The following is a 42,766-nucleotide window of genomic DNA, read 5'->3' as shown; positions in this document are numbered from 1 at the left end:
AACGTGTAGTACTGACAGCAAATGCCCAGAAACAGGCAAAACAGCTGGAAGACCTTGGATTCGGCAACTGCCCGATCTGCGTAGCCAAGACACAGTACAGCCTGACAGATGACCAGACCAAACTGGGAGCACCGACAGACTTTGAAGTTACTGTAAGAAATCTGAAGATTTCCGCAGGTGCAGGCTTTATCGTAGCTCTGACCGGTGAGATCATGACTATGCCTGGACTGCCAAAAGTACCGGCTGCTGAGAAGATCGACGTAGACGAGACAGGAAAGATCACAGGTCTGTTCTAACCTTCCGGACATTCGAACTTTTTGAAATAATCTGAGATCATAAAACTCCCGGGGATTCCCCAAATATCGGAATCCCCGGGAGTTTTTTATTATCAATTTCCTACTCCATCATATGTCAAATCCTGTTATCTGCCTTTTCCCATGATAAATTGTTGCTAAAACTAAAACAGCCCTAGAGCGTGCCTTGGTGCATCCTCGCGGAGCGTTTTTTACTTTACAGGAAAGCAATTTCCCGTAAAGCAAAAGGCTGTCGCCTCCGGAACTCTCACAAGTTCCGGAGGCGACAGCCTTTTTATGCTTTACAAGCTTATCTTACGCTTCTTTTGTCTGCTGACACAGAGGGTGACAGCAAAGTACCATACGGCCATTGCCCATATCTTTTGCATCCGGGCGTTTCTGACGACATTCATCGGTTGCGTACGGACAACGAGGAGCGAACTTACAGTATTCCACTGCATATTCTTTTCCTTCCATATCCGGCATGGCAATTTCTTTCTCCCATTTGTCTCCGACACGGGGTACAGAACTCATCAGAAGTTCGGTGTAAGGATGTGCCGGATTGTCCATGATCTGTTTTGCCGGTCCGTATTCGATCAGGCAGCCACGATACAAGGTTGCGATATAATCGGATACATAGTATGCAGTCGACAGGTCATGAGTAATATAAATAAATGAGATTTTATATTTGTCACGCAGCTCTTTAAAGAGGTTTACGATGTTCATCTTCATAGATGCATCGATTGCCGCAACAGGCTCATCTGCGATGATCAGTTTCGGACGGGTAATCAGGGCTCTCGCGATAGATACACGCTGCAGCTCTCCACCTGAGAACTGAGTCGCATATTTTCCTTTTACGACTGCCAGAGACATACCAACACTCTTTAATGCTTCATCAACAACTTTATCTGCTTCTGCTCTGTTCTTTGCGATGCCAAGACGAAGAGCAGTGTTATACAGGTAAGTATCTACGGTCTTTCTTGCGGAGAAAGATTCGTATGGATTCTGAAAGATCGGCTGTACATCCAGTTTGAACTGTTTTGGATCATAGCTTTTTTTATCTGCATAAGATTTTCCATCCATAACGATGTCACCCATATCCGGGTTATGAAGACGAAGAATCATCTTACATAAAGTAGATTTACCACAACCGGACTCTCCTACGATAGACAGGATTACCGGTTTATCATTATCGATAGATAAAGAAACATTATCTACAGCCACCAGCTTTTTACCACGCAGCATACCACCTACACGGAAAATCTTGCTGACGCCTTTTACTTCCAATAATTTATCAGCCATTCGTCTTCACCTCCTCTTCTAATAAGTGACACGCAGCGAAACGACCCGGTCTTATTTCCCGGAATTTCGGGACTTCACTGCGGCACCGATCCGTAGCATGCGGACAACGAGGTGCAAAACGACATCCTGGCGGCGGATTCTTCAGTGCCGGCGGACGTCCTGCGATACCAACTCGCTGTACATCCTCACCTACACGCGGAAGAGCATCTACCAACATCTTTGTATACGGATGAATCGGATCATTGAAAATATCTTCTGTCTTACCGAGCTCTGCAATACTACCGGAATACATGATCGCCATACGGTCTGTGATCTGATAATGAACACCCATATCATGACTTACAATGATCATTGTATTCTTTAACTGTTTCTGCAGACGCATCAGCATCATAAGAATACCCTTCTGTACAACTACGTCCAGAGCGGTTGTCGGCTCATCGGCCAGAACAACACCCGGAGACATAAAGGTTGCCAGTGCAATGATCGCACGCTGTCTCATACCACCGGACAGCTGGAATGGAAATGACTCCAGAACATCCGGGGAAAGATTCAGTTCTTTCAGATAATCAGCAACTCTTGCCAGAGTTTCCTCCGGTTTTTCATTCTTTTTCTGGTCCTTTGGAATAGAATCCAGAAACTGTGTTTTCAGACGAACGATCGGGTTCAGAACACTCTGTGCAGCCTGTGGCACATATGCGATATTGTTCCACCAGGTGTCACGAATCTTTCCAGATTCGAATGAATATTTCTTTCCGTCTTTTTCACCTTCCAGAACAACACGCCCCTGATCGATCACCAACGGATAGTCAACAATATCATAAAGAGTGTTCAGCAGGGTGGTTTTACCACATCCGGACTCGCCTGCGATGCCGAAGATCTCATTGTCTTTAATCTCAAAGTTAATGTCCTTGAGTACGTGTATATCACCGTCTATTGTCTTATAAGACGTTGACAAATTCTCGATTTTCAGCATACTTATCACCTGCCTCTCTTCTTAGCCTGATAATCGTTGTAACCTGTAATCAACATGAACAGGCCAACAAATAAGATAACGGTTGCAACAATCGGAGAACCGATCCAGAGCCATCTCTTAGCAAGGACTGCATTGTATCCTCTTGCCCACTGAATCATGTTACCAAGAGAAACCAGGTTTCCCGGTGACAGACCCAGAACGGCCAAACTGGATTCTGAACCAATTGCACTCAGTGTTGCATTCATAAAGTTGGAAAGTGACCAGGACAGTGCGAACGGGAGAATCTCCGTTACAACGATCTGTAAGGTACTTTCACCGGAGAAACGTGCTGTGTGAATAAAGTCACGCTCTTTGATTGTCAGAGCCATGGAACGGATCTGACGGCTTGGCCATGCCCAGGCGAACATTGCAAGAACAAGTGCCATAACAATTACAGTAGAGCTTCCTTTCATCAGGGAAGTCATCATGATCAGAATCGGCAGAGACGGGATTACTACGAAAGTATCCGTGATAATCATCAGCACTCTGTCCAATGCGCCGCCTGCAAAACCTGCAAGCAGACCAACCAGAACACCCACAACAGTACCAATAGTAGCTACGATCAGACCAATCATCAAAGAATTGTGAATGGCTTCGATCAGCAGCCATACAATATCCTGTCCCATACTGGTAGTTCCAAGCCAATGTTCAGCAGAAACTCCCAGATTATTCGGGTATGTATTATAGGTAAACGGATTTGTATGTGGGATAAAATATACTACGAACCCAATGATCAGGAAAAAGCAAGTAGAAATCAAGCCTGCTTTTAAACGAAAATTGGCTGTTTTCCAAAATTTCTTCATGTCTGTCCCTCCCTCTTATCAGCCGTACCGGATTCGCGGATCGATGAACGGGTAGATCAGGTCCACAATTAAAGTTGCTGAAGCAATCGCTACGATGGAAATCGTAATACAGCCAAGGATCATATTATAATCCGACTGCAGGATCGCGGCCTGAATCAGAGAACCGACTCCAGGGTATCCGAAAATAATCTCGGTCATGATGGAACCACCGAAGACACCACCAAGGCTCATTGCCAGTGCTGTGATCTGGGTCAGAATGGAGTTACGCATTACATAGTTTTTGCCGATAGCGAACTCGGAAAGTCCACGGAAACGGGCATAACGTACATAATCTTCTTCTGCTGTGGTGCTCGCCAGAGATTTCATGGAGATGATCCACCATCCGGTACCAAGTAACAGCAGTGAGATTCCCGGAAGGATAGAAGCCTTGACCACAGAAGCGATCCAAGGACCAAATCCACCTTTAGTATTGATAACTGCCTGCAACGGGAACCATTTTAATATAAATGCAAATACAATCTGTAAGATCAACGCTACCAGGAAGTAAGGAATCGGGTAAATAAAAATTGCAATTGCTTCCAGAATCTTGGATGAAGTTTTATTTTTCCGAAATCCTGCTAGAAGACCGATCAGGTTACCAATGATCCACGCAATAAACGTGGATGTCAGACAGAGCATCAACGTATATGGCAGATATCGTCCAATGATCTTTCCTACCGGTTCCGGATAACTCATCAGTGACGGACCAAAGTCAAAATGCAGCAGACCATGCCACAGGAAATATCCATACTGTTGCAGCAGCGAGCCATCAAGTCCAAACTGCACACGCAGACTGCTACGAAGGGCATCCATCTCAGCTGGATCCATGTTACCGGAACGTGACTGAATCTGTGCGATCATGTTTTCAACAGGATCTGACGGAAACATACGTGGAATGAAGAAGATAAAGGTAACACCGATCAGGATAGTCAGCGCCCAGGCAAGCACTCGCTGCAGAAAGAATTTTTTAAATTTCATACACAGCACTCCTTTACTACTATTTCTACACAAAAGGGACGGCTCGTAAGTTTTTCTTACAACTCCGTCCCTTCTGATATTTCAGCAAATAACTCTGTCAGTTTTTGCTGTTTTCATCATTTTATTACTGTTCCTAAAGACTTAAAGGATTAAGCCTGTGTAGGAGTGATGTTTGGAAGCATGTATTTGAAGCAGCTCCACCACCACCATGGACCATTGTACGGGTTGTCCGCATTCGGATAACCTTCCCAGTAAGTTGAGTTGGTCGGAACGAATTTTGTACCAGAGAGGAAGTTGATTTCCGGCATATCTGTTACACATTCCTTAAGGAATTCAGTATGCAGTTCGTAAGATCTATCACTTTCCGGATCAGTATTAGCAAGTTCGTGAAGTATCTCTGTAACTTTTTCGTTATTCCAACGAAGTCCCTGACCAGAACCAGTTTCGCCTAAAGGTTTGATCAGATCACCATCAAATCCGCTGATTGCAGAGTAGAAGTCTTTCAGGATACCACCGGATGGCCAGTAACCAGCGATCTGGTAGTTACCCTTTCCACCGTCTACATCCCATGTTGCGGAAGATTTGGATGCGATTGAACACTGGAAACCGAATTTTGTCAGCTGGTTGTAAGCTGCCTGTACACCACGTGCTTCCTGGAACTCAGTATCTGCCAGATAGCTCATTTCAAAGGTGAAAGGTTTGCCTTCATAATTCCATACACCATTTACTTTTTCAAGACCGGCTTTTTCAAGCAGTTTTGTAGCTGCTTCTTCATCATGTTTCCACCAGCCTGCACCAAACATGGTAATCAGTTCTTCATCTGTTCCTTCGATGCCCAGAGAATCAGCCATACGTTTTGCATAACCGGTATCATAAGGTTTGAAGGTTGTACCATCGCCAAGATCCAGTTCGAAGTTTTCCAGCCAATCCTGCATTGGGATTGTGTAGGTTTCCTGCAGGAACTGTGTATTGTTCATTAACGGGATCGGAGCCGCACGTCCTGCTCCGGAGAACGTGTTCATGGAGATCTCATCAATATTAAGTGCTAAGCAGATACCCCAACGGAAGTCTGCATTGTCATACGGTGCGCCCTGACCATGTGAGAATACAATTCCTTTTGCACCCGGATCGTCTGGGTTTGCATATGGGAAATCATTGTACCAGCAGTTAATTTTGTCGTTAGAAGCTTTCATGGTTTCAAACTCTTCCAGTGTTACTTCACACAGCAGGTCAACTTCGTTATTGATCATAGCCATCTGTTTTGTGGTAGAGTCTGCGAATGTACGGAACCATACGTATTTCGGTGGTGTAGCATTTTCAGCGTACTCATACTGAGTGGATCCTGCAACACCAAGTGTGCTGTCCTTCCAGTCATCACGCAGTTCATACAACACCCAGTCACCTAACTTATCGTAATCTTTCACGGTGTAAGGACCTGCCACTACAGGATCTTCATCCTTGAATGTAGTAACATCGGACTGTTTTGAATAAATATGTTCCGGAACGATACGGTAATCAGTTCCCCATACAGTGATACCATATCTCTGTACGAAACGTGGGAATGATTCTTTCATCTTAAACAGAACTGTGTAATCGTCTACTTTTTCTACTGAATCAATGTACAGGTTTGTTGCTGCACTGGCACCGATTCCGTCATTTTCTTTAATCATATTGAAAGTGAAGACAACGTCATCCGCTGTTACATCTTCACCATCGGACCATTTGATACCCTGACGAACTTTTACTGTCCACTCGGTAAAATCATCATTGGACTCAGGCATGCCATCAGCAATCTCGCCCCACTGTTCACCACTTGCGGTATCCATTTCCCACAGATGAGCACTCATCAGCTGATGAATACCGAATCCCATCTGGGTACCTGTCATGTAGCTATTAAACTGACCAGGTACATCTGTTGGGGACTGACACTCAACGATCAGTGTCTCGGAACGAGGAGTTCCTACTTCTGTAGTAATACCTTCAGATGCTGCTGTTCCGCTTCCGCCTGAACTGTCATCTGTAGAAGTTGTTCCACTGGAATCCGTAGATCCGCCGGAACTGGAATCACTTCCGCCACCGCCACAGCCGGCTAACATACCAACTGCAAGCGTAGCTGCCGTTAAAACTGCAACTATTTTCTTTTCATCTCTTTCCCTCCCTTTAGGTCTTGAAAATAACTCAGACAACATCATATTCGTCAATCTTCCGTTGTCTCTATATAAATTTTCCTTCTGCCCATACTACTTTTTTCAGAAAAACTCTGCTGGCGCCTACCGTATGAACACGAACGAAAATCTACATTCCTTCACAATTTTTCTTAATATTGTGTTTCGTCATAATAACTACGGAATCTTTTGTTTCGCTCACGACATTATATAGTTTGTCACCCCACTGTCGTGAACACTTTGCACAATACCTTTCACTTTTTCTTGTTGTTTCTGGTGATTTTTACGTATTGTTTAAATGTTGTTTCGTCATGTTTATATATTATAACATTGTTTTATAAAAATCAAGTACAATTTAATCAATTTCAAAAAAAATCCGCTTTGGTTTCTTTCCCCAAAGCGGATTTTTCTGTTTTTGTCTATATTCCATTATTTCTCTTTGCTATTTTCGCTCTTTTTCGTCAATTTGCGAACAATCGCCAGACATCCAAGAAGTGCAATCAGGTTTGGAAGCACCATTAAACCATTGAACATATCTGCCATATCCCATACCAGATCTACTTTCAATGTGGATCCGATGATTACACAGATCACAACGATCACTGCATAAACTTTTACTGCACCATTTCCGAACAAATGCCGAACATTCACTTCACCGAAATAATACCATCCGACAATTGTAGTAAAGGCAAAGAACAGCATACACAATGCAATAAAGATATTTCCAAAGTTACCGAATCCTACGTTGAATGCACTCTGTGCCAGTTCAGAACCTGTCTGTCCGTTACCAAGTACTCCGGTGGACAGGATAACCAGAGCTGTCAGTGTCAGAATAATAAATGTATCGATAAATACACCCATCATTGCGATGATTCCCTGATCACACGGATCCTTAACCTCCGCTGTTGCATGTGCATGTGGTGTGGAACCCATACCTGCTTCGTTGGAGAAAAGTCCTCTCGCAACACCGAAACGCATCGCTTTCTGAACCGTTACACCAAGTGCACCGCCTGCGATTGCCTGTGGTGCAAAAGCACCCACAAAAATATCTTTAAATGCAGTTCCAACCCCCGGAAGATGCATCACCAGGATCACAAGGCAGCCGATGATGTATAACAGCGCCATGATCGGAACGATTTTTTCTGTGAAGCTTGCGATTCTCTTGATACCGCCAATGAAGATGATGCCGGCAATCACTGCCACACAGATTCCCACTGCCAGTTTCGGTACATGGAATGCATTGTTAAATGCTGCACCGATAGAGTTGGACTGTACCATATTTCCCATAAATCCCAGGGCCAGAATGATAGCTATAGAAAAGAAACCTGCCAGGAATTTTCCAAATCTGCCCTTGAATACGTATTTTATATAATATACCGGGCCTCCTACATAGTGTCCGTTTTCCAGTTTTCTTGTATGCTGTGCCATAACAGCTTCCGCATAGATGGTAGCCATTCCGAAGAATGCACTGACCCACATCCAGAAGATGGAACCCGGCCCTCCGGATGCAATCGCTGTTGCTGCTCCGGCGATATTACCGGTTCCTACCTGGGCGGCAATCGCTGTTGTCAGAGCCTGAAAAGAACTGAGACCATTTTCTCCTTTCCCGCCATGCAGCGAAAAATTACCAAACAATGCTTTCATTCCGGCACCAAACTTTCGTATCTGAATAAATTTCAGGCTGAACGAGTAAATGATACCGGCTCCCAGAAGCAGGATCAGCAGTGCATAATCCCACAGAAACGTATTGACACACTCAACTACTTTTGTAACAAATTCCATGTTTTTTCTTCTCCCTCACTTTTTCTTACGTTTCAAGCCAATACCAAAGAATGCGTCAGGGCATATCCTTGCAGAGCGTTTTTTATTCACCTGAAACCAGTACAGCGTTTCCGGCAAAAAAGGTCCCGGGGAAATCCCCGGGACCTGATACTTCCATAACTGTTCTGCGCCTTTGCAGGTTCTGTTCAGAATAGTTATTCATTATCCACTCGAAACACAAAAAACAACTGCGACATGCCGCTTTTCTTTTTTGTATCTTTCACACTGTCCTTTTGCCTGAGAGATTCGCAGATCACAGATCTGCTTTCACCTTCGGCACCCATCTTTGGGATTCTCCAGAGGGCCATCCGGTTACAGTCCCGTCCGTTTTTCACGGACACCTGAGAGTATTATTCCTTCGGCGGGCTTTCGCCTGCTTTCCTGCAACCTTCTATTGGCTCGATATGTAGTTTCGTTAATGCTTTTATTATAAGGAGCCGGATTGCTGTTGTCAACCCGGCTCTTTATTTTTATAACACTTTACCAAAGTATTATATAAAAATCGTTATTTTCTTTTACAGACTGTCAATAAATCTCATGAATGCAGTTCTGCCTTCTTCTGTGCATTTGTACACTCCTGCATGCTCCAGCACCTTCTTGAATACAATGCCGATCTCTTTTTTCAGAATCTCTTCCACATTTTCTGCTGTGAAAGTATATTTTTCTTTCAGTTCATCTACCCAGTCGGCATGTTTTTCCAGAACTTCATCTTTTCTCAGATCTTCGCCTGCCACAATGGCTTTGCACAGACCTTCAAGTTCACCTTTCAGACGTGCCGGAAGCACTGCCAGGCCCATAACTTCGATCAGACCGATGTTTTCTTTCTTGATATGGTGCAGTTCCGCATGCGGATGATAAACACCCAGCGGATGTTCTTCGGTCGTAATATTATTCCTCAAAACCAGATCCATCTCATACATATCACCACGTTTTCTTGCGATCGGGGTGATGGTATTGTGTGGTTCTCCGTCGGTTTCCGCGAAGATAAATGCTGCCTCGTCAGTGTATCCTCTCCACTTTAACAGGATCTTGTCTGCCAGTTCGATCAGACGCTCCGTGTCCGGACCGCTTATACGGATGACGGACATCGGCCATTTTACGATGCCTGCTTTGACGTCTTCGAATCCCGGGATCACTACTTCTTTTTCCACCGGTGCTTTCGCCATGGCAAATTCATAATGTCCACCCTGGAAATGATCGTGGCTCAGGATCGATCCTCCTACGATCGGCAGATCCGCATTGGATCCAACAAAGTAGTGCGGGAACTGTTTTACAAAGTCAAACAATTTTGCGAAGGTTGCACGTTCGATCTTCATCGGTACATGCTGAGAATTGAATACGATACAATGCTCGTTATAATATACATAAGGAGAATACTGGAATCCCCACTCACTGTTGTTGATGGTTACCGGTATGATTCTGTGGTTCTGTCTTGCCGGATGGTTCAGTCGTCCTGCGTAGCCTTCGTTTTCCATGCAAAGCAGACATTTTGGATATGATGTCTGTTTAGCCAGCTTTGCTGCTGCGATGGCTTTCGGATCTTTTTCCGGTTTGGACAAGTTGATGGTAATATCCAGATCACCGTATTCTGTCGGTGCTACCCATTTCATGTCTTTTGCGATACGGTAACGACGGATATAATCGGTATCCTGACTGAATTTGTAATGTGCATCGGTAGCCTTTACCGGATCTTCTTTATACAATTCCCAGAAGCGACGGATCACATTGCTTGGACGGTCTACCAAAAGACTCATAACTTTTGTGTCAAACAGGTCGCGATAACCTACACTGTTTTCTTCCATCAGACCATGTTCATATGCATAGTCACAGATATCTCCCAGAATGCTTTCCAGTTCACCTGCCACACTCTGATCTGCTCCGTCAGACTCCAGAATCTGTTTTACATATTCTTCATCGATTGCATCCATCTGCAGTAATTCCAGAATTTTATTCGTAGTATAACGCTTGTCTTCCTTTTCTACCAGACCGGTTGCCAGTCCATACTGTACCAGTTTTACAATGCTCTCTTGAATCATTCCTTTTCTCCTGCCTTTCCTTTTAATACCACGGTGCCGAACCGATCTATAGTGCCATCATATTTTCCAAGCCATACCGGATACTGTTCTACAGGCAACTTGACTTCTACCGGCTGACGGTTGAAGTTTTGTACAAATACATAATCTGTATCCTGATTCCGGCGCACACTTACTTCCACGCCTTCCGGGATGTGGGCAACTACACGTTTTACGCCTGCTTCTTTTGCAATCTTACGATAAACTTCATCATAAAATCCCTGTTCAAAGTCTGCGCAGACATGGTATGCTTTTCCTTTTCCGAAAAGGTTCACGGTAAGTGCCGGCATACCGGCATAAAAATCGGTTTCGTAGGTCATCAGAGGCTGTGCAGTAGAAGTCTTAACCAGTTCACAAAGATGATTACAGGTATAGGTTTTCGTCAGGCACAACTCATTCCCCCTCACCGGTACTCCTCTATTATATTCCCCATCGTACAAACCGTCAATCTCTGTACTGCGAAGTCCCATCACATCCATCAGTCCATGGGGAGTTCCCTCCAGGAAACACAGATCGGTACTGTCTACGATACCGGACCAGTAAGTCAGGATAAAGGTTCCACCATTTTCTACGTATTTACGAACCTTCTCTTCAAATCCTTCCCTGAACATATAAAGCATAGGCGCTGCTACTACTTTATAACCATCCAGATCCTGCTCCATATCGATCATATCCACATTCAGTCCCTGTTTGCGGAATGCGTAATAGGATTTTTCCACAGTTTCCTTATAGAACAGTCCTTTATTTCTTGGTCCCTGGGCGTCTTCCATTGCCCAGCGGTTCTCCCAGTCATATACCACAGCCACCTGTGCCGGGTTCTTCGCTCCGGTAACTTCCTGAAGTTTTTCCAGACTTTCTCCTACTTCCGTTATTTCCTTAAATACTCTGGTATCATCCTTGCCATAATGATCGATCACTGCACCATGGAACTTTTCAGAGGAACCCTGGCTCTGTCGAAGCTGGAAATACAAAATACTGTCGGATCCGTGGGCAACAGCCTGCATGGAAGCTGCATGAAGCATTCCCGGTTTCTTTAATTTGCTTACGGACTGCCAGTTGGTTGCCGACGGACAGTTCTCCATCAACAAAAATGGTTTTTTCTGAATGCTTCGCATGATATCATGCTGCATGCCATTATCCATGGCTGTCAGGTATTCTTCTTTCTTGTGCCACTGTGGATAATTATCCCAGGATACAAAATCTACTACATCAGCAAATTTGTGATAATTTAATCCCTGGAAATCGTACATCATATTGATGGTGGTTGGTTTGTCGGATCCTGCATCCCTAAGAGCCTGGATCTCCCATTTTACAAAATCTACAGTCTGATCGGTCACAAACCGTTTCCAGTCCAGGTTCAGACCGTGAAGAGAGCTGTCTCCTCTTGGGGACGGACTGTCAACCTGATCAAAATCGTTATACCGGTGACTCCAGAATGTGGTTGCCCATGCCCGGTTCATCTTATCTGCTGTCTGATATTTGTCTTTCAGCCAGTTTTTAAAGGCTGCCTGACACAACGGGCAATGACACTCTCCTCCATATTCATTGGAAATATGCCAGGCGATCACGCCCGGATGGTCTTTGAATTTTTCCGCCAGTTTTGTATTCATAATTCTTGTCTTTTCTCTGTATACCGGAGATGTATAGCAGTGATTATGTCTTTCTCCGTACAGATTTCTGTGACGACTGGCGTCTACACGAAGTACCTCCGGATACTTCTGTGCCATCCATCTTGGTCTTGCTCCGGTCGGGGTTGCCAGAATTGTTGAAATGCCATTTTCATACAGACGATCTATAATCTTTTCCATCCATTCAAAATGGAACTCTCCCTCTACCGGTTCGAGTACTGCCCAGGAAAATATACCCAGGGATACTTCATTGATTTTCGCTTTTTTAAAATATTCGATGTCTTTTTCCAGAATCTCCGGGCTGTGAAGCCACTGTTCCGGATTGTAATCTCCACCATGGAGCATTTTTCCAAAATTTACTTCTCTTGCCATAAGTTCTTCTCCTGTCTTATCAAAAAAGCCTTTCTCCTTTCACATCAAGGAGAAAGGCTTTTCCTTTCGTAACTGTTCAGTGCCTTCACAGTTACGAACAAAAATGCATTTGAAATCACCTTCGGTGATGGCATTTTTGCTTGTATGTCTCGAGATTTTGACATATTCATGTCAAAACATCTCGCGGGATAGTGGCTACTGAAAAGTTACTTCCTTTCATTTAATTATTTATTTGTAATTTTCATCAGATTCCCTTGAATGTGAATGTAAATTCCATCTTTTCATCGGTTTTGATCAGATATTCCGGAAGTGGTTTTGCACCCCAGCTGTCATCTCCGGCAATACCCATCTGCTGTTTGGATACACGTACTACCGTGTAGTGTACCTGTGGCAGCTCAAATGGATGCATCGCATTTTCCATCTCGTGTGGTGTATATGGCAGTGCGGAGAATTCCATAGCATCACCGGTAAACAGCATTCCTCTGCCCTTACGGTCTGTTACAGATGCCCAACGTACGCCAACCTTGTTTCCGCATTCCTGCGGAACCATGTATTTTGCCATATTATCTTCCACTTTGTTCCTGTAGATACCCAGTTTTGCGCCTTCACATCTGTCCACATAGGTTTCTTCCGGTCCCATGCCGTACCAGGTTACATTGTCGTAATCTGCATCGAACTTGAACATAACACCGAATTCCGGCATATCGCCCAGACCCTCTACCGGATCATAAGTCAGTGTGGTGCGGATGCTTCCGTCTCCATATACCTGATAGCTCAGTTTGCACTCGGTTGCCGGAGTCGTTGGCATTGCATAAGTAAATGTAATCTTTGCACTGTCATCCAGAACTTCGATCTCAGGGATATGCATTCCCGGATAATGTCCTCCGGTTGGATATTTGTGAGACAGATACATGGATGCCAGTTTCCACTGTCCGCAGCGCATCTGCATCAGGCTTCCGTTATCGTTGTCAACCGGTGCACGCCAGAAATTTGGTCTTGGGATCATCTGGATCATCTCCACTCCACCGTAACGGTAAGAAGCAAGACCGCCATTCAGGTAAGAGAAGAGCACATCGAAGTTTTCACCGCGAACACCAAAGTCATGACCGGATCTGATCACTTCAAATCTTGCAGGTTTTACAGCTTTTGCAGGTGCTTCCACTTTGTAGACACCCTGTCCGAATGCCACTTCATGACCACGTTTTGCCCATACGGTATCTTCTTTCAGCCGGAAGGATACAGTAACTGCATATTCACCCGGCAGATTCTGTACCGGAATCGGCAGACTTACGGTCTCTTCACTCAAAGGAGCTACATGAGTTTCCATCGGAACTTCTTTTACTTCTTTTCCATCTTTTGCAAGTACTACGAAGCAGTCAAAGGTATCAGTGTTGATAAACAGGTTCTTGTTGACGATGGTTACCTGGTCTTTTTCCACTTTGGCAGAGATGTTCTGGTAGTTGAATTTCACATCCTGCATCTTCGGAGATGCGTCTCTTTCTCCGCCGTATGCGATACCGTTTCCGCTGAAGTTATAGTCGCATGGGCGATCATTGAAGTCACCGCCGTATGCCTGGAATTCTTTTCCGTAACGGTCTTTTTTGTAGATCGACTGATCGATATAGTCCCAGATAAATCCACCCTGGTAGGACGGCTCGGTATCGGTCAGATCTGTGTATTTGTGCATACCTCCGCAGGAGTTACCCATTGCATGAGTGTACTCGCAGCAGATAAATGGTTTGCTTCTGTCTTTTTCCAGAAATGCCTGGATATCCTCTACAGACGGATACATCTGGCTTTCCATATCACTGGTATCGTTGTATCTTCTATCGTGGCAGACACCTTCATAATGTACCAGGCGGTTCGGATCCATCTTACGGTACAGTTGTGACATCTCGTAGATTACTTTTCCGCCAAATGCCTCATTACCGCAGGACCAGATCAGGATCGCCGGATGGTTCTTATCTCTCTGATACATGGAATTGACACGATCCAGCATCATATCCATCCATTCCGGACGGTCACATGGTACGACTTTGCTGAAGTCACCGGTCTGTTCTGCACTGATGTCCCAGCTTCCGTGGCTCTCCAGATTACACTCTGCGATCATGTAGATACCATATTCGTCACACAGTTCATAGATGCCGACCGCATCCGGATAATGGCAGGTACGGATCGCATTGATATTGTTCTGTTTCATGGTCACCAGGTCTTTGATCAATTCTTCTCTGGATACCACACGACCGGATACAGAACTGAATTCGTGACGGTTAACACCTTTGAAGACGATTCTCTTACCATTCAGCATCATGATAGAATCTTTCATCTCAAAACGACGGAAGCCCACTCTCTGAGGGATCACTTCTGTCACCTGTCCGTTCTCATCCATCACTTCCAGTAACAGATCATATAATACAGGAGATTCTGCAGACCACAGTTCAGGATTCTCCACTTTCATCACATACTGAGACTCCTCTGCCAGTGTTTCTTCCACACTCTGCAGTTCTTTTCCGTCTTTGGATAATGTAATTTTTACTTTTCCGGCTTTTGTTGCTTTGGTATCGATCACCAGATCCGCTTTGGTGAAGGTATCGTCCAGAAGTGTCTGAATCTTCACATCAGATACATGGACTTCCGGGATCGCATACAGATAGACATCACGGTAGATACCTGAGAAACGGAAGAAATCCTGGTCCTCACACCAGCTGCTGCTGGTCCATTTGAAGACCTGAGCCGCCAGTTTGTTTTCTCCCTCTTTCAGATAAGGAGTCAGTTCGAATTCGGACGGTGTAAAGGTATCTTCACTGTATCCTACAAAGTTACCGTTCAGCCATACAGCGATACCACTTTCTGCACCCTGGAAAGAGATAAATACTTTTTTGCCTTCCATCTCTTCCGGAACTTCAAAATATTTCACATAAGAAGCAACCGGATTGAATCTCTCCGGAATCTGACCCGGTTCTACTTCTTCTCTTCCTTCCCACGGGTACTGTACATTTGCATACTGCGGTACATCATATCCCTCCATCTGAATATGAGCCGGTACACGGATATCATCCCATGATTTGCAACAATATTCTGTTTTCTCAAATCCCGGGATCGTAGAGTTGTAATTTCTTGCGTAATGGAATTTCCACAATCCGTTCAGACTGTGACGGAAGTTATCCACATCCTGTTCCATCGCTTCCACAGAAGCGTAATATTTGTGGTCTGAATGAGCAGCCACACGGTTGTCGTTAAAATAAGTAGGATCTTTTACCAAATCGTAATTGAAAGTACCCATTCTATTTTTCCTCCTATTTTTCAATCTTTGCTAAAAAACAGGCGGATATTCATATACTATAAATATCCGCCTTAATTTACTTATACATAACCATTCAGCATATGCACAGCTACTTTTTTATTATTTAACAGCACCTGTGATACCTTCTGTAAAGCTCTTCTGGAAAGCAAAGAAGATAATTGCTGTCGGGATTGTACAGATAAATACACCTAACATCAGCATACCATAATCTACAGTATAGCCACCTAACAGGTTGGCAACCAACATCGGCATTGTAATAGCGCTGTTGTTCTGTAAAATAACTTTTGGCCACAGGTAGTTGTTCCATGCACCCATGAAAGTGATGATAGTAGCTGCTGCGTATGTGGACTTCATGGTAGGCATGAACATACGGAAGAAGATACCAGCTTCACTCAGACCATCGATTCTTGCTGCCTCAATGATATCATGAGGGAAGGATCTGGATGCCTGACGGAACATCATGATCATGAACGGTGTTGCAATGGATGGCAGCATGAACGCTGTCATGGTATTTACCATCTTCAAAGTAGAGAACATACGGAACATAGGAATCATGATGGCTGCAAAAGGAATCATCATAGCAGTCAGCAGGATGGTAAATACAACGTCTTTTCCTTTGTCGTGATAGATCTCGAAGCCATATCCGGCGATAGAGCAAACCAGCAGACACAGGACAGTCAGTACTGTTGCATTTCGGAAGGAGTTCCACAGTGCCAGTCCCAGATTCTGGTTTGCAATCAGTGCTTTGTAGTTTTCAATCAGATACGTTCCCGGAATCAGTTTGCCGGCGATAACGTCAACGCTCTTGTTTGTAGATGCGCAGAACATATAGTACAGCGGAAATACAGAAACAATTGATGCGATTGACAGTACAAGATACATAATAAATTTTTTACCTTTACCCATTATCGTTCGTCACCTACTTTCATCTGAAGTATTGCCAGAATAGCAACCATGATCAGGATCAGGATAGACATCGCCGCAGCGTAGCCGAAGTTCGGACTCTGCACAAAGGATGTGTTATAAATATAATGAGACATTGTCATGGTAGACTTACCCGGACCACCGTTTGTCAGGTTCAGGGACTCATCGAACAGCTGCAGTGTACCATTGGTAGATGTAATGGTTGTCAGCAGGATGGTCGGTTTCAGAAGCGGTACGGTAATCTTGAAGAATGTCTGCATCGGGCTTGCGCCGTCGATTTTTGCTGCTTCATATACAGAATATTCAATATTCTGCAGACCGGACAGATAGAATACCATGTTGTATCCTGTCCATCTCCACACCAGAGCGATAATGATAACAGCACGGGCTGTCCATGCATTACCAAACCACATGATCGGCGATAGACCAAAGCTACGAAGAACCATGTTTACGAAACCATCGTTTGCAAACAGAGAACGGAAGATCATAGCGTAAGAAACCAGAGATGTGGCACACGGTAAGAAGATGCATGTACGGAACAGACCTTTAAACTTCAGATCCTTGTTATTCAGCATAGATGCAAACATCAGTGCCAGTACCAGCATGATCGGTACCTGAATGATCAGGTAGAAGAATGTGTTAAATAATGTCTGTTTAAATGTTGGGTCTTTTAAAATACGTGTGTAGTTTGAAAAACCACTAAAGTTCAAATTCACACCCATACCTGTCTGTAATGACAGGATGAACGCCCGAATCATCGGATAAAAACTCATCCAGCAAATCAACAGGGTTGCAGGAAGCAAGAACGCCCAACCGGTCAGGTTGTGTTTCTTTGCCAGTGACAATCCTTTTTTCTTCTGATCGCTCATGAAATCCATCCTCCCTTTCTCTCCTATTTTAGAAAGAAAGAGACCTGCTCCGCTTTTTTTCGAAGCAGATCCCCATTCTATTTATTTCTTACCTCTTATCTTATCAACTGTTCAGCTGATTATCAGCCACCCATGTTGAACTCTACAGTTTCCTGAGCTGTCTGGATCTCAGAATCCATATCAGCACCACTCTGGATAATGTTGGACAATGCAACACCTACAGCATCACGCGCATCATAGTAGAAAGCACCTGTGATATTGGATGGGGTCTTTGTAGAGAAATCTACGATCTTAGCGTAAACTGCATCACCACCGAAGAATTCTACAGGCTGAGCATATGCTTCTGAATCCCCAGCCGGTGCCCATGTTGACAGAGCACCTTTTGTGATGATATCATCATAGAACTCTGTGCTTCCAGCAAATGTGGAGTTCATGAAGTCTACAGCCAAGTCAACTTTCTTACAGTTAGAAGTAATTGCCCAGGAAGAGCCACCATTGTTAGAGTAGTTTGTAGCTCCATCAACATCGTCCAGTTTCGGCATATCTGTGACTGCCCACTGTCCGGACTGATCATCGTTAGCTACGATAGAAGCCATGATCCAGCATCCGTTGATAACACCAGCTACTGTGCCGTTGTTGATAGATGCAATGTACTGATCCCAGTCAGTAACTTCTACTAATGTTCCGTCTGCAACCATCTGCTGATAGATCTCCAGGATTGGTTTCAGAGCTTTGTTGTCTTTGATGTTAACGGATCCGTCTTCGTTGAACAGAGACTGTCCACAGGACTGCAGCATCTCCATTACCAGGTCAGGTGAACCAGCCTGAGATGTCAGGATAGGCTGACCGGTTTTTTCTTTAACAACTTTTGCTTTTTCCATGAAATCAGACCATGTAATGTCTGTGAAATCGTCTATTGTGTATCCGGCTTTTTCCAACATATCGGTACGCAGGCATTCGATAACAGCACCATTATCAAACGGGATACCGTAGTTCTTGCCATCCAGTGTAGAGTAAGCAACTTTTGCTTCGGAGAACTGGCTGAAGTCGATACCGGAATCTGTCAGATCTGTAAAGATGTCCGGATAGTTGGTAGCATATTTCTGGAAGGAGTTATCCTGCATCAGGAAGATATCCGGCAGTGTGCTCAGATCTCCTGCTGAAACTGCTGTTGTCAGTCTTGTTTCAATATCATCAGACTGAATCTCGCTTACTTCTACTTTGAATCCCGGGTGATCCTGTGCGTAGATCTCAGCCGCTTTGTTGATTGCGTAGATGTTGAAGTTCGGATCCCATGTCCAGACGGTCAGTGTGTTTTCATCATCAGAACTTCCTTCTTTCACATCGGCATCATCTCCGCCCGCTTCAGTTGTTGCTGTTGCGTCATCTCCGCCTGTTGTGTCTGTTGTTCCAGCATCTCCACCGCCACATGCCGCTAAACCAAGCACCATTGTGGATGCCAACATAACTGCTACAATTTTTCTTTTCATAAATGTATATCCTCCTGATATGTATTTGTTCACTCTGCCAAAAACCGGCATCTCTCACTCGCTTTTCCCATTAGTGAATGTGTACAGTTTTTGAACTTTCTGTGAATCATTATGTACACATTATACCATACTTTTCCTGCATGTGTACTCATATTTAACAGGATTTTGTGCATTTTCATCCATTTAAGGTATTTTGACGATTTTCACCACCCTTTTTTGGCTTTTATATCATAATTCAACAATTTCCGTTCAAAATGTTCCGGATCCTTTCTCCACTGTTGTGGCGAAATGCCCATAATCCTGTGAAAATTCCTGTTGAACGTGGATAATGTGGAGAAGCCACATCGTACAGCAATATCTCCCACCGTATCGTTTGTACGCTTCAGTTCCCCACATGCTGTGCGAATTCGAACCCAATTGATATATTCAACAGGCGACATCTGCATACAGTCACGAAATACCCTTCTCAGATGCGTTTCACTGATATGGCACATCGCAGCCAGTTCCTCCACCTTGATCGGACGGTCACAGCATTCGCTGATATAGTCAATCGCCGGTGTGATCAGACTGGTATTTCCCGCCTCGAATTCTGCCTTTTCCACTTCTTCCCGATTCCACCTTGCCACCTGTAAAAGAAAAGCCAGGGTCAGTCCTTTCACTTCTTCCAGATAGAATTCCTTTCTTTCCCGCATACATACAATGATCTGCTGCACCAGGGCTCCGATCTGCGGTTTATCCTGAACGCTCACAAAATGTGCTCTCTTATTCACGCGATCGATCACTTTCTGTGCCATCCTGGGGTTGTCTTTATAAACTTCCCTCAGGAATTTGTCCGCATCAATAAACAGCCACTCCCAGTAACTGATACTGTCTCCCGTAGAGGTTGTAGTATGCGGAAAGTTCTTCGGTACCACCGTAAACATATTTCCGTCAAAGGGTAGGTTTTCTTCTTTGAAAGTAACTGTGCCTTCCCCATAATAGCAAAACCCAACTTCCAGATGATTATGAAAATGCAGATAATCAATCTCCCTTCCGTAATTCTGCACCCATTTATCCCCCAGTAAAGCAAGCACCGGACTTCCTGCCGGAATTTCATAATAACGGTATTCCATTTTTGGTTTTCTTTTTCTACCCATGTATACTTTCTCCTCTCTGAAGCTGTACCTTCTTTTTCCATTTTCCTGAATAATACCGGACACAACCAACCAGCATCGCGCAACACCAGGTCAGCGGAGATACCCACCACAGCCCATAGTATCCAAAAACAGCAGTAAAAAGGAAGGTGCAACCGATTCGGGTGATGATTTCACTGACTCCCATCAGTACGGTGATGGTTACATCTCCTGCCGACCGCAGGATATTATGATAAACCACTAGGATACCGCCCACAAAAAAGAAGCAACTGAAGATCTTCATATATTCCACACCGTAACGGATCGATTCCTGATTGCCGGTAAATGCTTCCATGATCGGACGGGCAAAGAACCAGATTACCGGACAGAATATTCCATAACAGACTGCATTCATCAGATAGGCACATCTGACTCCCTGTTTCACACGATCCAGATGGTTTGCTCCTACATTTTGTCCGGTAAAGGTTCCCAGTGAAGTTCCGATGGCTTCCGCCATCTGCCATCCCACACCTTCCACTTTGATGCAGACACCATAGGCCACGATCAGAGCAGTTCCGTAGGTATTGACCATTGCCTGTAAAGTCATATCGGACACTGAGATAATGCTCATCTGCAGACCGGTCGGTACACCGTAAATCAACATCTGTTTTACCAGCTCCCTGTCGCAGCGCAGTTCCTCTTTCGTAAACTGAAGAATCGGAAGGATCTTCCATGCATAAACCAGACATCCGATCCCGGACAACAACTGTGCCAGAACCGTTGCAAATGCCGCCCCTGCTACTCCCATCGGAATCCAGACCACAAAGACGATATCCAGAATCACATTCAGCACACTCGAAATAATCAGGAATACCAGCGGCACCACCGAATTCCCCAAAGAACGCAGCACCGCCGAGATCCAGTTATACAGCATCGTTCCCACTGCTCCGGCAAATACAACCATCAGATATACCGTTGCCTGGTCAATCAGATCATTCGAGGTCTGCAAGATCCTCAGAAGCGGTCGCGCCCCGATCAGTCCCGCAATTGTAATGATCAGCGTAGATACAACCGCCACGTAGATAGAAGAAACAAAGGTTTCTGTCACTTTTTTCTCATCCCCGCCGCCATAATACTGCGAAACCACCACGCTTACTCCTGTCGTCAGGCCCATCATAATCGAAAACAGCAGATACATGGCTCCACCTGCGATACTGACCGCAGCAAGTGCCTCATCTCCGAGATATCTTCCTACTATATAAACATCTACAAAATTATAGATTCTCTGAAACAGCATCCCAAGAAGCACCGGCAGTGCAAACCGAATCATCTTCGGCAAGATGCTCCCTTTCGTCATATCAACTGTCTTTTCCCCCATACTGGTACCCTCCTGTTTGCACACCTATATCAAGTATAAATAATCCTGTGGATTTTGTCTATATAATTCACAGATACACCTTTTATTTTCTGTATATTTATGATTGTTCACTCCGTTTCCTGTAACGCGCTTCGTGATGCGCAGAATTTATTCCTCCCTGCCCTTCTTTGGATACTGTCAGGCACCAGGTTGCAAATACAAAGAAAAAATCCGTAAAACAACTGATTTCTGTTCAGAATTTTACGGATTTCTTCTTATCATATTATTTCTATATTATTATTTCTGATGTTTTTACATTGACTTTCTGTCCGCGATCTCCGCCATCTTGGCATCGTTCAGACGGGTATCTCCGTGAACACGGCTGTAGGACAGGTATCCGTTCATACGGTCAATCTTGGTCAGGTTTCTGGAACCGCAGACCGGGCAGACATCCATCTCGAGCTCCTGATGTCCGCAATCGTCGCAGTAGGCCAGCGACAGATTCACACCCTCATAATAACCCAGATTCATCGCCCGACGGATCAGTGCTTTTATAGCATGTACATTGTAGGAAATCGGATATCTGACATACTGGATCTTACCACCGTTGCACAGTTCCCAGAATCTTCCTTCCAGATCTTGTTTTTGGATAGGAGTAATATCCTCAGTTACGTGGCAGTGGAAACTGTTGCTCACATACGGACGGTCGGATACCCCGCGCACGATACCGTACATCTTGCGGAACTGCTCTACCTGCAGACCGCAAAGGCTCTCAGCCGGTGTTCCGTAAATTGCATACAGGATCTGATCCTCTTTTTTGTATACATTAATCTTATCATTGATATAACGAAGCACTTCCAGTGCAAATTCTCCGTCTTCGGCAATGGATTTACCATTATAAAGTTCCTGCAGTTCATTCAGTGCTGTGATACCGAAGGAAGCTGTCATCGGACGGAGTAACGGACGGATCTTATCGGATGGTTTCAGATGACCTCCGTAGAAACCGCCCTCACAGTATGCCAGCGGATTCGTGGAAGCACGCATCTCACCAAGGTAATCGTATGTTCTCTTATGCAGTCCGCGGATCATCTCCAGATAGAAATCCAGAACTTCATAAAAATCTGTGTTCTCTGCACGGGCTTTTGCCAGGATCATCGGAAGATGCAGGCTGACCGCACCGATGTTGAAACGACCGACAAAGACAGGCTCATCGTTTTCATCTGCCGGTTCCATACCGCCACGCTCATACCACGGACTTAAAAAGGCACGGCACCCCATCGGGCTGATTACTTTTTTGTATTTTTTGTACATGCTGGAAATATATCCCTGGCCACTCATGGACAGCCAGTCCGGATACATGGTTTTTGCAGAGCAGGCAACACCTGTCTCAAAGACATCTTCACATTCTTTTCCATCTCCATGGATCTCTTCATCATACAGGAACACAATCTTCGGGAACAGTACCGGTTTTTTATGTCCGGCTTTTCCCTGTCCGCCCATATGGACTTTCAGCAGAGATTTTGAGATCATTTTTTCAAATCTTCCCGTTCCCAGTCCCAGTGTCACAGTAACAAACGGATAGTCGCCACGGGAGGAACCAACGGTATTTAATTTATATTCAATTCCCTGCCATCCCTGATCACAGTCACGGCAGACTTTTTCCCAGGCATATACACGACCCTTTTCTTCTCTTCCTTCCCAGGACGGATCGGAATATTTCAGGAATTCTTCATAATATTTGTTATAGCTTTTCTGTGCATACGGAGACAGGATCTTATCTACTTCCGGCACAGTGAATCCGCCGTACTGCTGAGCTGCGGTACTGAGGATAATATCCCCCATAACGTCAAATGCGGTATCCAGTGTCTTCGGCTCATTGTACCAGACATTTCCCATCTCAAATCCGCCACGCAGAACGGATCCCACATCGAACAGACAGCAGTTCATCGTGTCCAGACGGGCAGACTGATCATGAATATAGATATAGCCATCTTTACATGCCTGCAGTTCGTTCCGGTTCATAAAGAATTTTCTGTATAATTCTTTGTTCAGTTCATTAAAGATCAGGCTTCGCTTGGTTGCCACCAGCGCGCTGTCGGTGTTCGCGTTGCTTTTGTCACCGATGTAACGGATGGACTGGCTCTTTGTATATACCTCATCCATCATGTGGATAAAGTCCACTTTATAATTCCGGTAATCGCGGTAACTTTTTGCTACTGCAGGATTCACCTGTTCCAGGGCACCTTCCACAATGTTGTGCATATCCTGGATCAGGACTCCGCCTTTTCGCTCTTTTGACATCGCTTCCGCCCGGTCAGTTGCATATTTGCAGATAAAATTAATCTCATCATCGGTAAACCGATACATTACACGGCCGGCTGACTTATTGACCGCACGCTTGATCTTACTGGCATCAAACTCTTCTTTGGTGCCGTCTTTCTTGATAATATATACCATTGTTTCCGCTCCTCACTACTATATATAGTATCTTTCTTTTATTTTAGTCAACATATTGTAGACAACAGTATAACACGGTTACCTACAAAAGGAAAGAGAAGAACCCTGAAAATTCTTCTCTTTTTTTATTTTGTTTTTTATGCAACTTTTCCAATGCCTTTTTTTATCTTTTCACATATCCGGTAGAAAAGTCGATGATATTGTGGAGGGTTTCTCCTTTTTCATAACGTTCCAGATTTTCGATGGAAAGTTCCAGAATCTTTTCCAGTGTCTCCGGCAGTGCATATCCGCCGGACACATGTGGCGTAATGATACAATGCGGCGCATCCCACAGCGGATGATCTTCCGGCAGTGGTTCCGGGTCTGTGACATCAAGACCTGCCCCATAAATCGCTCTCTCTTGCAGGGCTTTCGCAAGAGCCAGACTGTCAATCGCAGTTCCGCGGCCTACATTTAACAGAATAGTATTCTCTTTCATCAGGTGTAATTCTTTCTCACCGATGATGCCTTTGGTGTCACTGTATCCCGGAAGGCTCAGTGCCACAATATCTGCCTGCGGCAGAAGTTCCGGCAGTGCTTCCATCGTGTATTGTGCATCCACATATTCAGGCTTCGGTTTCCGGCTCTTTCTGATACCTGTCACATGCGCGCCCAGTGCTTTCATTTTTCTTGCAAATGTCGTTCCGATATCTCCAAGACCGATCACCAGGACATGGCTTCCCTCTGTAACCATCATATGGGTCTGTTTCTCCCAGTGGTGGTCTTTTTGCTGGTTCTGGTAAATGTCCAGGCGTTTCTGGAGCGCAAACAGCATCGCGATCAGATGCTCGGAGATCGCCATTCCATACGCTCCGGTTGCATTGGTCAGCTGTGCCTGTTTTGGCAGAATACCCGGTACACAAAATCCTTCTGTTCCGGCGTTATTTAACTGTATCCAGCGCAGATTCCGAGAATCTTTTAAGAATTCCGGTTTCACATTTCCGATAATAATATTTGCATCCTGCACCTGTTCTTTTGTCACCTCTGCTTCCAGGCAGTAAGTTGTCTTTGCGTCCGGTGCTGCATTTCTGATTCGTTCTTTATGTTCTTCTTTTACAGGAAGAACCACAAGTATTTTTTCCTGTTCCATCCCGTTTCCCGACCTTTCCAAACGTACTCTGCTTACTACAGTAGCACAATTGATGTTAAGTTACAAGGCAGAATTGATCCTTACTGTGCATACGCGATATTCCGGTTACTGTTCACTGGTAATATCCCGCGGAATGTTTTGGCATGGGTATAGTAAAATCAATTGTTGTATTCGGGGGGTTTTCTGCTATAATATTACCATAATACCGGGGTAGACAGGTAAAGAGTTGTTGGTGTCTGCCGTGATTCTTAGCTGGATGCCTTTCAAATTTGAGGAGGATTGTTATGGAACATTTTATTATTCCGGAAAATTATCAGCCTGCATTGTCGCTTCACGATACACAGGTTGGTATTAAGACCGTAAAAGACTTTTTTCAGAAAACCCTTTCTGACCGCCTGAATCTGCTGCGTGTGTCCGCACCGCTTTTTGTAGATCCTTCATCCGGTCTGAACGATAATCTGAACGGCGTAGAACGCCCGGTTACCTTCGATATCAAGGAATCACCGGATCAGAAAGCTGAGATCGTACATTCTCTTGCAAAATGGAAACGTTATGCACTGAAAAAGTATGGTTTTGCACATGGAGAAGGACTGTATACCGATATGGTTGCCATCCGTCGTGATGAAGATACCGACAATATCCATTCCATCTATGTGGATCAGTGGGACTGGGAAAAGATCATTACACGGGAAGAGCGTAATGTGGACACCTTAAAAGATGTTGTCCGCACCGTTTATTCTGCACTGAAGAAGACTGAAAAATACATGGCAATTCAGTATGATTATATCGAAGAGATTCTTCCGAAGGATATTTTCTTTATCACTTCCCAGGAACTTGAAGATATGTATCCTGGTCTTTCTCCCAAGGATCGTGAATATAAGATTGTGAAGGAAAAGGGTGCCGTGTTCATCATGCAGATCGGTAAGATGCTGGCATCCGGCGAACCACACGACGGTCGTGCACCGGACTATGATGACTGGGAGCTGAACGGTGATATCATCGTTTATTATCCGGTTCTGGATATCGCTCTGGAGCTTTCTTCCATGGGTGTCCGTGTGGATGCAGCTGCTCTGAAGCATCAGCTGAAGGTTTGTGGCTGTGAGGAACGTGCGGAAATGGATTTCCAGAGAGCTATTTTGAATGATGAACTGCCGTTTACGATCGGTGGCGGTATCGGACAGTCCCGTATCTGTATGTTTTATCTGCGGAAGGCTCATATCGGAGAGGTTCACTGTTCGTTATGGCCGGAGGAGACGGTGAAACTGGCGGAAGAGCATAATATTCCGTTACTGTAAATCTTGAAAATTAGTTTTCCTATAGGGACGCGAGAGGGATCGGGGGTCCCGGGGGCAACAACTTGGGCAGGGCAACTTTGAACTAGCCGCTAACTTCGACTATATTCACGCGGGTCGGCTGACCCGCGCGAAAGTCTACGTAAGCGTCGGATTTCAAAGCTTGCCCTAAACGCCCAAAAAATGTTGTTGCCCCCGGGACCCCCGATCCCTCTCGCTGTGTGTTGGCTGGGACTTAATTCTTTCTATTTGAAGGTTCTTCCAAATTAACCATTATTTTTCGACTTTCAGGTTAATCTTTTAACATCAGGCACTTTTTTGCTTTTATTTTTTGTTATCTTTGTGTTGACACCTTTTTGTTCCACTATCAAAACAAAGTTTTTAACATTTATTCATAATTTCATTTTTTCTTACACAACTCTCAAATTTGTATTCCATCCTTTTTCAACCAGTAACCTTCCCCACACATCCTCACTTCTCCCTTTGCTAACGCTCAGGGAGCGGCTGGAGTTTCTTGTCCGGGCAACACTTTGTTGCATTGCATCCGGAAGGAGCTGCCAGTGGCAGGTCCTGTAGGTGGGCGGTTAGGGGAAGCTTTGAAATCCAGCCCTTACGGAGACTTAGGCTCGAGCGCTCTCGCGAGAGTCTTAGTCGCAGTTAGGGATTAGTTCAAAGTTCCCCTGCCCACGTTGCCCGGACAAGAAGCTCCAGCCGCTCCCGTCCGCTTTAGCAACCTTTATTCTCTTTTTACAGTTCGATCTCCCCGTCAAACACAACCGCTGCCGGTCCGGTCATGTATACCAGGTTTTCTTCCCGATCCCAGTAAATCTTCAGATCCCCGCCGAGCAGTTTCACTGTCACTTCCTCTTCTTTCACATATCCGTTCAGGATCGAAGCCACAGCTACCGCACAGGCACCTGTTCCACATGCCAGTGTCTCTCCGGAACCACGTTCCCACACCCGCATTTCTACGGTATGATCATCCAGCACCTTCACAAATTCTGTATTTACCCTATCAGGAAAAGCCGGATGGAACTCAAACTTCGGACCGATCTTTTCGATGTCTAATCCTTTTACATCGTCAATGTATGTGATCGCATGTGGGTTACCCATTGATACACCGGTGATGCGATATTCTTTTCCGTCTACCAGAAGGGGTTCATTGATCACCTGCTCTTTTTCGGAAACTACCGGGATTTTTGCGGCTTCGAGGATCGGTGCGCCCATATTAACTTTTACCAGCACCACTTTCCCGTTTTCCACGGTCAGATCCAGATACTTGATGCCGCTTGCCGTCTCCACAGAGACAGATGTTTTGTCTGTCAGACCGTAATCGTATACGTATTTCGCCACACAGCGGATTCCGTTTCCACACATCGCTCCACGGGAACCGTCTGCGTTATACATATCCATCTGGAAATCTGCCACCTCAGATGGTTTGATCAGAATCAGTCCGTCAGAACCGATTCCGAAATGACGGTCACTGACTTTGATCGCTGCTTCCCCGGGATCTTCAACCTTTTCTTTAAAACAGTTTACATATACATAATCATTTCCGATACCCTGCATTTTCGTAAATTTCATAGAATTTCCTCACTTTCTGTTGCCACTTAGATTGTCTGTTTGCAACGGTTCCGTAGCTATTGGTTCGTAACTGCGAAGATAGCGAACCGTTATATCTGTTTTATTTACAGTTGCCTCATTCATATTCGAATTATGCTCATTATAGCGTATTCCCACCTTTTTTGGAAGTCCGCGTTGACAAACCGGGAGGCAATCCATTACAATCTTAATAGAGTTTTTATAATTTTACCATTTAATCAGAGGAGGGAAACAAACCATGGAAAAACTCTTTAAACTGAAAGAGCATAACACCACGGTAAAAACAGAAGTGATGGCCGGTATTACCACATTTCTTACCATGGCGTATATACTCGCAGTTAACCCTAACATGTTAAATGCTTCAGGAATGGACAGCGGAGCCGTCTTCACAGCTACCGCACTGGCCTCTGCACTGGCAACCTTTATTATGGCGTTCTGGGCAAATTATCCGATCGCACTGTCTGCAGGTATGGGGCTGAATGCTTATTTTGCTTATACAGTATGTCTTGGACAGCTGCAGGGAATCGATGATCCCTGGAAGATCGCACTGGCTGCTGTACTGGTAGAGGGTATCATTTTCATTATTCTTTCATTTTTCAAATTGCGTGAAACGATCGTCAACGCAATCCCTGAGAACCTGAAATACGGTATTACATCCGGTATCGGTCTGTTTATCGCATTTGTTGGTCTTAAGGGTGCCGGTGTTGTCGTATCTGATGACTCCACACTGGTTGCACTCGGTAACTTCGGAAGACCGGAAGTTGCTCTGTGCCTGATCGGTATCCTGGTGATTGCTGTGATGAATCACTATAATGTAAAAGGATCTATTCTCTGGGGTATCCTGATCACCTGGGTTCTGGGAATCATTGCTCAGCTGACAGGCTGGTATGTAGTAGATCCGGATGCTGGGGCAGCCTCTCTGATTCCGTCTCTGAGTGCTTCTTCCTTCATCCCGCCGTCCATCTCATCAACTTTCTGCAAATTTGATTTTGCATGGATCGGTTCTCATGTATCTGAGTTCGTTGTTATCGTATTCTCATTCCTGTTTGTAGATATGTTCGATACCATCGGTACTGTTATCGGTGTTGCCGAAAAAGCAGATCTGCTGGATGAGGACGGTAATCTTCCTCGCGTAGGCCGTGTCCTGATGGCGGATGCTATCGGTACGGTAGCAGGTTCTATGCTTGGTACTTCCACCGTTACCAGTTTCGTAGAGTCCAGTTCCGGTGTTGCGGAAGGCGGAAAAACCGGTCTGACTGCTATGACAACCGGTATCCTGTTTTTGGTTGCACTGTTCCTGTCACCGATCTTCCTGGCTATTCCAAGCTTTGCCACAGCTCCGGCTCTGGTAATCGTTGGTTTCTTTATGGCTTCTTCCATCAAGAAAATGGAATTCGACGGTGATCTGGCAGATGCTGTCGGCGGATATCTGGCATTCCTGATGATGCCTCTTACGTATTCTATCGCAAACGGTATCATGTTCGGTGTTCTGGCATGGTTCATCATTAAAGTATGCACCGGTCAGCTGAAAAAGATTCATCCGGTTATGTATATCGTATGTGCACTGTTTATTATCCGTGTAATTACAATTATTATTTAATTCGGAAATGTTATAAACAACATAAAAAATGTGCCCCGGAGGACCATATCAGAATCCTCCGGGGCATATTTTTCTTTCACAGTAATGTCTGTTTTATTTTTCTGCTTCCATACGAAGAACGGTGATGTGCGCCGGATTCTCGTAATCTTTCTCATATCCGTTATCGTTGTAGTACTCGTACTCAGCAACATTGTCTACAAAACCGATGCACTCCGGATGATCAAAGTCTACTTCGTCCACACACTGTCCACCTGTTGCCATCGGAATCAGGTGATCCGGACGGATGAAGAAGATCACATCAGTCAGGGCTACTTCCACATAATGATCCCCCTTCTCCAGGATCTCTTCTTCTTTTGTTCCATCTTCTTTAAATCGAACCAGTTTCATACGCTCCGGCAGATAGACGTAACGACCTTCGGCGTTCTGCTCATATACCGGTGCGATCATCATACCGTCACCCAGTAAAAGCTGATCTTCTACTTTGACCGCACGTCTGTCTTCCGGATAATCGAAAGCCAGCGGACGGAACATCATCCCGTCTCTCAAAACGGCTTTCATGTATTCGCTGTACAGATATGGCAGTAATTTATAACGCATGCCGATGATATGACGGAATCCATCGATTTTTTCAAAACGATATGCTTCCTGTACACGGGTTCCCATAGCGGAATGGTTTCTCATCAGTGGAGTGAAGATTCCCAGTTCCAGCCATCTCAGTACCAGATCTTCTGTAGTATCTACACCGAATCCACCAAGGTCAGCTCCTGTATACAGGAAACCGCACATATTCAGGGACGGCATCATTTTCAGATTCAGCAGAATGTGTGACCACCAGGACTTGTTATCTCCCTGCCAGATTCCTCCGTAACGGTGCATTCCGATATAGGAAGAACGGGAGAACATCAGGATACGTTTGTCTGGCTCCAGACGTTCAAAGGCTTCTCCTGCCGCACGGGTCATATTATATCCAAACAGGTTATGTACTCTGTCATGGCGGATCTTTTCCCCGTTCATATTATGATAAAATACTTTGTAATCTTCGGTATTATTAGACAGGCTGTGTACCAGGCCGTTGAACTCGTAGTATTTGTCCATATCCAGATTCTGCCCTTTGAATCGATCCAGTTCTTCCAGAACGTCTTTCAGACGGTCTTCGGTATAGAAGATTGCCGGCTCATTCATATCATTCCAGAATCCCTCTACGCCCTGATCCAGCAGAAACTGATATTTATTTCCAAACCATTCTCTCGCTTCTTTATTCAGCATATCCGGGAACAGTGCTTTTCCCGGCCATACAGCTGCAACAAACGGAGAACCGTCTTCTTTCTTACAGAAGTATCCTTTTTCCAGACCTTCTTCATACACATCATATCCTTTTTCCTGTTTTACACCGGCATCGATGATCGGAACAAGATGGATATGTTCTTTTTTCATTTCTTCGTTAAATGCCGCAAAATCCGGGAAGGCCTCGTTATTCAGGGTAAAGTCTTTGTATCTTTCCATATAGTCGATATCCAGATACACACTGTCCAGCGGAATGTTCAGTTCTCTGTGTTTTTTCACGACCTCACGAACTTCGTCTGCACTCATATAACTCCAGCGACTCTGACCATAACCAAATGCCCATTTTGGAGCAATGTAGCTGCGGCCAACCAGATGACGGAACTGTCTTACGATATCTTTGATATCCTCACCGGTAATAATATACACATCCAGATTCCAGTCAGATGCTGTGATCACCAGCTCTTCTGAACGGGTATATCCCACATCGAAACGGATAATTCCAGGATAATCCACAAAAATACCAAAGGTTTCTTTGCCGTCTACTACCAGGAAGTTGTGTGCACCATAGAGGGAATGACGGTCTTCTTTGTGATCCGGTTCATCACTGCATTTGCTCTCATAGTACCAGCCCCTTTTGTTGATTCCACGAACATTTTCTCCCAGTCCATAAATCTGATCTTTGTCTTCCATGGTATAAGACAGAGTCATCGCCTGCTCATCCACAGTAAAATAAGGCAGTGCACCGTTTTCCTGTTCCGGTTTGTTTAACACGGCTTCTGTTTCAATCACGTTTCCATACACGTATCTGCGAATCATAGTTTTCTTACCTCCATAAATCTTTAGTTCTATCCCGATAACGTTCCCGCATCTTTGTTGCTGTTTCGTTACCTCTCTTTTTCTTTAGTATACAGGATATTCCATGAAAAAAATTGCCCTATTTTAACTGAAAGTTACTTTATTTTGACTTTTCCGGAATCTGTCTGCCATCCGTTGTCATCCGATAGCGATCTTTGTAAACCATCTGTGACACCGTTACCGCCTCATATCCCTCCTCTTTCAGCCGGGGATGCAGCAATTTCACCATTTCTCCGGTATTTTCTCCTTCCCCATGGAAGCGGAGAATCTCACCATCCCGGATCGTACAGGACTGCAGCAGCTGCCTGACAAGTTCACTGGCTTCATACTCTTTCCAGTCCATGCTGTCGACACTCCATGCCACCGGATAGCTTCCGCAGGCATATATCGTCCGGAGTACTTCATTATTATATTCCCCGCCGGGAATACGGAAAAATACACATGGCTCCTCTGTAACTGTTCCAATCGTCTCCCTGATCTTCCGAAGTTCCTTCCTGCACGCTTTCGCCGTCATCTGTTCCACGCATACCGCCTGTTCACCCAATCCCTGTATCTCATGTCCCTGCTGACAGATCTGTATTGCCAGACTCCTGTGGTTCTCGATCCAGGACGGAGTGGCAAAAAATGTGGCAGGAATTTCCTGCTGCTGCAGAATCTGTAACATCTGTTCTGCCTGCCCCTTCCCGATTTGCGTTCCACTCAGTTCAAAGGTATAAGCTATCTGCTTTTTCCCGGTTTGCACAGAACAGATCGGCAGCTCCTGCCCGTTCACACTGGTACTTGCCGTGACAACCTTTTTCCCCACTTGTGCCCGGTAAAAAACAGACAACCCGGTGATCAGCACAAGTGCCAGGGCTCCCACACCCCACATTCCCTTTTTCATGTTTTTCGTCCATTCCCCGGCATTCTCTCTTTACTATATGGACACAGGAGGCGTTATATGACTCCGTTATTCACGTAAACCACATTGGTCCGGTGAAGCAATCTTGCTCATCACAGCAGTCCTCAAAAGCTCATATAAGCACATCATATTATTCGATATCCGCAGAAATTGAAAAAGCTGTCTCCGGACATCCATCCGTGACAGCCTGTTATCCATTTTTTTATTTAACTCACGTAACTGTTCAGTACCTTCACAGTTACGAGCCAAAATGCATTTAAACGATAAAAACACGCTTTGCGAGTTTTTATCGTTATCGCGGCACTCCTCAAGGTTCCGTGCAAGCACGGACTTTGACTCGTTGCTCGCGTAAATCACCTTCGATGATGGCATTTTGGCTTGTATGTCTCGGGATTTTGGCATATTCATGCCAAAACGCCTCGCGGTACAGTGGCTACTGAATAGTTACTAACTCACGATATTTCCCACCAGTACATAAGATACAATGTACATGATCACCGTCGCCATGGCAATTCCGCAGAAAATGGCCAGTGAGGATTTTTTAATATCGATGCCAAGCAGGGACGCAATCAGAGCACCCGTCCATGCACCGGTTCCCGGAAGGGGGATTCCCACAAATAACACCAGCCCCCAGAATTCATATTGCTGGATCTTTTCACTTCTTCCCATCGCCCGGTTTTCCAGTTTTTCAATCAGTCCCCGGAAGCATTTTATTTTTTTCATCCACTGGAAGATCTTCTTGATAAACAGCAGGATAAACGGAATGGGTAAAATATTTCCGATAATACAGATCGGGATTGCCTGAACAGCGGATACTTTCAGAAGCGAACTGGCAAGCAGTCCTCCTCGAAGTTCCAGAAGCGGCATCATCGAAATCAGAAAAACGACTGCTTTCTCCGATATATAAGGTCCTAAAGTTGCGGCAAACCATGTGACAAGTGATTCCATATATTTCTCCTATTTTTTATATTTTTTTAAGAATTCAATCAATTTTTCCATATCTTCCTGTGTTCCAATGGTAATACGCAGATAATTGGCAATTCTCGGTTTGTTAAAGTAACGAACGATGATATTGGCTTCCCGAAGCGCTGCAAACAGATCTGCTGCAGGAATCTCCGGGTGAGAGGCAAAGATAAAGTTCGCCTTGGAATCTCCGAAAACAAACCCGAGTTTTGTCAGTTCCTTCTTGGTCCACTCTCTGGTCTCCACCACTTTATGCACTGTTTCCTCAAAATATGCCCTGTCAGCGATCGCAGCTGCCCCGAGCGCCAGAGTGGTCTGATCCATGGTATAGGAATTGAAAGAATATTTCACATCGTTCAGATATTTGATCAGTACCGGATTACCCATGGCATAGCCGATACGCATACCTGCCATTCCTCTGGATTTGGAAAAGGTCTGAACCACCAGAAGGTTATCGTACTTTTCGATCAATGGCAGCGCAGATGCCGCACCAAAGTCCACATAAGCTTCATCCACAACTACGATCACATCCGGATTGGCTTTGATGATTGCTTCCACGTCCTGCATGCCAAGCTCCACACCGGTCGGTGCGTTTGGGTTAGGGAAAATAATTCCTCCGTTTTCCCGGAAATAGTCTTCTTTCCGGATCGTAAAATCATCGGTCAGCGGAACCGTCTCATACGGGATCCGCAGCATATCTGCCCACACATCGTAAAAAGAATAGGTGATATCCGGGAACAAAATCGGCTTTTTGGAATTAAAAAATGTCATAAAAATCATCGCCAGAACATCGTCAGAACCTACGCCCACAAACACCTGGTCTTCCTGTAGCTGATAAAAATCAGCGATGCCTTTCACCAGTACGGAAGCTGCCGGATCCGGATACAGACGCATACAGTCCACATCGATCGCTTTCAGTGCCTCTGCCACTTTCGGTGACGGCGGATATGGGTTCTCATTGGTGTTCAGTTTGATCAGATTTTGTACTTTTGGCTGTTCGCCCGGTACGTAGGGAACTACTTTCCGGACATTCTCTTCCCATGTTTTCATCGGTATCTCCTCATTCTTTCCTGCATCTGTGTCAGACTGCCTGCTTCGCGTCTTCTGCACATTTTTACGCACTACTGTGTATTATAAATATATTCGACACTTAAGTCAACGGAAGATATACACTAAAAAAGGTCCACCGGACCTTTTTGTCGTATGCTTGGCAACAGAAAATGACCGGCAGATCTTCGCATACCGGTCATTATATGATACCAGAGTCCCAGATTCAGAAATCTGACAAAAACATGAGTAAGTAGCCATTTTTCAAAGAAAAATGAGCGGATTGCGAATGTTTTTGAGGATTGTGAGAGTCCGAAGTACGGAACAATCCTGTATCAAAGGAGCAAAATACCTTTTGACACAAACATCATAATACATCAAAATTGCATATTGTACAATCCAGCATAGATACCACCCTGAGCCAGCAGACTTTTATGGGTTCCCTCTTCTGCAATACCGTCTTCTGTCAATACCAGGATTCTCTGTGCGTTTCGAATCGTCGATAACCGATGGGCGATCACAAACGTGGTTCTGTCTTTGGCAAGCATTTCCAGAGAATGCTGCACGATCTTTTCACTCTCGTTATCCAGTGCTGAAGTCGCTTCGTCAAAAATCAGAACAGGTGGATTCTTTAAGAATACCCGGGCGATGGAAAGTCGTTGCTTCTGACCGCCGGAAAGCTTTACACCCCTCTGTCCGATATCCGTATGATACCCCTCCGGCAGGCTCATGATGAATTCATGGGCATTTGCCGCCATGGCTGCATTCACCACTTCTTCATCGGTAGCTCCCGGTTTTCCGTAACGGATATTTTCCAGGATCGTTCCGGCAAACAGATAGACATCCTGCTGCACGATACCGATCTGTCTCCGCAGATCTTTTAGTTTCACATCTCTAATATCGATGCCATCCAGCAAAACAGCTCCTCCGGTTACATCATAGAATCGGGGAATCAGGGAACACAGAGTTGTTTTTCCTGCACCGCTGCTTCCGACTAACGCTACATATTCTCCCGGCTTCACATCCAGATTTACATGAGACAGTACATTTTCTTTATTTTCACTGTAATGGAACGATACATCCTCAAACTGAATCTCTCCCTTCACCCGATCCAGAGACTGTGCATCCTCTTTGTCTTTGATATCCGGTGCAATACTCATAATCTCCAGGAAACGTTCGTAACCGCTATAACCGTTCTGGAACTGTTCCGTGAAGTTTACCAGCTTTTTCACCGGTTCGGTGAAGTTATTAATATATAGAAGAAAGGTCACCAGATCCGCTGTGGAAAGTTCCCCTTTCATCATCAGCCATGCACCCATCAGCAGGGATCCAACCGTGATCAGTGTGGAAAATACTCCCATCCCGGAATTGTAAGACCCCATAAACCGGTATGTCCTTTTCTTCGATGCCACAAACCGGCTGTTGCCTTCCTCGAACTTATCCATCTCGGTCTCTTCATTGCTGAAAGATTTAACTACACGGATACCGGAAAGACTGTCCTCAATCTGGCTGTTAATATCTGCGATTCTGGCACGGTTTTCCCGGAATGCCCCACGCATCCGGTTATTCATCCCTACCGCATAAAGCAGCATGATCACTACAAAACCGATTGCAACTAACGCCAGTTTTGCATTGATCATCAACAGGATAATAAATGCTCCCACCAGCTTGATCGTGGAGATGACCACATCTTCCGGTCCATGATGTAACAGTTCTGTGATATCAAACAGGTCACTGGTGATTCTTGAGAGCAGATGTCCCACTTTCTGATTATCGAAAAATGCAAAGGACAGCTTCTGGTAATGTCCGAAGATTTCATTTCGCATATCGTGTTCGATCTTCGCACCCATCACATGACCATAATACCCGATAAAATAGTTACAGTATCCTTCTACGATCACCAGCAGCACCATAAAAATCCCCAGCCGGATGATGGTCGAGGATGCTTCCTCAATAGGAAGCAGCACAACAGTTCCCGTAATATACCGCACCATCAACGGAATCACAAGGGTAATGGCTGCTCCGATCATTGCAAACACCATATCCGCCAGGAACAGCCCCTTATACGGTTTGTAATACGCCGACAATTTTTTCTTTTTGTTCTCCATATTTTTTCCTCCCAAAGTTTCTGCCATACTTTTTCATTCCATGCCATTTAGTATAGTAGTACCTTCCGGAAAGTGCAATGTAGAATCTTGTATACTTTTTCTTTTATTCCGAAATTTTCAAAAAACTACATCAGATACATAAAATAAGCCAGATAAGCTATCAGCATCACAATACCCGCCGGCCTGGTCAGTGCCCGTTTTCTCCAGATACAGACCCATAACAGAAGCCCGGCTCCCAGCGCTATCACCGTATCGATGCCAAATCCCGGGAGAAACTCCACCGGAACAATCAGTGCTGCCGTACCTACCACGAACAAAATATTGAAAATATTGCTTCCCACGATATTTCCGATCGCAATATCTGCTTTTCCCTTCCGTGCTGCAAACACCGAGGTGAACAGCTCCGGAAGGGATGTTCCAAGTGCCACCACCGTAAGACCGATCACACGCTCACTGATTCCCAGCACCCTTGCAATTGCCTTTGCCGCATCCACGGTAACATCACTTCCCCAGACCACCAGCAGTAGTCCCAGTACCGTTGCAAGGAGCAATTTCCACATCGGTTTTGCTTCCTCCTCGACCACTTCTTCTTTGTTCTTTTTTGCACAATAAAACAGATATCCCAGATAAAGTAAGAATGCCACCCAGAGGATAACACCTTCGCTGAGTGTAATCTGATTTCCGCTTTTTCCCAGTACCAGTAACAGAACTGTAATTATCATCATATAAGGAATCTCGATCCATATCGTAGATTTCTGTACCGCCACCGTTGTGATCACCGCAGTAATACCAAGAATGATCAGAATATTCAAAATATTGCTCCCCACAATGTTTCCGATCGTAATTCCCGCGTTCCCTTTTAACGCCGAGTTGATACTCACTGCGGCCTCCGGCATACTTGTTCCCATGGCCACAATGGTCAGTCCGACTACCAGCTGGGGAATTCCGAATCGCTCTGCAATTCCCGACGCTCCATCCACAAACCAGTCAGCACCTTTTACCAGCATCAAAAAGCCCAACACCAGTAACAACACCTGTAAAATCATTTGCATTCTCTTTTCCTCCTGCTTTCCGTGTGCCCTGGAAATGTCCGGTTCTTTGTCGGCGCTTCTTTTATATAGAAAAAGAACGAGACTTCCACCGCACACAAATAATGCGATAAAAGTCTCGTTCTTCTTTCAGTAGATTCCCCGGTCTTTCGACGTGATGACGAGGCACCCAACACCTGACTGGTGTGAACTACTCCCTGTTATCTTCTATTAGAATATCAAAGGACAGCTTCACATGTCAATCAGAAAATTTCAATATTTTATGTTATTTGATTGCTTCGAAACCATGCTCCAGATCAGCGATGATATCGTCGATGTTTTCTGTACCGATGGACAGACGTACAGTGCTTGGTGTGATACCGCCTTCTCGCAGTTCCTCTTCATTCATCTGAGAATGAGTGGTGGATGCCGGATGGATAACCAGAGATTTTACGTCTGCTACGTTAGCCAGCAGTGAGAACAATTCCAGAGATTCTGTGAATTTCTGTGCTTTCTCCTGTCCGCCCTTTACTTCGAAAGTAAAGATGGAAGCTGCACCGTTCGGGAAATATTTGTTATACAGATCCAGCTGATGGCCTTCTGCCAGAGATGGATGGTTTACTTTTTCTACCTGTGGATGGTTCTTCAGGAATTCTACAACCTTCAGAGCATTTTCCACATGACGTTCTACACGAAGAGACAGTGTCTCCAGTCCCTGCAGAAGCAGGAAAGAGTTAAATGGAGAAATGGTAGCTCCCTGATCTCTCATCAGAGTAGTACGGATCTTCATTACATAAGCGATGTTTCCGCATGCTTCGCTGAATACAACACCATGGTAAGATGGGTTTGGTTTTGTGATTCCCGGGAACTTGTCGTTCTGAGTCCAGTCGAATTTGCCGCCATCAACGATCACACCACCCATTACGCTTCCGTGTCCACCCATGAACTTGGTTGCGGAATGTACGACGATGTCTGCGCCATGCTCCAGTGGACGAAGCAGGAACGGTGTAGCAAATGTGCTATCTACAATCAGCGGAATACCGTTTTCATGAGCTACTGCAGATACCGCTTCCAGATCCAGTACATCGGAGTTTGGATTGCCCAGTGTCTCACCATACAGAAGTTTGGTGTTTGGCTGAATGGCTTTACGGAAGTTCTCCGGATCAGAAGGATCTACAAATGTTACGGAGATTCCCTGCTCTTTTAAAGTATTTGCAAACAGGTTGTATGTTCCACCATAAACGTGTGCAGAAGATACGATATGATCACCTGCTGTCGCAATGTTTTGTACTGCATATGTGATAGCTGCGGAACCGGTTGCTGTAGCCAGAGCTGCTGCGCCGCCTTCCAGTGCTGCTACTCTCTCTTCGAAAACAGAGCTTGTCGGGTTCATCAGACGGGAATAGATGTTACCGCCTTCTGTCAGTCCGAAACGTCCTGCTGCCTGCGCGGAATCTTTGAATACATAAGATGTTGTTGCATAGATCGGCACTGCTCTCGCATCGGTAGCCGGGTCCGGATGTTCCTGTCCTGCATGTACCTGTAAAGTTTCAAATTTATAATTCTTGCTCATAGTCTTTTCTCCTCTTATTCTTTCTGTAATATCGAATCCCTCTTGGGTCATTAGTTTCACTTTTTACTTTTTCTTCCGCTCTTCGGACTGCTGTTCGCCGGATCCGCTGCGGAATCTCTGACGGTCACACTTTTGTGCTTCACATTCGTCCAAATCTGTAATTGTGGCGGACTAATAAGGGTAATCTCTCTTTCATTTCCCTATTCCCTACCTCTCTAGTATGTTTATGAGCATATATTACCACCATATCCCCACCACGTCAATAGGTTTTTACATTTTTTTCCTCATTTTCTTTTTCTCCCTATTCCTTGACAAGTACTTCATCCTTTCGATATAATGAAACAGAGAACTCAAACGAACACATGGCTTTCGCATGAAAACGCCCCGCGGGATACCCCTGCGTGAGTACAGACTCGTATTCTTTCCATGGATACGGGCTTTTTTTATGCGTTCAGTCTTACGAAAACAGAGGTGACAATTATGATGTATGATGTAATTATTGTCGGAGCCGGTCCTGGAGGAATCTTTTCTGCCTATGAACTGGTTCAGAAAAAACCGGGGTTGAAAATTGCTGTATTTGAGGCGGGTAATCCGTTAAGCAAACGCCACTGCCCCATCGACGGCGAAAAAGTAAAAACCTGTATCGGTTGCAAAACCTGCGCGATCATGAGCGGTTTCGGCGGTGCCGGTGCATTTTCCGATGGAAAATACAATATCACCAACGACTTCGGCGGAACTCTTTACGAGCATATCGGAAAAAAGACTGCCCTGGATCTGATGAAATACGTGGATGAGATCAATGTCTCCCACGGTGGCGAGAATACCCGTATGTTCTCCACAGCCGGAACCAAATTCAAAAAGCTGTGCATCCAGAACAAGCTGAAGCTGCTGGATGCTTCCGTCCGTCATCTGGGAACGGATATCAACTATGTCGTTCTGGAAAATCTGTACAACGAACTGAAAGAGCAGGTGGATTTCTTCTTCCTGACTCCGGTAACTTCTGTCGAATATAACGATTCCATGTACACCCTGCACTACGGCAAGAATGAGACTGCCACCTGCAAACAGTGTATCATCTCCGTCGGACGAAGCGGCAGCAAATGGATGGAAACTGTCTGTAAAGATCTGCAGATTCCTACGAAGTCCAACCGTGTCGACCTGGGCGTTCGTGTGGAACTTCCGGCTGTTGTCTTCTCCCATCTGACCGATGAGCTGTATGAGAGCAAGATCGTATACCGTACCGAGAAGTTCGAGGATAATGTCCGTACCTTCTGTATGAATCCGAACGGCATCGTGGTAAATGAAAATACAAACGGTATCATAACCGCAAACGGCCACAGCTACGAAGATCCGGCAAAATACACGGAAAATACCAACTTTGCCCTGCTGGTATCCAAACACTTCTCCGAGCCATTCAAGGACAGTAACGGATACGGCGAGAGTATCGCCCGTCTATCCAACATGCTTGGCGGCGGTGTTATCGTACAGCGTTTCGGTGATCTGGTTCGCGGCCGGCGCAGTACGGTCAGCCGTATCGAAGAAGGTCTGGTTCGCCCGACTCTGTCCGCCACTCCCGGAGATCTGAGTCTGGTTCTGCCAAAACGTATCCTGGATGGTATCATCGAGATGATCTATGCCCTGGATAAGATCGCACCGGGCACGGCAAATGACGATACTCTGCTGTACGGTGTCGAAGTGAAATTCTATAATATGGAAGTGGATATCGATGAGCATCTGGAAAGCCCCTACAAAGGTCTTTATATCATCGGCGACGGAAGCGGCGTCACCCACTCCCTGTCCCATGCATCTGCCAGCGGCGTGTATGTGGCAAGAAGAATCGCGGAAACTTTATAAACTGTTGTTTATTCGCATGTAACTGTTCAGTACCTTCACAGTTACGAGCCAAAATGCATAAAAAATCACCTTCGGTGATGGCATTTTGGCTTGTATGTCTCGGGATTTTGACATATTCATGTCAAAACACCTCGCGGGACAATGGCTACTGAATAGTTACATTCGCATCAAGAAAATGGATCTATCGAATCCTTGATTGCTATGTAATGTAATTGAAAAGGGTCATGTTCCGGCACATTTTTCTATTCTATACGGAGGATTTTTATGACAGATAACATCATTCATACTCCACGAAAAACTTCTCTATCCGAAACCGGCTCACGAAGTCTCACCTCGGAACTTTCCGTGCAGCGACCGGAAGGTGCTTCCTACGGCGGCAGCCAGACCTGGTTTTCTTCTCCTTCCATCCGCGGATACGGCTGCGGTCTGATCGCGGCGCACGATCTGCTGTGGTATCTGGAACGGAAAGAATCTCTGACAGCACAGACGGACCGTCATCGTTCCGGAGAACAGCCCGTCAGTGATTCCCGCTCCTGGGAGGACTATGAGCGATCTGTAAAAAGACTGCATCGACTCTTTCCGATTCTTCCCCGTCTCGGAATCAACGGACTGATGCTCTCCGCAGGACTGAATCTGGCCTTCTTACTCCGCCGTCTTCCTTACCGTGCCTGCTGGCATATCGGGTATCGGAATACCGGAAAGGAGATCAGCCGGCTGCTTAGTCAGGATATCCCGGTCATTCTATCCATCGGCGGTAATTTCCCCCTGATCTGGAAGAAAGACCGGCTTCCTCTGTACAAGAAAACCGGCGATGGAGTTTACATAAAATCTTCTTCCACCCGTGCACACTATATCACTGTTACCGGCATCGAACACGGATGGCTGCGGATCAGCAGCTGGGGACAGGAGTGGTATATCAACTGGAGAGAATACCGGAACTTTGCATGGATAAAAAGCTGTCCGCTGTTTTCCAATATCTGCTATATTACCAGAAAACATTGATTATTTTACACACAGGAGGCTATTATATGAAATTACTGATTGTCCGTCACGGGGATCCGGATTATACCATCGATTCCCTGACGCCAAAAGGATGGAAAGAAGTAGGCTACCTTTCCGAAAAACTAGCAAAACTCGATGTGAAAGCCTTTTATGTCTCTCCTCTCGGAAGAGCCAGAGACACTGCCTCTCTGACCTTGAAGAAAATGAACCGCACTGCCACCGAAGAACCTTGGCTTCGCGAATTTGATGCACGGATCCACCGCCCGGACGTCCCGGAAAAGGAAATGATCTCCTGGGACTGGCTGCCACAGGACTGGACCGCAGAACCCCGCTTTTACCTGCCGGATGAATGGTGGAAAGTTCCTGTGATGATGGAAGGACATGTCAAAGAAGAATATGACTGGGTAACCACCAACTTCGATGCCCTGCTCGCCAGTCACGGGTATGTCCGTGACGGTCTTACCTACCGCGCAGAGCACGCAAACAACGATACGATTGTCTTCTTCTGCCACTTCGGTCTGGAATGTGTC

30 protein-coding genes and 1 riboswitch (1 of these 31 only partly in view) are annotated in these 42,766 nt (G+C 45.2%); of the genes, 6 read left to right on the top strand and 24 right to left on the bottom strand.

Translation table 11 applies throughout. From position 1 onward, the window contains the following. The coding region (locus tag FYJ57_RS03955; protein ID WP_154431614.1) for a formate--tetrahydrofolate ligase at positions 1–296 on the top strand (296 nt) is incomplete at its 5' end. A 312-nt stretch (positions 297–608) separates the two neighbouring features. On the opposite strand, the gene FYJ57_RS03950 is transcribed toward FYJ57_RS03955, so the two are convergent. The 16 genes from FYJ57_RS03950 to FYJ57_RS03875 form a co-directional block, all read right to left on the bottom strand. Next, on the bottom strand, positions 609–1,595 hold the full coding sequence (locus tag FYJ57_RS03950) for an ABC transporter ATP-binding protein (RefSeq protein ID WP_154431613.1): 987 nt from the start codon (positions 1,593–1,595) through the stop codon (positions 609–611). Beyond that, positions 1,588–2,568 carry an ABC transporter ATP-binding protein gene (locus tag FYJ57_RS03945; RefSeq protein ID WP_154431612.1) on the bottom strand — a complete coding sequence of 327 codons (981 nt, stop codon included), beginning with the start codon at positions 2,566–2,568 and terminating at the stop codon, positions 1,588–1,590. The genes FYJ57_RS03950 and FYJ57_RS03945 overlap by 8 nt, the downstream gene beginning before the upstream one ends. A gap of 5 nt (positions 2,569–2,573) precedes the next feature. After that, positions 2,574–3,410 carry an ABC transporter permease gene (locus FYJ57_RS03940; RefSeq protein ID WP_022172706.1) on the bottom strand — a complete coding sequence of 279 codons (837 nt, stop codon included), beginning with the start codon at positions 3,408–3,410 and terminating at the stop codon, positions 2,574–2,576. Positions 3,411–3,428: 18 nt separating this feature from the next. Continuing rightward, positions 3,429–4,427 (bottom strand): ABC transporter permease, encoded by a 999-nt coding sequence (locus FYJ57_RS03935; RefSeq protein ID WP_154431611.1) that lies wholly within the window; start codon positions 4,425–4,427, stop codon positions 3,429–3,431. A 149-nt stretch (positions 4,428–4,576) separates the two neighbouring features. Further along, complete coding sequence (locus tag FYJ57_RS03930; RefSeq protein WP_154431610.1) at positions 4,577–6,619, bottom strand: ABC transporter substrate-binding protein; 2,043 nt, start codon at positions 6,617–6,619, stop codon at positions 4,577–4,579. A gap of 402 nt (positions 6,620–7,021) precedes the next feature. After that, positions 7,022–8,374, bottom strand: a complete 1,353-nt coding sequence (locus FYJ57_RS03925) for an alanine/glycine:cation symporter family protein (RefSeq protein WP_154431609.1) — start codon at positions 8,372–8,374, stop codon at positions 7,022–7,024. 254 nt (positions 8,375–8,628) lie between these two features. Continuing rightward, a riboswitch (glycine riboswitch) is annotated at positions 8,629–8,723 on the bottom strand. 205 nt (positions 8,724–8,928) lie between these two features. Beyond that, complete coding sequence (gene galT / locus FYJ57_RS03920) at positions 8,929–10,449, bottom strand: UDP-glucose--hexose-1-phosphate uridylyltransferase (RefSeq protein WP_154431608.1); 1,521 nt, start codon at positions 10,447–10,449, stop codon at positions 8,929–8,931. Continuing rightward, on the bottom strand, positions 10,446–12,485 hold the full coding sequence (locus tag FYJ57_RS03915; protein ID WP_154431607.1) for a beta-galactosidase: 2,040 nt from the start codon (positions 12,483–12,485) through the stop codon (positions 10,446–10,448). Before FYJ57_RS03915 ends, galT begins: the two co-directional genes overlap by 4 nt. Before the next feature lie 244 nt (positions 12,486–12,729). Next, on the bottom strand, positions 12,730–15,768 hold the full coding sequence (locus FYJ57_RS03910; RefSeq protein ID WP_154431606.1) for a beta-galactosidase, LacZ type: 3,039 nt from the start codon (positions 15,766–15,768) through the stop codon (positions 12,730–12,732). Between the two features lie 120 nt (positions 15,769–15,888). Further along, on the bottom strand, positions 15,889–16,695 hold the full coding sequence (locus tag FYJ57_RS03905; RefSeq protein ID WP_205839905.1) for a carbohydrate ABC transporter permease: 807 nt from the start codon (positions 16,693–16,695) through the stop codon (positions 15,889–15,891). Further along, on the bottom strand, positions 16,695–17,582 hold the full coding sequence (locus FYJ57_RS03900; protein WP_154431605.1) for a carbohydrate ABC transporter permease: 888 nt from the start codon (positions 17,580–17,582) through the stop codon (positions 16,695–16,697). Before FYJ57_RS03900 ends, FYJ57_RS03905 begins: the two co-directional genes overlap by 1 nt. Before the next feature lie 122 nt (positions 17,583–17,704). Continuing rightward, positions 17,705–19,072: an ABC transporter substrate-binding protein gene (locus FYJ57_RS03895; RefSeq protein WP_154431604.1), complete on the bottom strand. Its 1,368-nt coding sequence runs from the start codon at positions 19,070–19,072 to the stop codon at positions 17,705–17,707. Between the two features lie 203 nt (positions 19,073–19,275). Then, positions 19,276–20,208 (bottom strand): helix-turn-helix domain-containing protein, encoded by a 933-nt coding sequence (locus FYJ57_RS03890; RefSeq protein WP_154431603.1) that lies wholly within the window; start codon positions 20,206–20,208, stop codon positions 19,276–19,278. Then, a complete protein-coding gene (locus tag FYJ57_RS03885) occupies positions 20,201–21,562 on the bottom strand; it encodes an MATE family efflux transporter (RefSeq protein ID WP_154431602.1) in 1,362 nt (453 codons plus the stop codon). The genes FYJ57_RS03890 and FYJ57_RS03885 overlap by 8 nt, the downstream gene beginning before the upstream one ends. A gap of 291 nt (positions 21,563–21,853) precedes the next feature. Next, the gene (nrdD, locus tag FYJ57_RS03880; protein ID WP_154431601.1) at positions 21,854–23,998 is read right to left on the bottom strand and encodes an anaerobic ribonucleoside-triphosphate reductase; all 2,145 of its coding nucleotides are present in this window, start codon (positions 23,996–23,998) and stop codon (positions 21,854–21,856) included. A 163-nt stretch (positions 23,999–24,161) separates the two neighbouring features. Continuing rightward, positions 24,162–25,127, bottom strand: coding sequence for a D-2-hydroxyacid dehydrogenase (locus FYJ57_RS03875; RefSeq protein WP_154431600.1), 966 nt, complete (start codon positions 25,125–25,127; stop codon positions 24,162–24,164). A gap of 284 nt (positions 25,128–25,411) precedes the next feature. Between FYJ57_RS03875 and asnA the strand changes: the two genes are divergently transcribed. Then, entirely contained in the window at positions 25,412–26,422 is a 1,011-nt protein-coding gene (asnA, locus tag FYJ57_RS03870) for an aspartate--ammonia ligase (protein WP_154431599.1), read from the top strand. A gap of 744 nt (positions 26,423–27,166) precedes the next feature. Here the strand turns inward: asnA and dapF are convergent. Then, positions 27,167–28,003 carry a diaminopimelate epimerase gene (dapF, locus tag FYJ57_RS03865; protein WP_154431598.1) on the bottom strand — a complete coding sequence of 279 codons (837 nt, stop codon included), beginning with the start codon at positions 28,001–28,003 and terminating at the stop codon, positions 27,167–27,169. 256 nt (positions 28,004–28,259) lie between these two features. Here dapF and FYJ57_RS03860 point away from each other — a divergent pair, with 256 nt between their 5' ends. Continuing rightward, complete coding sequence (locus tag FYJ57_RS03860) at positions 28,260–29,621, top strand: NCS2 family permease (protein ID WP_154431597.1); 1,362 nt, start codon at positions 28,260–28,262, stop codon at positions 29,619–29,621. Positions 29,622–29,714: 93 nt separating this feature from the next. On the opposite strand, the gene FYJ57_RS03855 is transcribed toward FYJ57_RS03860, so the two are convergent. From FYJ57_RS03855 to FYJ57_RS03825, 7 genes are all read right to left on the bottom strand, one after another. Continuing rightward, the gene (locus tag FYJ57_RS03855; RefSeq protein ID WP_154431596.1) at positions 29,715–31,721 is read right to left on the bottom strand and encodes a glycoside hydrolase family 31 protein; all 2,007 of its coding nucleotides are present in this window, start codon (positions 31,719–31,721) and stop codon (positions 29,715–29,717) included. 139 nt (positions 31,722–31,860) lie between these two features. Continuing rightward, positions 31,861–32,643 carry a polysaccharide deacetylase family protein gene (locus FYJ57_RS03850; protein ID WP_154431595.1) on the bottom strand — a complete coding sequence of 261 codons (783 nt, stop codon included), beginning with the start codon at positions 32,641–32,643 and terminating at the stop codon, positions 31,861–31,863. 465 nt (positions 32,644–33,108) lie between these two features. Beyond that, positions 33,109–33,609: a COG2426 family protein gene (locus FYJ57_RS03845; protein WP_022172726.1), complete on the bottom strand. Its 501-nt coding sequence runs from the start codon at positions 33,607–33,609 to the stop codon at positions 33,109–33,111. A 9-nt stretch (positions 33,610–33,618) separates the two neighbouring features. Beyond that, positions 33,619–34,674, bottom strand: a complete 1,056-nt coding sequence (hisC, locus tag FYJ57_RS03840; protein WP_106492504.1) for a histidinol-phosphate transaminase — start codon at positions 34,672–34,674, stop codon at positions 33,619–33,621. 374 nt (positions 34,675–35,048) lie between these two features. Then, on the bottom strand, positions 35,049–36,779 hold the full coding sequence (locus tag FYJ57_RS03835; protein WP_154431594.1) for an ABC transporter ATP-binding protein: 1,731 nt from the start codon (positions 36,777–36,779) through the stop codon (positions 35,049–35,051). A 125-nt stretch (positions 36,780–36,904) separates the two neighbouring features. After that, positions 36,905–37,831, bottom strand: coding sequence for a calcium/sodium antiporter (locus FYJ57_RS03830; protein ID WP_235904378.1), 927 nt, complete (start codon positions 37,829–37,831; stop codon positions 36,905–36,907). 262 nt (positions 37,832–38,093) lie between these two features. Continuing rightward, positions 38,094–39,380: an O-acetylhomoserine aminocarboxypropyltransferase/cysteine synthase family protein gene (locus tag FYJ57_RS03825; protein WP_106492502.1), complete on the bottom strand. Its 1,287-nt coding sequence runs from the start codon at positions 39,378–39,380 to the stop codon at positions 38,094–38,096. A gap of 480 nt (positions 39,381–39,860) precedes the next feature. Here FYJ57_RS03825 and FYJ57_RS03820 point away from each other — a divergent pair, with 480 nt between their 5' ends. From FYJ57_RS03820 to FYJ57_RS03810, 3 genes are all read left to right on the top strand, one after another. Next, complete coding sequence (locus tag FYJ57_RS03820) at positions 39,861–41,234, top strand: NAD(P)/FAD-dependent oxidoreductase (RefSeq protein ID WP_154431593.1); 1,374 nt, start codon at positions 39,861–39,863, stop codon at positions 41,232–41,234. Positions 41,235–41,498: 264 nt separating this feature from the next. Continuing rightward, a complete protein-coding gene (locus FYJ57_RS03815) occupies positions 41,499–42,236 on the top strand; it encodes a hypothetical protein (RefSeq protein WP_154431592.1) in 738 nt (245 codons plus the stop codon). Between the two features lie 26 nt (positions 42,237–42,262). After that, positions 42,263–42,766 carry the 5' portion of a histidine phosphatase family protein gene (locus FYJ57_RS03810; protein WP_154431591.1) on the top strand. Its footprint extends 228 nt past the window's final position, so the window shows 504 of its 732 coding nt (coding positions 1–504); the start codon lies at positions 42,263–42,265; its stop codon lies off the right edge, out of view.

Origin of the sequence: Oliverpabstia intestinalis, assembly GCF_009696065.1 — a bacterium.
In the GTDB taxonomy this organism is placed as follows: Bacteria; Bacillota; Clostridia; order Lachnospirales; family Lachnospiraceae; genus Oliverpabstia; species Oliverpabstia intestinalis.
This window is presented reverse-complemented; position numbering and strand designations above follow the sequence as displayed.

Coding starts and splice junctions, on each gene's coding strand:
- FYJ57_RS03950 (WP_154431613.1), bottom strand. CDS start 1,595: ATGGCTGATAAATTATTGGAAGTAAAAGGCGTCAGCAAGATTTTCCGT.
- FYJ57_RS03945 (WP_154431612.1), bottom strand. CDS start 2,568: ATGCTGAAAATCGAGAATTTGTCAACGTCTTATAAGACAATAGACGGT.
- FYJ57_RS03940 (WP_022172706.1), bottom strand. CDS start 3,410: ATGAAGAAATTTTGGAAAACAGCCAATTTTCGTTTAAAAGCAGGCTTG.
- FYJ57_RS03935 (WP_154431611.1), bottom strand. CDS start 4,427: ATGAAATTTAAAAAATTCTTTCTGCAGCGAGTGCTTGCCTGGGCGCTG.
- FYJ57_RS03930 (WP_154431610.1), bottom strand. CDS start 6,619: ATGATGTTGTCTGAGTTATTTTCAAGACCTAAAGGGAGGGAAAGAGAT.
- FYJ57_RS03925 (WP_154431609.1), bottom strand. CDS start 8,374: ATGGAATTTGTTACAAAAGTAGTTGAGTGTGTCAATACGTTTCTGTGG.
- galT (WP_154431608.1), bottom strand. CDS start 10,449: ATGATTCAAGAGAGCATTGTAAAACTGGTACAGTATGGACTGGCAACC.
- FYJ57_RS03915 (WP_154431607.1), bottom strand. CDS start 12,485: ATGGCAAGAGAAGTAAATTTTGGAAAAATGCTCCATGGTGGAGATTAC.
- FYJ57_RS03910 (WP_154431606.1), bottom strand. CDS start 15,768: ATGGGTACTTTCAATTACGATTTGGTAAAAGATCCTACTTATTTTAAC.
- FYJ57_RS03905 (WP_205839905.1), bottom strand. CDS start 16,695: ATGGGTAAAGGTAAAAAATTTATTATGTATCTTGTACTGTCAATCGCA.
- FYJ57_RS03900 (WP_154431605.1), bottom strand. CDS start 17,582: ATGAGCGATCAGAAGAAAAAAGGATTGTCACTGGCAAAGAAACACAAC.
- FYJ57_RS03895 (WP_154431604.1), bottom strand. CDS start 19,072: ATGAAAAGAAAAATTGTAGCAGTTATGTTGGCATCCACAATGGTGCTT.
- FYJ57_RS03890 (WP_154431603.1), bottom strand. CDS start 20,208: ATGGGTAGAAAAAGAAAACCAAAAATGGAATACCGTTATTATGAAATT.
- FYJ57_RS03885 (WP_154431602.1), bottom strand. CDS start 21,562: ATGGGGGAAAAGACAGTTGATATGACGAAAGGGAGCATCTTGCCGAAG.
- nrdD (WP_154431601.1), bottom strand. CDS start 23,998: ATGGTATATATTATCAAGAAAGACGGCACCAAAGAAGAGTTTGATGCC.
- FYJ57_RS03875 (WP_154431600.1), bottom strand. CDS start 25,127: ATGGAACAGGAAAAAATACTTGTGGTTCTTCCTGTAAAAGAAGAACAT.
- asnA (WP_154431599.1), top strand. CDS start 25,412: ATGGAACATTTTATTATTCCGGAAAATTATCAGCCTGCATTGTCGCTT.
- dapF (WP_154431598.1), bottom strand. CDS start 28,003: ATGAAATTTACGAAAATGCAGGGTATCGGAAATGATTATGTATATGTA.
- FYJ57_RS03860 (WP_154431597.1), top strand. CDS start 28,260: ATGGAAAAACTCTTTAAACTGAAAGAGCATAACACCACGGTAAAAACA.
- FYJ57_RS03855 (WP_154431596.1), bottom strand. CDS start 31,721: ATGATTCGCAGATACGTGTATGGAAACGTGATTGAAACAGAAGCCGTG.
- FYJ57_RS03850 (WP_154431595.1), bottom strand. CDS start 32,643: ATGAAAAAGGGAATGTGGGGTGTGGGAGCCCTGGCACTTGTGCTGATC.
- FYJ57_RS03845 (WP_022172726.1), bottom strand. CDS start 33,609: ATGGAATCACTTGTCACATGGTTTGCCGCAACTTTAGGACCTTATATA.
- hisC (WP_106492504.1), bottom strand. CDS start 34,674: ATGAAAACATGGGAAGAGAATGTCCGGAAAGTAGTTCCCTACGTACCG.
- FYJ57_RS03835 (WP_154431594.1), bottom strand. CDS start 36,779: ATGGAGAACAAAAAGAAAAAATTGTCGGCGTATTACAAACCGTATAAG.
- FYJ57_RS03830 (WP_235904378.1), bottom strand. CDS start 37,831: ATGCAAATGATTTTACAGGTGTTGTTACTGGTGTTGGGCTTTTTGATG.
- FYJ57_RS03825 (WP_106492502.1), bottom strand. CDS start 39,380: ATGAGCAAGAATTATAAATTTGAAACTTTACAGGTACATGCAGGACAG.
- FYJ57_RS03820 (WP_154431593.1), top strand. CDS start 39,861: ATGATGTATGATGTAATTATTGTCGGAGCCGGTCCTGGAGGAATCTTT.
- FYJ57_RS03815 (WP_154431592.1), top strand. CDS start 41,499: ATGACAGATAACATCATTCATACTCCACGAAAAACTTCTCTATCCGAA.